Source organism: Streptomyces resistomycificus (assembly GCF_001514265.1).
GTDB lineage: Bacteria > Actinomycetota > Actinomycetes > Streptomycetales > Streptomycetaceae > Streptomyces > Streptomyces resistomycificus.
On the sequence record NZ_KQ948990.1, the window covers coordinates 709,638 to 767,308 of the forward strand.

General features: G+C 71.8%; 47 protein-coding genes (2 of these 47 cut by a window edge). 30 read left to right on the top strand and 17 right to left on the bottom strand.

Translation table 11 applies throughout. The annotated features are described in order from the left end of the window. Positions 1-132 carry the 3' portion of a DUF3117 domain-containing protein gene (locus AQJ84_RS40820; protein WP_069086806.1) on the top strand. 36 nt of this gene lie to the left of the window's left edge, so the window shows 132 of its 168 coding nt (coding positions 37-168); its start codon lies off the left edge, out of view; it ends in the stop codon at positions 130-132. A 135-nt stretch (positions 133-267) separates the two neighbouring features. On the opposite strand, the gene AQJ84_RS13245 is transcribed toward AQJ84_RS40820, so the two are convergent. Then, entirely contained in the window at positions 268-966 is a 699-nt protein-coding gene (locus tag AQJ84_RS13245; protein WP_078631581.1) for an O-methyltransferase, read from the bottom strand. 235 nt (positions 967-1,201) lie between these two features. Here AQJ84_RS13245 and sigE point away from each other — a divergent pair, with 235 nt between their 5' ends. The 5 genes from sigE to AQJ84_RS13270 all read left to right on the top strand — a co-directional run bounded on the left by sigE (position 1,202) and on the right by AQJ84_RS13270 (position 6,980). Continuing rightward, the gene (gene sigE, locus AQJ84_RS13250; protein WP_037802223.1) at positions 1,202-1,903 is read left to right on the top strand and encodes an RNA polymerase sigma factor SigE; all 702 of its coding nucleotides are present in this window, start codon (positions 1,202-1,204) and stop codon (positions 1,901-1,903) included. Next, positions 1,900-2,877 (top strand): anti-sigma factor family protein, encoded by a 978-nt coding sequence (locus tag AQJ84_RS13255; protein WP_030038322.1) that lies wholly within the window; start codon positions 1,900-1,902, stop codon positions 2,875-2,877. Before sigE ends, AQJ84_RS13255 begins: the two co-directional genes overlap by 4 nt. Before the next feature lie 245 nt (positions 2,878-3,122). After that, entirely contained in the window at positions 3,123-5,381 is a 2,259-nt protein-coding gene (locus tag AQJ84_RS13260) for a S1C family serine protease (RefSeq protein WP_225889091.1), read from the top strand. Between the two features lie 275 nt (positions 5,382-5,656). Further along, entirely contained in the window at positions 5,657-6,094 is a 438-nt protein-coding gene (locus AQJ84_RS13265; protein ID WP_030038319.1) for a sec-independent translocase, read from the top strand. Between the two features lie 229 nt (positions 6,095-6,323). Continuing rightward, entirely contained in the window at positions 6,324-6,980 is a 657-nt protein-coding gene (locus tag AQJ84_RS13270; protein ID WP_030038318.1) for a hypothetical protein, read from the top strand. 120 nt (positions 6,981-7,100) lie between these two features. Here the strand turns inward: AQJ84_RS13270 and AQJ84_RS13275 are convergent, their stop codons facing one another. The 3 genes from AQJ84_RS13275 to AQJ84_RS13285 are packed head-to-tail and all read right to left on the bottom strand — an operon-like array spanning position 7,101 to position 10,150. Next, positions 7,101-8,234 carry an Mrp/NBP35 family ATP-binding protein gene (locus AQJ84_RS13275; protein WP_030038317.1) on the bottom strand — a complete coding sequence of 378 codons (1,134 nt, stop codon included), beginning with the start codon at positions 8,232-8,234 and terminating at the stop codon, positions 7,101-7,103. A 43-nt stretch (positions 8,235-8,277) separates the two neighbouring features. Then, positions 8,278-8,874, bottom strand: coding sequence for a DUF1003 domain-containing protein (locus AQJ84_RS13280; protein ID WP_053190329.1), 597 nt, complete (start codon positions 8,872-8,874; stop codon positions 8,278-8,280). Beyond that, positions 8,864-10,150, bottom strand: coding sequence for a magnesium transporter MgtE N-terminal domain-containing protein (locus AQJ84_RS13285; protein WP_053190330.1), 1,287 nt, complete (start codon positions 10,148-10,150; stop codon positions 8,864-8,866). Before AQJ84_RS13285 ends, AQJ84_RS13280 begins: the two co-directional genes overlap by 11 nt. 223 nt (positions 10,151-10,373) lie before the next feature. Between AQJ84_RS13285 and AQJ84_RS13290 the strand changes: the two genes are divergently transcribed. Then, positions 10,374-11,129, top strand: a complete 756-nt coding sequence (locus AQJ84_RS13290) for a hypothetical protein (protein WP_030038313.1) — start codon at positions 10,374-10,376, stop codon at positions 11,127-11,129. Between the two features lie 25 nt (positions 11,130-11,154). Here AQJ84_RS13290 and AQJ84_RS13295 read toward each other — a convergent pair whose 3' ends face one another. Continuing rightward, a complete protein-coding gene (locus AQJ84_RS13295) occupies positions 11,155-11,667 on the bottom strand; it encodes a hypothetical protein (protein ID WP_030038312.1) in 513 nt (170 codons plus the stop codon). Between the two features lie 23 nt (positions 11,668-11,690). Continuing rightward, positions 11,691-12,812, bottom strand: coding sequence for a magnesium and cobalt transport protein CorA (locus AQJ84_RS13300; RefSeq protein WP_030038311.1), 1,122 nt, complete (start codon positions 12,810-12,812; stop codon positions 11,691-11,693). Between the two features lie 512 nt (positions 12,813-13,324). Here AQJ84_RS13300 and AQJ84_RS13305 point away from each other — a divergent pair. Then, positions 13,325-13,912, top strand: coding sequence for a suppressor of fused domain protein (locus AQJ84_RS13305; protein ID WP_030038310.1), 588 nt, complete (start codon positions 13,325-13,327; stop codon positions 13,910-13,912). A gap of 26 nt (positions 13,913-13,938) precedes the next feature. Here the strand turns inward: AQJ84_RS13305 and AQJ84_RS13310 are convergent, their stop codons facing one another. Then, positions 13,939-15,174, bottom strand: a complete 1,236-nt coding sequence (locus tag AQJ84_RS13310) for an MFS transporter (RefSeq protein WP_053190331.1) — start codon at positions 15,172-15,174, stop codon at positions 13,939-13,941. Positions 15,175-15,336: 162 nt separating this feature from the next. Here AQJ84_RS13310 and AQJ84_RS13315 point away from each other — a divergent pair, with 162 nt between their 5' ends. The 3 genes from AQJ84_RS13315 (at position 15,337) to AQJ84_RS13325 (ending at position 17,693) form a co-directional block, all read left to right on the top strand. Then, positions 15,337-15,978 carry a DUF6758 family protein gene (locus AQJ84_RS13315; protein ID WP_030038306.1) on the top strand — a complete coding sequence of 214 codons (642 nt, stop codon included), beginning with the start codon at positions 15,337-15,339 and terminating at the stop codon, positions 15,976-15,978. Positions 15,979-16,091: 113 nt separating this feature from the next. After that, positions 16,092-16,949 (top strand): PHP domain-containing protein, encoded by an 858-nt coding sequence (locus tag AQJ84_RS13320; protein ID WP_030038305.1) that lies wholly within the window; start codon positions 16,092-16,094, stop codon positions 16,947-16,949. A gap of 138 nt (positions 16,950-17,087) precedes the next feature. Further along, a complete protein-coding gene (locus tag AQJ84_RS13325) occupies positions 17,088-17,693 on the top strand; it encodes a MarC family protein (protein WP_030038304.1) in 606 nt (201 codons plus the stop codon). Positions 17,694-17,799: 106 nt separating this feature from the next. Here the strand turns inward: AQJ84_RS13325 and AQJ84_RS43460 are convergent, their stop codons facing one another. After that, a complete protein-coding gene (locus AQJ84_RS43460; RefSeq protein ID WP_164872996.1) occupies positions 17,800-17,952 on the bottom strand; it encodes a hypothetical protein in 153 nt (50 codons plus the stop codon). Positions 17,953-18,182: 230 nt separating this feature from the next. Between AQJ84_RS43460 and AQJ84_RS13330 the strand changes: the two genes are divergently transcribed. Then, positions 18,183-19,076: an NYN domain-containing protein gene (locus AQJ84_RS13330; RefSeq protein WP_030038303.1), complete on the top strand. Its 894-nt coding sequence runs from the start codon at positions 18,183-18,185 to the stop codon at positions 19,074-19,076. Positions 19,077-19,094: 18 nt separating this feature from the next. On the opposite strand, the gene AQJ84_RS13335 is transcribed toward AQJ84_RS13330, so the two are convergent. Next, the gene (locus AQJ84_RS13335) at positions 19,095-19,985 is read right to left on the bottom strand and encodes an alpha/beta fold hydrolase (protein ID WP_030038302.1); all 891 of its coding nucleotides are present in this window, start codon (positions 19,983-19,985) and stop codon (positions 19,095-19,097) included. Between the two features lie 181 nt (positions 19,986-20,166). Continuing rightward, positions 20,167-22,713 (bottom strand): DEAD/DEAH box helicase, encoded by a 2,547-nt coding sequence (locus tag AQJ84_RS43725; protein ID WP_053190300.1) that lies wholly within the window; start codon positions 22,711-22,713, stop codon positions 20,167-20,169. 464 nt (positions 22,714-23,177) lie between these two features. Between AQJ84_RS43725 and AQJ84_RS13345 the strand changes: the two genes are divergently transcribed. Beyond that, a complete protein-coding gene (locus AQJ84_RS13345) occupies positions 23,178-23,933 on the top strand; it encodes a ferritin-like fold-containing protein (protein WP_030038300.1) in 756 nt (251 codons plus the stop codon). Positions 23,934-24,112: 179 nt separating this feature from the next. On the opposite strand, the gene AQJ84_RS13350 is transcribed toward AQJ84_RS13345, so the two are convergent. The 4 genes from AQJ84_RS13350 to AQJ84_RS13365 form a co-directional block, all read right to left on the bottom strand. Then, positions 24,113-24,382, bottom strand: a complete 270-nt coding sequence (locus tag AQJ84_RS13350) for a hypothetical protein (protein ID WP_030038299.1) — start codon at positions 24,380-24,382, stop codon at positions 24,113-24,115. A gap of 181 nt (positions 24,383-24,563) precedes the next feature. Continuing rightward, positions 24,564-24,791, bottom strand: coding sequence for a DUF3107 domain-containing protein (locus tag AQJ84_RS13355; RefSeq protein WP_019754243.1), 228 nt, complete (start codon positions 24,789-24,791; stop codon positions 24,564-24,566). Positions 24,792-24,938: 147 nt separating this feature from the next. Further along, entirely contained in the window at positions 24,939-25,592 is a 654-nt protein-coding gene (locus tag AQJ84_RS13360; protein WP_030038298.1) for a TetR/AcrR family transcriptional regulator, read from the bottom strand. Positions 25,593-25,785: 193 nt separating this feature from the next. Next, the gene (locus AQJ84_RS13365) at positions 25,786-26,010 is read right to left on the bottom strand and encodes a hypothetical protein (RefSeq protein WP_030038297.1); all 225 of its coding nucleotides are present in this window, start codon (positions 26,008-26,010) and stop codon (positions 25,786-25,788) included. Between the two features lie 163 nt (positions 26,011-26,173). Between AQJ84_RS13365 and AQJ84_RS13370 the strand changes: the two genes are divergently transcribed. The 12 genes from AQJ84_RS13370 to moeZ all read left to right on the top strand — a co-directional run bounded on the left by AQJ84_RS13370 (position 26,174) and on the right by moeZ (position 41,023). Next, positions 26,174-27,184, top strand: a complete 1,011-nt coding sequence (locus AQJ84_RS13370; protein ID WP_030038296.1) for an alpha/beta fold hydrolase — start codon at positions 26,174-26,176, stop codon at positions 27,182-27,184. Between the two features lie 8 nt (positions 27,185-27,192). Further along, a complete protein-coding gene (locus tag AQJ84_RS13375; RefSeq protein WP_053190301.1) occupies positions 27,193-28,791 on the top strand; it encodes a DUF3152 domain-containing protein in 1,599 nt (532 codons plus the stop codon). A gap of 69 nt (positions 28,792-28,860) precedes the next feature. Next, entirely contained in the window at positions 28,861-28,953 is a 93-nt protein-coding gene (locus AQJ84_RS44965) for an Ms4533A family Cys-rich leader peptide (protein WP_310591749.1), read from the top strand. Positions 28,954-29,102: 149 nt separating this feature from the next. Then, positions 29,103-30,821, top strand: coding sequence for an ABC transporter substrate-binding protein (locus AQJ84_RS13380; protein WP_030038295.1), 1,719 nt, complete (start codon positions 29,103-29,105; stop codon positions 30,819-30,821). 4 nt (positions 30,822-30,825) lie between these two features. Next, positions 30,826-31,848: an ABC transporter permease gene (locus AQJ84_RS13385; protein ID WP_053190302.1), complete on the top strand. Its 1,023-nt coding sequence runs from the start codon at positions 30,826-30,828 to the stop codon at positions 31,846-31,848. Next, on the top strand, positions 31,845-32,843 hold the full coding sequence (locus AQJ84_RS13390) for an ABC transporter permease (protein ID WP_030038292.1): 999 nt from the start codon (positions 31,845-31,847) through the stop codon (positions 32,841-32,843). Before AQJ84_RS13385 ends, AQJ84_RS13390 begins: the two co-directional genes overlap by 4 nt. After that, entirely contained in the window at positions 32,840-34,447 is a 1,608-nt protein-coding gene (locus tag AQJ84_RS13395) for a dipeptide ABC transporter ATP-binding protein (protein ID WP_030038291.1), read from the top strand. Before AQJ84_RS13390 ends, AQJ84_RS13395 begins: the two co-directional genes overlap by 4 nt. Positions 34,448-34,688: 241 nt before the next feature. Then, positions 34,689-36,401, top strand: a complete 1,713-nt coding sequence (locus AQJ84_RS13400; RefSeq protein ID WP_030038290.1) for a DUF3492 domain-containing protein — start codon at positions 34,689-34,691, stop codon at positions 36,399-36,401. Further along, a complete protein-coding gene (locus tag AQJ84_RS13405; protein ID WP_225877127.1) occupies positions 36,398-37,663 on the top strand; it encodes a hypothetical protein in 1,266 nt (421 codons plus the stop codon). Before AQJ84_RS13400 ends, AQJ84_RS13405 begins: the two co-directional genes overlap by 4 nt. Positions 37,664-38,084: 421 nt before the next feature. Beyond that, positions 38,085-39,044 (top strand): NAD-dependent epimerase/dehydratase family protein, encoded by a 960-nt coding sequence (locus AQJ84_RS13410; protein WP_053193573.1) that lies wholly within the window; start codon positions 38,085-38,087, stop codon positions 39,042-39,044. Continuing rightward, positions 39,032-39,781 carry a spherulation-specific family 4 protein gene (locus tag AQJ84_RS13415; protein ID WP_030038286.1) on the top strand — a complete coding sequence of 250 codons (750 nt, stop codon included), beginning with the start codon at positions 39,032-39,034 and terminating at the stop codon, positions 39,779-39,781. Before AQJ84_RS13410 ends, AQJ84_RS13415 begins: the two co-directional genes overlap by 13 nt. A gap of 63 nt (positions 39,782-39,844) precedes the next feature. After that, positions 39,845-41,023 (top strand): adenylyltransferase/sulfurtransferase MoeZ, encoded by a 1,179-nt coding sequence (gene moeZ / locus AQJ84_RS13420; RefSeq protein ID WP_030038285.1) that lies wholly within the window; start codon positions 39,845-39,847, stop codon positions 41,021-41,023. Positions 41,024-41,088: 65 nt separating this feature from the next. Here moeZ and AQJ84_RS13425 read toward each other — a convergent pair whose 3' ends face one another. From AQJ84_RS13425 to AQJ84_RS13435, 3 genes are all read right to left on the bottom strand, one after another. Next, a complete protein-coding gene (locus AQJ84_RS13425) occupies positions 41,089-42,639 on the bottom strand; it encodes an alpha/beta hydrolase (protein WP_030038284.1) in 1,551 nt (516 codons plus the stop codon). Positions 42,640-42,784: 145 nt separating this feature from the next. After that, entirely contained in the window at positions 42,785-44,332 is a 1,548-nt protein-coding gene (locus AQJ84_RS13430; RefSeq protein ID WP_030038283.1) for an alpha/beta hydrolase, read from the bottom strand. Between the two features lie 93 nt (positions 44,333-44,425). Further along, positions 44,426-47,236, bottom strand: coding sequence for a lysylphosphatidylglycerol synthase transmembrane domain-containing protein (locus tag AQJ84_RS13435; RefSeq protein ID WP_053193576.1), 2,811 nt, complete (start codon positions 47,234-47,236; stop codon positions 44,426-44,428). A gap of 186 nt (positions 47,237-47,422) precedes the next feature. Here AQJ84_RS13435 and AQJ84_RS13440 point away from each other — a divergent pair, with 186 nt between their 5' ends. The 5 genes from AQJ84_RS13440 to nudC all read left to right on the top strand — a co-directional run. Then, positions 47,423-47,809, top strand: a complete 387-nt coding sequence (locus tag AQJ84_RS13440) for an MGMT family protein (protein WP_030038280.1) — start codon at positions 47,423-47,425, stop codon at positions 47,807-47,809. A 287-nt stretch (positions 47,810-48,096) separates the two neighbouring features. After that, positions 48,097-51,627, top strand: coding sequence for an ATP-dependent helicase (locus tag AQJ84_RS13445; RefSeq protein WP_079022777.1), 3,531 nt, complete (start codon positions 48,097-48,099; stop codon positions 51,625-51,627). Positions 51,628-51,744: 117 nt separating this feature from the next. Beyond that, positions 51,745-55,362, top strand: a complete 3,618-nt coding sequence (locus AQJ84_RS13450; RefSeq protein WP_030038275.1) for an ATP-dependent DNA helicase — start codon at positions 51,745-51,747, stop codon at positions 55,360-55,362. Positions 55,363-55,372: 10 nt separating this feature from the next. After that, on the top strand, positions 55,373-56,785 hold the full coding sequence (locus AQJ84_RS13455; protein ID WP_030038274.1) for a dipeptidase: 1,413 nt from the start codon (positions 55,373-55,375) through the stop codon (positions 56,783-56,785). A gap of 154 nt (positions 56,786-56,939) precedes the next feature. Next, positions 56,940-57,671 carry the 5' portion of an NAD(+) diphosphatase gene (nudC, locus tag AQJ84_RS13460; protein ID WP_030038273.1) on the top strand. Its footprint extends 213 nt past the window's final position, so only the first 732 of its 945 coding nucleotides appear in the window; its start codon is at positions 56,940-56,942; the stop codon falls past the right edge of the window.

Consider the following 57,671-nt stretch of genomic DNA (forward strand, 5'->3'; position numbering starts at 1 on the left):
CTCGAGGTGACCAAGGAGGGGCGGGGCATTGTCATGCGCGTTCCGCTCGAAGGCGGCGGGCGGCTCGTCGTCGAGCTGACCCCCGATGAGGCCGGCGCGCTCGGTGACGCCCTCAAGAAGGTCGTCGGCTGACGCGGAGCGCGACCATACCCTTTCAGTGGCCCCGGCACCCCATGTGGTGCCGGGGTCGTTGTCTTGACGGGCGGGACGTTGTCCTGCCGTGTCCCAGGCCTGCCTCGCCGGTTTCCCGACGGCGGTCTCGAACGCTCAGCGCTTGACCGCGCAGAGCAGTCCGTCCCCCACCGGGAGCAGGGACGGCACGAGTTCCGGGCTCTCGCGCACCGCGCGCAGCAGCTCCCGCAGCCGCAGAACCTCGGTGGGCTGCGGACCCGAGTCGACCGTCCGGCCGTTGGCGAAGACGCCCTCGAAGACCACCAGGCCACCGGCGCGCAGCAGGCGCAACGATTCAGCGAGGTAGTCCATGACCTCCTGCCGGTCACCGTCGCAGAAGACCAGGTCGTAGCCCGCGTCCGCGAGCCGGGGCAGGACGTCCAGGGCGCGGCCGGGGATGAAGCGGGCCCGGTTGCTGGCGAAGCCGGCGGCACGGAAGGCCTGGCGGGCGAACTGCTGGTGCTCCGGCTCGGGGTCGACGGTGGTCAGTACGCCGTCGGGGCGCATGCCGTACAGCAGATGGATCCCGGACACGCCGGTCCCGGTGCCGATCTCGGCGACCGCCTTGGCGTCCACGGTGGCAGCGAGCAACCCGAGCGCCGCGCCCGTGCCGGGCGACACCGAGCGCAGCCCCGCCTCGCGGGCCCGGTCCCGGGCCCAGTGCAGGGCTTCGTCCTCGGCGACATAGGCGTCGGCGAACGCCCAGCTCGTCTGCCGGTTGCCGGTAATGACCCTCTCCTGTCCCCGTGGTTGCCTGGGCGTGACTGTATCCGTTGGTGCCGGGAACCTGCTGATGGGACCAGGCGTTTAGAGGGGTGGGAGACGGAGCGGGGGGACACAGTTGGATCACGAAGACGAGCGGACGCTCGAGCAACTGCTGACGCAGCCGCACGAGCCGTATCAGCACAGATCAATTTCTCGTAAAACCGCTTATCCGGAGCTAACGGGCGAGGTGGCTATGGTAGGGGCTCCACTGGACACCACCAGAGCCGACAGGGGAGGTGCGGCTGCACCTGTGGATCGGGGAGGAGTGCTGCGGCGCTTCCTCGGATCGGCGGGCAGGCCGAAATCCGTGAACGACACCGCTGCTGACCACAGCCACGCCGCTGCTTACGACCGGACCGCGACCTTCTCCACCGACGCGGACGGGCAGGCGTGGACTCCGCCCACCTGGGAGGAGATCGTCAGCACCCACAGCGGCCGGGTGTACCGGCTCGCCTACCGTCTGACGGGCAACCAGCACGACGCCGAGGACCTCACGCAGGAGGTCTTCGTCCGCGTCTTCCGCTCGCTGTCGACCTACACGCCGGGCACCTTCGAGGGCTGGCTGCACCGCATCACCACCAACCTCTTCCTGGACATGGTCCGCCGCAAGCAGCGCATCCGCTTCGACGCCCTCGGCGAGGACGCGGCGGAGCGACTGCCCAGCCGTGAGCCGTCGCCCCAGCAGGTCTTCAACGACGCGCACTTCGACGCCGACGTCCAGCAGGCCCTCGACACCCTCGCGCCCGAGTTCCGTGCCGCGGTCGTCCTGTGCGACATCGAAGGACTGTCGTACGAGGAGATCGCCGCGACCCTGGGCGTCAAGCTCGGCACCGTCCGGTCCCGGATCCACCGCGGCCGCTCCCAGCTGCGCAAGGCCCTCGCGCACCGGTCCCCTCAGGCCCGTGCCGAGCGCCGCTCCTTCATGGCCCGTGTTCCCGCGCTGGGGGGAGGGGGCGCGACCGCGTGAGTGGATCACGGCCTACCCCGTCCGAACAGCACCTGGGAGACCGACTCGCCGCCCTTGTGGACGGAGAGCTCGGTCATGAGTCGCGCGACCGTGTCCTCGCGCACCTGGCCACCTGCGCCAAGTGCAAAGCCGAGGCCGACGCCCAGCGCCGACTGAAGAACGTCTTCGCGGAGGCGGCCCCGCCGCCGCCCTCGGAGAGCTTTCTGGCCCGTCTCCAGGGACTTCCCGCGGGAGGCGACCCGGACGAGGGGGGTGACTCGCCGTTCGGCGGGTCGGGCTTTCCCGGCGCGCTGGCCGGACGACCCGGGGCCGCCGGAGCCTTCGGCCTGAAACGCGGTGAGCGTTTCGCGTTCGACTACGTTCCGGCCCGCTCGCACGCCTCCGTGCTACCGCCCTCCTCGGGCCGCGGTTTCCGCATCCACGACGTCAGCCGTCACGAGGCCGAGCGATCTGCCTCGCGCGGGATGAGGTTCGCGTTCGTCGCCGCCGGAGCGGTGTCCCTGGCCGCGATCGCACTCGGCGGGGTAGCCACGGTCACGCCGGGCGACACCGCCGCGGACGCACGCGGCGGAGCCGGTGCAGGCAGCAATGTGACACCGGCCCGCACCCAGGGCACGGGAGCCGCCGCGGCACCCGAGAACCAGCGGCGCCGTGGTCTCGGCCCGCTGCTCGCGCAGGGTCAGAACTCGCTCGGCGACTCCCCGGCCGCCCCGACCGAGGTCTCGGCTCCGCTGCTGCCGGGCCTGCCGACACCTTCGGTGGCACAGGTGGAGGCCGGTCTCCATTCGCTGACCGCCCCCGTGATGGCCGGTGCGGCCGCCATGTCCCCTCTGATACGTCCGCTCAGCGCGACGCCGCCGCTCACCCTCACCGCCTGGTCCGCGACCCCGGAACTGCTCGCCACGCCGGGTCTGCTCGCCGCCACCTCCCCCGACGCGACCTCCTCGCCCTCGGCGTCCTCCACCCCCCGCTGACCCCCGGCCGCCTCCCTGCCGGTTCGGGGGCGTCGTTTCGGGCGGCGGAGAAGCCGTCGATACCACCGGTGCCTGACAGGTGCAGGTGAGCGGGGTACGTTCGGCGCGAGGGCTGCAAGGCGGAGCCCGAGCTGGGGGAGAACATGAACGAGGGGAAGCCCGCGAAGGCCAAGTGGTGGAACCGTCCTCGACCGCAGGGCCCTTCGGCCCCGGCCGAGGGTTCCGGGCCGACGGGGGATGAGGGGATGCCGGGAGTGACGGACGGCGCCGAGGGCGCGTCCCGCGTCGGCGACGGCGACGGGGACGGCGACTTCGAGCTGAGGGCACCAAAGGCCCCGTCCGGTGCGGGGGGCGACTTCGAGCTGAGGCCTCCTGCGGAGGGTGCCGAAACGCCCGGCGACTTCGTGCTGGCTCGGCCCGGTGGGCCGTCTGCCGGGGCGGAGCAGTCGAGGGACGCCGCGGGCGCGGGTCTCGCCGTCGACGAGGTCGTCGCCCCGACCGCGGAGCGTGCGCCCGGGGCGGTTGCCGAGAAGGTGGCGGACGGTCTGCCGGACTTGGACCCGGACCCGGACCCGGACCCGGACCCGGACCCGGACCCGGACCCGGACCCGGACCCGGAGCCAGGGCCGGACCCCGCGTCGGAGCGGGCGAGGGATGCCGAGTCGGGGTGCACCGAGGCGACGCCCTTCGAGCAGCCCGCGGTGCCCGTCGCCGACTCTCCCCGCCCGCTGCACGACCCCGACCCCTACAGCACCCCGCCGTACGGCCGGCCGGGCCCCTGGGCCCCCGCGCCTCCCGTGCAGCACCCGGCGACCACACCGCCACACGGCCCGGCGGCACCGGCACCGCCAGCGGCACAACCGCCCGGCCCGGCCGCCTACGCCCAGCCCTCGGCTCCTCACGCCCAGCCCTCGGCTCCTCACGCCCAGCCCTCGGCTCCTCACGCCCAGCCCTCGGCTCCTCACGCCCCTCCTCCGGCCTCCGGGGCCGGCGGCCCGGCCCCGGCCCTCGCCGCGCCCCCGCCGGCCCAGGGCATGCCCTCAGTGCCCCCGCAGCGCACCCCCGCGCCGGGTGCGCACTCCGTCGGCCCGGCTCCCGCCCCGGCCTCCGGCCCGCGCCCCGGCCCCGTGCCGGCGCCGCCCACCGGCTCGGCCCCGCCCAGCGCGGCCCAGGAGCCGCCCACCGCCCCCGCAGCAGCCTTCGCACCCGGCGTCGCCCACGAACCGCCCGCCCCGCTTCCCGCCCTCCTCGACGGGCCTCCGGAGCCCCAGGAGCCCGCCACCGCCACCCCCTGGCAGAACTACGACCCCTGGGCCCCCGTGACCTCCCCGTCCGCCCCCCTCCACCAGACCGGCGCGGCCGTCGCCACCCAGGAGCAGCGGCGCAGGCGGAAGCGGCGGGGGATGGTCGGCGGGGCTGTGGTGCTCGCTCTGGTGGCCGGTGGCGTCGGAGGCGTCGTAGGGGCGTCTCTGGAGCGCAACGGTGGGGTCGGCGGGCTGGAGCTGCCGCAGGCCGGGGCGGAATCCGTCGAGCGGGCGCCGGACAGTGTGGCCGGGATCGCCGCGCGAGCCCTGCCCAGCGTGGTGACCCTGCACGTGAGCGGGGCCGGAGAGTCCGGTACCGGCACCGGGTTCGTGCTGGACGACCGGGGTCACATCCTCACCAACAACCATGTCGTGGAGCCCGCCGCCTCCGACGATGAGACGGGCGAGATATCGGTGACCTTCCACAGCGGCGACACGGCGAAGGCCACCGTCGTCGGCCGGGACAGCGGCTACGACCTCGCCGTCGTCCAGGTCACCGGTGTCCGCGGTCTCGAGCCGCTGACCCTCGGCAACTCCGACAACGTCCAGGTCGGCGACCCCGTCGTGGCCATCGGCGCCCCCTTCGACCTGGCGGGCACCGTCACCTCCGGCATCATCAGCGCCAAGGAGCGGCCCATCACGGCCGGTGGCGAGAGCGAGGACGGCAGCGACGTGTCCTACGTCGACGCCCTGCAGACCGACGCTCCGATAAACCCCGGCAACTCCGGCGGGCCCCTCCTGGACTCCCGGGCCCGCGTCATCGGCATCAACTCCGCCATCCGCTCCGCCGACGGCGGCACCGACCCGGACGGCGGCCAGGCAGGCTCCATCGGCCTCGGTTTCGCCATACCGGTCAACCAGGGCAAGCGCGTCGCCGAGGAGTTGATCAACACCGGCAGGGCGACCCACCCGGTCATCGGCGTCACCCTCGACATGGACTACGTCGGCGACGGCGCCCGGGTCGGCACGAAGGCCGGCGACGGCGGCCCGGCGGTCACCGTCGGCGGGCCCGGCGACCGGGCCGGCATCAAGGCCGGCGACGTCATCACCGCGGTCGACGGCCGGCGGGTCCACTCCGGCGAGGAGCTCATCGTCAAGACCCGCGCCCACCGCCCCGGCGACCGTCTGGAACTCACCGTGCGGCGCGACGGCAGGGAACGGACCATCTCGCTGGTGCTCGGCGCCTCCGACGGCGGCTGACCGGGGGACGGCGACCTGGGGAGCGCGGACCGGAGAGCGGCACCGGACAGACCGCCGATACTCACAGAAACATCACAAAAACGGGCCCGCCGACCGCCCGAACGGCGGCCCCACCAGGCAAACAACCCACAAAACCCCACACGTCCCCGCACTCGGAGGGCCCGGGACAGTACCGGTCGTACCGGATCGCCGGGTACCGTGGACCCGGCCCGGACCACGGAAGACCGCACAGACCACCGAGGGCCGCGGACCGAGGACATCGCAAGGAGCTTCAGGTGTTCAATGACATAGGACCGCTCGAGCTGGTGACGCTCGTTGTCCTCGCCGTGCTCGTCTTCGGTCCGGACAAGCTCCCGAAGGTCATCCAGGACATCACGCGGACCATCCGCAAGATCCGGGAGTTCTCGGAGAGCGCCAAGCAGGACATCCGCACCGAACTGGGCCCGGAGTTCAAGGACTTCGAGTTCGAGGACCTGAACCCCAAGACGTTCATCCGCAAGCAGCTGGACAACGAGGACCTGGGGCTCAAGGAGATCCGCAACGGATTCGACCTGAAGAAGGAGATGGCCGAGGTCACGGACGCGGTCCACAGCCGCGAGTCGGACTCCTCGTCGTCCTCCGGGTCCTCCTCGTCCTCCGGCGGCACGGTCGACATGACGAAGAAGCCCGAGACGCCGGACGAGCGCCCTCCGTACGACGCGGACGCCACCTGAGCCGTGCGCCGGGGCGCACGCTCCGCCGTACGTGACGCGTTTCATACCCTTCACACCCCTGCCACGGCCTGAACCCGTCCCTTCGGGCGACCCACGCGCCGGGCGATTCCCCTGCTGCTCGCAGCGGTGTGGCTATGCTGCCGAGTTGTTGTGCGGGCCGTACGCAAACCAGCAACGCCGCCCGAAGGGGGGCGGGCCGGTCCGACGAGAGCGAGGAGGCGTCCGGGACATGGAGACGACGAGTCAGGCAGTCGCGCAGTCGCCGGCCGCGGAGGGCGGACAGCAGGTCCCCTCCGCCCGGCGCACGGTCGACGGCTACCTGCTGGCGCCCTTCCCGTGGTACGGCCTCGACGAGGCCTTCACGGGGCCGCGCTGGCTGATGCAGGTCGGAACGGCCGCCGACGGTGCCGTCGAGCACGGTTCCGTCGGGCACGGCGACGAGCCCTCCGTGCGGAACGAGGCGTCGGAGGACAAGGAGAAGTTCGCGGTGGTGGTCACCGTCGCGGCCAACCCCGTGCGGCGCAGCGCCGACGGCACGGGCCTCCTGGAGGCCACCTCGGTGTCCTCGGCGGCCTGGCTCGCGGGGGTGGGACTGCTGTCCTTCACCTGGCCCGGCCAGATGGACCACAGCCTGCGCGACGACTGGCTGGACCAGCAGACCGAGACCGCCTGGGCCCTCGCGGACGACCTGGACGGCTCCGACTGGTCGACGCTGTCCCTCCCGGTGGACGGCGTGCCGACGCCCTTCCACTACCGCGAGTCGGAGTTCGGCTGGGTCCTGGCCGGTTCCACGGAGGCGGGGGTGCACGTGGGGGCGTACGGAAGAGGGATGAGCGCGTACGGTCTCGGCTTCGCCATGATCAAGGACATCGGCACGTACGCATGACATCAGCGCGTACGCATGAGATCAGCACGCATGAGATCAGCACGCACGTGAGCAGCACGTACGCATGAGAAAGGGGCGCCGGTGTGTTCGGCGCCCCTTCGCTGCAGGGGTTCCAGAGTTTTAGAACTTGTTCCTCGGCGTGATGCCCAGGGACAGTCCCGACAGGCCCCGCTGCCGTCCGCCCAGCTTGCCGGCGATCGCCCGCAGGGCCGCGCCCGCCGGGGAGTCCGGGTCGGTCAGGACGACCGGCTTGCCGTCGTCGCCGCCCTCGCGCAGGCGGACGTCGATGGGGATGCTGCCGAGGACCGGTACCGACGCGCCGGTGGTGCGGGTCAGGCCGTCGGCGACCGACTGGCCGCCGCCCGTGCCGAAGACGTCGACCATCTCGTCGCAGTGCGGGCAGGGCAGGCCGGACATGTTCTCGACCACGCCGACGATCTTCTGGTGGGTCTGCACGGCGATGGAGCCCGCCCGCTCGGCCACCTCGGCGGCGGCCTGCTGAGGCGTCGTCACGACCAGGATCTCGGCGTTCGGGACCAGCTGGGCGACGGAGATGGCGATGTCGCCGGTGCCCGGCGGGAGGTCGAGCAGGAGGACGTCCAGGTCGCCCCAGTACACGTCCGCCAGGAACTGCTGGAGGGCGCGGTGGAGCATCGGGCCGCGCCAGACGACCGGGGCGTTGCCCGGGGTGAACATGCCGATCGAGATGACCTTCACGCCGTTCGCGGACGGCGGCATGATCATGTTCTCGACCTGGGTGGGACGGCCCTCGGCGCCGAGCATGCGCGGCACGCTGTGGCCGTAGATGTCGGCGTCGACGACACCGACCTTCAGGCCGTCGGCCGCCATCGCCGCCGCCAGGTTCACCGTGACCGACGACTTGCCGACGCCGCCCTTGCCGGAGGCGACCGCGTACACCCGGGTCAGCGAGCCCGGCTTGGCGAACGGGACCTCGCGCTCGGTCTGGCCGCCGCGCAACGCGGTCGCCAGCTCCTTGCGCTGCTCGTCGCTCATCACGTCCAGGGTCACGTCGACGCGGGTCACGCCCTCGACTCCCGAGACCGCCTCCGTCACGCGCTGCGTGATCGTCTCGCGCATCGGGCAGCCGGAGACCGTCAGGTACACGGTGACCGCGACCGCCCCGTCCGCACCGATGTCGACCGACTTGACCATCCCCAGTTCGGTGATGGGTCGGTTGATCTCGGGGTCGTTCACCGTCGCCAGTGCCTCGCGCACCGCGTCTTCGCTAGCCATAAGGACGATGGTACGGCGCTCGGCGGGGACGCAGGGATGCCCGTCACCGGTCGTCTACGTCACGTCCGTGCGAACGTTCTGCCGGGAATACGACATGCCCGTCCCGCCGCTCCTCCAGTTCCTTCACCAGGTCCTGCAGCTCGGAGCGGATCCAGTCGCGGGTCGCGACCTCGCCGAGGCCGATCCTGAGCGAGGCGATCTCGCGGGTCAGGTACTCGGTGTCGGCGATCGACCGCTCGCTCGCCTTGCGGTCCTGTTCGAGGTTGACCCGGTCGCGGTCGTCCTGCCGGTTCTGCGCCAGCAGGATCAGCGGGGCCGCGTAGGAGGCCTGCAACGACAGCATCAGGGTCAGGAAGATGAACGGGTAGTTGTCGAAGCGCAGGTCACGGGGCGCGAAGATGTTCCACAGCACCCACATGATGATGACGATGGTCATCCAGACGATGAACCGTCCGGTGCCCAGGAAGCGCGCGATGCGCTCCGAGAGCCGTCCGAAGGCCTCCGGGTCCCACTCGGGCAGGAGCCGGCGCCGGGGCGGGCGGGGCTGGTCGAGCCGCGGGCGGGAGCGGGTGGTGGCGGTCGCGCCCGCCAGGGTGCGCTCCCGGGCTGCCTCGCGGGTGCTCTCGCGCTCAGGAGCCATGGGGGGCCACCTCCTCGCCCTCCTCGAGGTGGAACTCGGTCTCCCGCCAGTCGTCGGGCAGCATGTGGTCCAGCACGTCGTCCACGGTGACCGCGCCCACCAGCGACCCGGCCTCGTTCACGACGGGCGCCGCCACCATGTCGTACGTCGCGAAGAACCCGGCGACGACCGGCAGCGCCGCGTCCGGGGCGAGGGACTGCAGGTCGTCGTCGATGATCGAGCTGACCAGGGTGTACGGAGGGTCGCGCAGCAGGCGCTGGAAGTGGACCGTGCCGAGGTACTTGCCGGTCGGGGTCTCGTCGGGCGGACGGCAGACGTAGACCTGGGCGGCGAGGGCGGGCGAGAGGTCGGGGTTGCGGACGCGGGCGAGGGCGTCGGCGACGGTGGCGTCGGGCCGCAGCACGATCGGCTCGGTCGTCATCAGACCGCCGGCCGTGTGCTCCTCGTACGCCATCAGACGCCGCATGTCGGCCGCGTCGTCGGGCTTCATCAGGCTCAGCAGTCGTTCCTTGTCCTCCTCGGGCAGCTCGCCGAGCAGGTCGGCCGCGTCGTCCGGGTCCATGGCCTCCAGGACGTCGGCGGCCCGCTCCTCCTTCAGCTTGCCGAGGATCTCGATCTGGTCGTCCTCCGGGAGCTCCTCGAGCACGTCGGCCAGGCGGTCGTCGTCGAGGGCGGCGGCGACCTCGACGCGCCGCTTGGGGGAGAGGTGGTGCAGGACGTTGGCGAGGTCGGCGGGGCGAAGCTGCTCGAAGGTGGCCAGGAGGCTCTCGGCGCCCTGTCCGTGCTCCTCCAGGGCGAAGCCGGTGACGGCGGACCACTCGACGGTCAGTGTCTCCCCCTTGCGGCGGAAGGCGCCGCCCTTGCCGCCCTTGCGGACGAAGACACGGTCGATCTCCCAGTCCCGGCGGGCCGGCAGCTGCCGCACCGCCACGTCCAGGACCGTGACCTCCTCGCCGGTCTCGACGAGGGTGACGCGCCGGTCGAGGAGCTCACCGAAGACGAGCCGCTCGGTGGGCCGCTGCTCGAAGCGCCGGACGTTGAGCACGCCGGTCGTGATGACCTGGCCGGACTCGATGCCGGTGACCCGGGTGATGGGCAGGAAGATGCGGCGGCGCGTGGCGAGTTCGACGACCAGGCCGAGCAGGCGGGGTGGTCGCCGGTTGACGCGCAGCATGACGACCAGGTCGCGCAGGCGGCCGACCTGGTCGCCGGCCGGGTCGAAGACGGCGACGCCGGCGAGGTGCGAGACGAAGATCCGGGGGGCGCCCGCTGCCATGGCTGTGCTTCCTTTTCGTGCGGGGTTCGTGGGGAGTTGCGTCCTGGGGTGCTGGGAGGGTCTCTTTTCCGAATTGCCCGCTCGGATGGGCTTCAGGCTAGCCCGTCCCGATCGGATACGCGCTGGTGGCCGGTCCGGACGGACTGGCTCCGCCCGCACGTGCGGGCCCCGGTACGCTGCGGTACGCCGCTGAAGGACCCTTGTCAGAAAGGCAGCCCCACCTGTGACTGCGATTCCCCGGCGCCGTACCCGCAGGGCCGCACTGGCGGGTGCGGTGTGCGCCCTCGTCGTGACGGGGACGGGCCTGACGGGATGCGGTGAGGACCCGGACGCGGGGACCAACGGGGTCGGCAAGCTGCCGGCCGACCAGATCCAGTCCCGGACCCGTGGCGCCGCCAAGTCGGCGCAGGCCGTGCGGCTGTCCGGCAGCGTGGTCACCAGCGGGCGTACGTACAAGCTCGACATGCGCCTGAAGGCCGACGGCGGCTCCGGTTCGGTCACCGCGGAGGGGACGACCTTCCAGTTGCTGCGGATCGGTGAGCATCTCTTCCTCAAGGCGGACGCGGAGTTCTGGACCGACGCGGACGGCAAGGGCGACGGCTCCGACGCGGACGCGGCGGCGGCCGACAAGCTGGACGACAAGTACGTGAAGGTGCCGCAGGGCGACCCCTCGTACAAGAAGTTCAGCGGTTTCACGGACATGGACGTCCTCCTCGACGGTCTGCTGACGTTGCACGGCGAGCTGGGCAAGGACGGCCACCACGAGCAGGCGGGCGTCCGCACCATCCGCATCACCGGCGAAGAGGGCTCCGGCGGCACGCTGGACGTCTCCCTGGAGGGCAAGCCCTATCCGCTCCGCCTGGTGCGGGCCGGTGGCGCGGGCACCCTGACCTTCTCGGCCTGGGGCAGGACCTTCGCCCTGACCGAGCCCGGGAAGGACGAGACGGTGGACTACGGCAAGCAGCTGCCGACCTCCTAGGACGCCCCGGCCCGGCCGGCCCGGGTCACCGCCGTTTGCGCTTCTTCAGCAGCAGCCGCGGCAGCCCCGCCGGCATCGGTTCGCGCGTCGTCGCCGACGTGGGCAGCGGTGCCTCGGCGAGGTCGGTGGCGGGCAGCGGAGAGGTGGTGCCGGTCGGCTCCAGGCGCAGTACCCGGCACTCCCGGGCCCACCGCCCTGTCATGGCCTCGCCGTCCGGGGCGTTCAGCCGCTTGCCCTTGAGCTCGGCCACCGCCGCCTCCCACGCGGGCGAGCCGGGCGCGAGCTGCACGACCCGGGCCGTCCAGGACACCAGCCGGCCGCCCTTGTCCTTGCTGCGGACCGTGACTTCCGCCGTGCTGCCGTCGGCCAGCCCCGGCAACGGCTGCTCGCCGGGCCCGTCACCGACCAGGCAGGCGGCGCCCTCGTGCCACACGTGCCACAGCGCGCGGGCCGGGCCGCCGGGACCCGCGACCCAGATGAGGCCGGACTTCTTGGTGGCCTCCTCGACGAGGGCCTGGTCGAGCAGCTCGCTTGTCATGGGCTCAGCCTATCCACGCGCCCTCACAGCCAGCCGTTGCGCTTGAGCGTGCGGTGGATGCCCAGACACAGGATCACGGTCACGCCCATGATCACCGGGTAGCCGTACCTCCAGTGGAGCTCCGGCATGTGGTCGAAGTTCATGCCGTAGACGCCGCACACCATCGTCGGTACGGCGATGATCGCGGCCCACGAGGTGATCTTCCGCATGTCCTCGTTCTGTGCGACGGACGCCTGCGCGAGGTTGGCCTGGAGGATCGAGTTGAGCAGCTCGTCGAAGCCGAGGACCTGCTCCTGGACGCGGGCGAGGTGGTCGGCGACATCCCGGAAGTACTTCTGGATGTCCGGGTCGATCAGCCGCATCGGACGCTCGCTCAGCAACTGCATGGGCCGCAGCAGCGGCGATACGGCCCGCTTGAACTCCAGCACCTCACGCTTGAGTTGGTAGATCCCCGCCGAGTCGACACCGCGCGAGACCCCGCCCTTGCGGCCCGGCGAGAAGACCTCGGTCTCCACCTCGTCGATGTCGTCCTGCACCGCGTCGGCGACCGCGATGTAGCCGTCGACGACATGGTCGGCGATCGCGTGCAGCACCGCCGAGGGGCCCTTGGTGAGCAGCTCGGGATCGTCCTGGAGGCGGTGGCGCAGCGCCCGCAGCGAGCCCTGGCCGCCGTGCCGGACGGTGATGACGAAGTCCCGGCCGGTGAAGCACATGACCTCACCGGTCTCGACGACCTCGCTGTTGGCGGTGAGCCGGTCGTGCTCGACGTAGTGGATGGTCTTGAACACGGTGAACAGGGAGTCGTCGTACCGCTCCAGCTTGGGCCGCTGGTGGGCCTGCACCGCGTCCTCGACGGCCAGCGGGTGCAGCCCGAACTCGCCGGCGATACCGGAGAATTCGGCCTCGGTCGGCTCGTGCAGACCGATCCACACGAACCCCCCGTCGCGGCGCACCACGCGCATCGCCTCGTGCGGGGTGAGCGGCTGGGGCGTCTGGACGCGGGCTCCGTCGCGGTAGACGGCGCAGTCGACGACCGCGGACGGCGTCGAGGGGTCACGGGTGGTGTCGTAGACACTGCCGCTGTCCTTGCGCAGGGAGACGCGGGACGGGCGGACCACGGCACGCAGGTCGCGGATCATCGACATGGCAGGCTCCTTCGTGACAGGCAACGAAAGGCCGCCGACGACGGGTGGAACTGCCCGGAATGGGGACGTCCGACAAGGGGTCTCCCCGCCGTTCGAAGCAGGGAAGGATGTTTGGCACGTCCACAAAGCGGGGAGCACCGCACCGTCGCGGTGGCGAGCTTCGCTACTGATACAGCTGCGGGTTCAGCTCAGACAGATCAGGTAAGACGAACGAAGCGCTCTTCCGCGGTGAAGCGAGTGCGAGAGGTGGCGGCCAGCCAGAGCCAGATAGCTACATCAGCGGCGGGAAGAGCGGGTGCTACTGCACGGTCGACTTCGGTCCATTGCAGCCCCACCTCCTCCGGCCGGTCCCTCGGGAGGGACGATCCATTCCCCGTAGGGGAGTCTCATCGGCGTCGGGGCTTGATCGCGACGCTTCTGCGTGCTGCCCCGAACCACCGGCCCAGAGTAGCAGTCGCCTGAAGTGTCAAGGCGCTGCTTTGCCCGGCACTGACGAGTTCTATGCTCGCCGCATGGCTGATGTTCTTCCTCTGGTCGAGGCCCGGTTGCGCTCCGCGCTGGGCGAGCCGGACGCGCGCGCGGCGGTCACCTTCCTGGGCACGGACCGCGTCGAGGTGCTCCGCTTCCACGAGGGCGACATCGTCCGCTACGCCACGCTCGGCATGTCCGCGCAGCCCATGGCGGACCCCACCGCGGTGCTCGCCGACCCGGTCAAGGGCCCGCGCGCCGAACTGGTCCTCTCGGTGCGAGGCGGTCTCGCCGACACCGACAAGGTGCTGCGCCCACTCGCCGTCCTCGCCGCCTCTCCGCAGGTCGAGGGCGTGGTCGTGGCTCCCGGTGCCTCCCTCGACGTCGGTGAACCCCTGTGGCCCGGCGCCCCGTTCACCTCGGCCCTGGTCGCCGAACCGGGCGGCCTGGTCGAGGACCTGGAGCTCGACGAGCCCCTCGACCCCGTACGGTTCCTGCCGCTGCTCCCGATGACGCCGAACGAGGCGGCCTGGAAGCGCGTGCACGGCGCCCAGGCCCTCCAGGAGCGCTGGCTGACGAACGGGACGGACCTCCGGGATCCGTCCCGCAAGTCCGTCCCGCTCAGTGACTGATCTCACCAACCCGTGGCCGGATTCCGTCAGTTGGCGAAGACGGCGACGCTGTCCTCCGTCGCGTGCCGGGGCTCCAGCTCCTCGGCCTCGTGGGTGAGCGCCCTGCGCCGTACGACCACCACGAGCGCGCCCAGCACCGCGGTGACGGCCGCGACCACGAACGGGATGTGGATGTCGCTCCACTCCTCGATCTTCGGCGCGAAGAAGGGCGCGGCGGCGGCCGCGAACCACCGCACGAAGTTGTAGCCCGCGCTCGCCACCGGCCGCGGGGCGTCCGACACGCCGAGCGCCAGCTCCGTGTACACGGTGTTGTTCACGCCGATGAACGCGCCGGACAGGATCGTGCACACGACGGCTACGGTGTGGCTGCCGTAGCCGAGCACGAGCACGTCCGCCGCGAGCAGCACCAGCGAGCCGCCGAGCACCTTCAGGGAACCGAACCGCTCCTGCAGCCGCGGCGCCACGAGCACCGAGAACACGGCGAGCAGCACGCCCCAGGCGAAGAACACGGCACCGGACTTGTACGGGGTCATGTCCAGCACGAACGGCGTGAAGGCCAGCACGGTGAAGAACGTGTAGTTGTAGAAGAAGGCCGAGACGGCGGTGGAGGCGAGGCCGCCGTGGCCGAGCGCCTTGACCGGGTCGAGCAGCGAGGTCTTGCGGGCGGGCTTCGGCTGTTCCTTGAGGAACGCCGTGATGCACAGGAAGCCGATCGCCATCAGGAACGCGGTGCCGAAGAAGGGGTAGCGCCAGCTGGCGTCACCGAGCAGGGCGCCCAGCAGGGGGCCGCATGCCATGCCGAGGCCGAGGGCGGACTCGTAGAGCAGGATCGCGGCGGCGCTTCCGCCGGCCGCCGCGCCCACGATGACCGCCAGGGCCGTCGAGACGAACAGCGCGTTGCCCAGACCCCAGCCGGCCCGGAAGCCGACGAGTTCGCCCACCGAGTTCGAGGTGCCCGACAGCGCCGCGAAGACCACGACCAGCGCGAGACCGAGCAGCAGCGTCTTCCTGCCGCCGATGCGGCTGGAGACGAAGCCGGTGACCAGCATCGCGAGCGCGGTGATCAGGAAGTACGACGTGAAGAGCAGCGAGACCTGGCTGGCGGAGGCGTTCAGGCCCGAGGCGATGGACGGCAGGATCGGGTCGACGAGTCCGATGCCCATGAAGGCGACGACGGAAGCGCCCGCGGTCGCCCAGACCGCCTTGGGCTGCCGCAACAGCCCGCCGGCTCCCTCGTCGAAGGGGTCCTTGTTGTCTCCCATTCCTGTTCTCCCATCCCGACGAAGGTAGTTGGTATATGCACATAGTAAGTTAGGTCAGCTAAATAATGCAAGCTACACCTTGTTGGGTTCGGTCGACTGGTTCCGCCCGGACGGGTGATCAGTCCTTGACGTGGCGGAGCAGGGGTAGGACCGTGGGGCTCCATGAGGGGCGAACCCAGTTGCCCGAAGTGTGGTGGCCGGGTCAGGGCTCCCGGACTCTTCGCCGATACCTGGCAGTGTGATCTGCACGGCACCGTGCACCCGGTGCAGCCCGTGATCCCGCCCAGCGTCGAGGCCCTCGATGTCGTGGTGCATCGCACGCAGGTACCGGTGTGGATGCCGTGGCCGCTGCCCGTCGGCTGGCTGTTCACGGGCGTGGCCTGCGCGGGTGACGACCGCAGCGGAGGCCGGGCCACCGCCGTCGCGTGCTCGGGACCCGGGCCGCTCGGCGGCATGGGTGAGCTGATCCTGGTGGCCGAGGAACTCGGCGTCGGCCTGGGCGCGCGGTACGCGGGCATGGACGGGCCGGACCCGGGCCCGCACATGAACGTCGAGAAGCCGCCCCAGGCCAAGGTCCTCGCGGCCGGCCGGCCGACCCCGCTGTGGCATGTGGCCGACGCCCCCGACGACCGCGCGGTCTTCGCCGGCGAGGCGCTCGGGCTGTGGCTGTGGGCGGTCGTGTGGCCCGAGCAGTCCGGCCTGTTGATGTACGACGAACTGGTGCTGACGGACCTTCGGGACGCGGGGGCCGAGGTGGAGCTCGTTCCCTGCGGGGCGCTGTCGCCGCGCCTGCTCGAGCCGTGACACCCGCGCGCCGGTAGGGGTCACTCGGGGGTTGCGGGTGTGACAGGGGTGCTCGGAAACCCGGTTATCCTTGAGCGTCCCGTCCCGCCCCGTCACTGCTTGGAGTCCGCGTCGTGCGCATCGACCTGCACTGCCACTCCACCGCCTCCGACGGCACGGACACACCGGCCGAGCTGGTGCGCAACGCCGCCGCGGCCGGGCTGGACGTCGTCGCGCTGACCGACCACGACACCACTCGCGGGCACGCCGAGGCGATCGCCGCGCTGCCCGAGGGGCTCACCCTCGTCACCGGTGCCGAGCTGTCCTGCCGCATCGACGGCGTCTCCCTGCACATGCTGGCCTACCTCTTCGACGCCGAGGAGCCGGCGCTGCTCGCCGAGCGTGAGCTGGTGCGGGACGACCGGGTCCCGCGGGCGCGCGGGATGGTCGCCAGGCTTCAGGAGCTGGGCGTGCCGGTCACCTGGGAGCAGGTGGCGCGGATCGCCGGTGACGGATCAGTGGGGCGCCCGCACGTCGCGACCGCGCTCGTGGAGCTGGGCGTCGTACCGACCGTGAACGACGCCTTCACCCAGGACTGGCTGGCCGACGGCGGCCGGGCCCACGTGGCGAAGCACGAGACCGACCCCTTCGAGGCGATCCGGCTGATCAAGGGCGCGGGCGGCGTCGCCGTGTTCGCGCACCCCGGCGCCAGCAAGCGCGGGCACACGGTCCCGGAGTCCGCGATCGCCGAGATGGCGGCGGCGGGGCTCGACGGCATCGAGGTCGACCACATGGACCACGACCTGGACACCCGGGCCCGGCTGCGCGGCCTGGCCAAGGAGCTCGGGCTGCTGACCACCGGGTCCAGCGACTACCACGGCAGCCGCAAGACGTGCGTGCTCGGCGAGTACGTCACGGATCCCGAGGTGTACGGGGAGATCACGCGGCGGGCGACGGGCGCGTTCCCGGTCCCGGGAGCCGGCGGGATCTGAGGCCAACGCCTCTCACGCCTCACGCGTCTCCCACTCCCTCGCCTCACGGTCTCCCACTCCCTGCGCCCCTGTGCTTTCTCCCGCAGGGCCGCACGCGGTCCTCACGTCCCCGTCCCTCCGTCACTCAGCAAGGCCCTCATGTTCGACCTCGCCGTCTTCGGCTCCCTGTTCCTGACCCTCTTCGTCATCATGGATCCCCCCGGGATCACTCCGATCTTCCTCGCGCTGACCTCCGGGCGCCCCGGCAAGGTGCAGAGGCGGATGGCCTTCCAGGCCGTCTGTGTGGCCGGCGGGGTCATCACCGTCTTCGGGCTGCTCGGGCACCAGATCCTCGACTACCTGCACGTCTCCGTACCCGCGCTGATGATCGCGGGCGGGCTGCTGCTCCTGCTGATCGCGCTGGACCTGCTCACCGGCAAGACCGACGAGCCCAAGCAGACCAAGGACGTCAACGTCGCGCTCGTGCCGCTGGGCATGCCGCTGCTCGCCGGTCCGGGTGCGATCGTGTCGGTCATCCTCGCCGTGCAGAAGGCCGACAGCGTCTCCACGCAGGTGTCGGTGTGGGCGGCGATCCTCGCCATCCATGTCGTGCTGTGGCTGGTGATGCGGTACTCGCTGCTGATCATCCGGGTCATCAAGGACGGCGGCGTGGTCCTGGTGACGCGGCTCGCGGGCATGATGCTCTCCGCGATCGCCGTGCAGCAGATCATCAACGGGGTCACGCAGGTCATCCAGGCGAGCTGAGCTCCGGCCACGACGCGCAGAACCCCCGCACGGCGTCGGTGCCGTACGGGGGCTCTGAAGTCGGTCGGTCTTCGCTCGCGGATTCCTGCCCTGCGAGCTCTTTGCCCTACGAGGCCGAGGTCTCGGCCGGGCGAATCCAGAGGCGCTGCCCTATGGCGGCGGCCTGCTGCACGATCCGGTTGACGGAGGCGGCGTCCACGACGGTGCTGTCCACGGCCGAGCCGTCGACATCGTCGAGTCGCATGATTTCGAAGCGCATTGGCTTCTCCCTTCGTCTGGTCATCCTCCTGAGGAGAACTACTTGTGTTGCGTCCTGTGGTGCGACGTCTTCTGTAAGTAGTCAACGGGCTGCGTGTTACAAACATTCCCTACGCTAAAGAAATTTTTCGAACAGCTAACTACTGACCGGTAAGAGGTTCGGAACGGGTGTGAACGGGACTGACCGGGACCGGTTGTGTTCGCAGCGTGACCGCCAGGACAATGGAGGTGATGAACGACGACCTCGTGGCCCTCAGCACCCGCATCGACCACACGAACGAGCTGCTTCAGCGCATGCTCGCCGAGGTGGCGAAGACGCCCTCGACCCATGCGATCTTCGTCGACGCGGGATACCTGTACGCGGCCGCGGGACGTCTGGTCGCCGGGACGGAGGACCGCCGTGCCTTCGACCTGGACTCCGAAGGCCTCATCGAGGCCCTCATCGACAGAGCCCGCACCATCTTCGCCGACAGCCGGCTGCTGCGGGTCTACTGGTACGACGGCGCGCGACGCCGCATCCACACCGCCGAGCAGCAGTCCATCGCCGAACTCCCGGACGTGAAGGTCCGGTTGGGCAACCTGAACGCGAACAACCAGCAGAAGGGCGTCGACTCCCTCATCCGCTCCGACCTGGAGTCCCTCGCCCGCCACCGCGCGATCAGCGACGCGGCGCTCCTCGGCGGCGACGAGGACCTGGTGTCCGCCGTCGAGGCCGCCCAGGGGTACGGCGCCCGTGTCCACCTGTGGGGCATCGAGGCGCCGGAGGGCCGCAACCAGGCAGAGCCGCTGCTCTGGGAGGTCGACAGCCAGCGCACCTTCGACCTCGACTTCTTCAAGCCGTACGTCTCCCGCCGCACGCCTGTCGCCCAGGAACCGTCGGCGTCCCGCCCCACCCGCGAGGACGTCCGCTTCGTCGGTGCGCAGATCGCGGCGAAGTGGCTGGCGGCGCGGGGGCGTGAATCACTGGTCGAGCTGCTGCCGGGCCATCCCTACCTGCCCGGTTCGGTCGACCAGGACCTCCTGATCGAGGCGGAGGGCCTCCTGCAGTACTCGCTCCGCGGCCAGGCCGACCTGAGACGCACCCTGCGGGACGGCTTCTGGGAGCACCTGCAGGCCCAGTACTAGCCCGGTAGGGCCCGGTCGCTACCGGTCCGGGCCGGCCCCGTCGCCGCGGACGCCGTCCCAGAAGTCCGCGAGGGCGCGGGCGGTGGGCAGGGGCATGTCGGTGTTGGGGGAGTGCTGGGCACCCGGGACGACCGTCCGCCGGGCCTGCAGACGTACGGCCATCCGGTCCAGCAGGGTCACCGGCCAGGTGTCGTCGTGGTCGCCCGACAGGACGTGCAGCGGAATCGGCACGGCGGCCAGTTCGGCCACCCGGTCCGGTTCCGTGCACAACTGACCTCCCGTGGCACGGAGTTGGGCGGGCTTGTTGCCCAGCCAGCGACGGCGCAGCTGCTCCATGCCGCCGATGCCGCGGGCCGGCCCGCCGACCTCCTCCGGTGGGCCCATGGCCAGGATGGCCTCCCACACCTCGGACATGCCCATCACGTCGAGCGCGTCCCGCAACAGCTTCACGCGCTGCTGCTGGGAGTCGGAGATCTGCGCCGGGCCGGAGGCGACCAGGGTGAGCGAGAGGAAGGGGGAGTGGTCGAGCAGTACGGCCGCGCGGGCGATCTGGCCGCCGAGTGAATGGCCGAGCAGATGTACGGGCGCGCCGACGCTCTCGGCCTGCGCCAGTACGTCCCGCGCCAACTCCTCCCGCGCGTACGCGGATTCGTCGTCCTCGGGCCCGTCCGACTCGAACTGCCCCCGCCCGTCCAGGGCCACCACCCGGTACCCGCGGGCCGCGAGCGGTTCGTGCAGCAGCGTGAAGTCCTCCTTGCTCCCGGTGAACCCGGGCAGCATCAACACGGTGCCCTTCGGCTCCGCCCCGGCGGCCACGGGGGAGTCGACCGCGGCGAACTCCCCGCGTGCGGTGCGCAGGGGGTAGGCGCGGGCGTCGGGGGGCCGGGTGAAGGAGGCTTGGCTGCTCACGGGGGGAGGCTATCGGCTGGGGGTGGCGACCGGGCCCGGGGCAGGGCCCGCGGCAGGGGCAGGGGCAGGGGCAGGGGCAGGGGCAGGGGCAGGGGCAGGGCCTTGGCCGGGGTCGTGGTTCGGGCCCTGGAACGCCGACGGCCCGGCTCACACGAGGTGAACCGGGCCGTCGTACGGAGGATCAGCTCTCCGCGGACTCCGTGGCCGCCGCGGCCTTACGGGTACGGCGACGCGGCGTGGCCTCCGCCGCCTGCGCCGGGATGTCGGCGGAGGTGGCGGTCGCCGCGGTCTTGCGCGTACGACGGGGCTTGGCCTCCGCCGCAGCCTCGGCCGCGTCGGCCTCGACTGCCTTGGTGGCGGCTGCCTTGCGGGTGCGGCGCGGCTTGGCCACCGTGCCCTCGGCCGTGTCGGCGGCGACCTCGGCGGGAGCCGCGGCCGTGGCCTTGCGGGTGCGGCGCGGCTTGGTCGCCGTGCCTTCCGCGGTGTCGACGGCGGCTTCTGCGGTGGCCGCGGCCGCGGTCTTGCGGGTGCGGCGCGGCTTGGCCTCCACGGCCTCGGCCGTGTCGACCGCCGCCTCAGCGGTGGTCGCGGTGGCCGCGGCCTTGCGGGTGCGGCGCGGCTTGGCCGGCCCCGCCTCCGAGGCCGACTGGGCCGGGATCTCGGCCTCGACAGCCTTGGCGGCCGCTGCCTTGCGGGTGCGGCGCGGCTTGGTCGCCGTGCCTTCCGCGGTGTCGACGGCGGCTTCGGCAGCGGTGTCGGCGGTGGCCGGAGCCGCGGCCGCGGTCTTGCGGGTGCGGCGCGGCTTGACCTCCGCGGCTTCGGTCTCCGTGGCCCCGGTCGCCTCGACGGCGTCCACAACGGCCTCGGCGGTCTTGCGGGTGCGGCGGCGCGGCTTGGTCTCGACCGCCTCGGCGGTGTCGACGGCGGCTTCAGCCGCGGCCGGGGCGGCGGCCGCCGCCTTGCGCGTACGGCGACGCGGCGTGGTGGCGGGGACCTCGGCCTCCGGCAGCGCCGGCGCCTCGGACACCGTCTCCGGCGTCGTGGCCTGGGCGGTGTCGACCACCGGCTCCGCGGGCCTGCGGGTGCGGCGGCGGCGCGGCTTCGCAGCGGCCTCGTCGGCGTCCGCCGGGGCCGCAGTGCCCTCGGCCGTCGCGACGGCGGTCTGGGCGGCCTCGGTGACCGGCGCGATCTCGGACGCCGTCGGCTCGACGGTCACGGCTGCCGCCGTGGTCTCCGACGCCGCACCGCGGGTACGGCGGCGGCGACGCGGGGTGCGGGTCGCGGTGGCGTCCTCCGCCGCGGGGGACTCCTGCGGGGCGACGCTCTCGACTGGAGCGGTCCCGGCGGGAGCCGTCGTGTCCAGCGGGGCACCGTTGCGCGTGCGGCGACGGCGACGGGGCGTACGGGCCGCACGCTCGTCCTCGGCCGGCTGGGACTCGGCGCGACCGCCTCGGCCGCCGCGGTCTCCGCGACCACCGCGGTCTCCGCGACCACCTCGGTCACCGCGACCGCCCCGGTCTCCGCGACCGCGGCCACCCGGCTCGCCCAGGTCCTCGAGCTCCTCCGCGTCGAGCCCGGCGCGCGTGCGCTCCGAGCGCGGCAGGACGCCCTTGGTGCCCGCGGGGATGTTCAGCTCCTCGTAGAAGTGCGGGGAGGTGGAGTACGTCTCCGGCGGGTCGTTGAACTTGAGGTCCAGCGCCTTGTTGATGAGCTGCCAGCGCGGGATGTCGTCCCAGTCGACGAGGGTGATCGCGATGCCCTTGGCACCCGCGCGGCCGGTACGGCCGATGCGGTGCAGGTACGTCTTCTCCTCTTCGGGAGACTGGTAGTTGATGACGTGGGTCACGCCTTCGACGTCGATACCGCGGGCGGCGACGTCGGTGCAGACGAGGACGTCGACCTTGCCGTTGCGGAACGCGCGCAGGGCCTGCTCGCGGGCACCCTGGCCGAGGTCGCCGTGGACCGCGCCGGAGGCGAAGCCGCGCTGCTTGAGCTGGTCGGCGAGGTCGGCCGCCGTGCGCTTCGTACGGCAGAAGACCATCACGAGACCGCGGCCCTCGGCCTGCAGTATGCGCGCGACCATCTCGGGCTTGTCCATGTTGTGCGCGCGGTAGACGAACTGCGCGGTGTTCGCGACCGTCGCGCCCGCGTCGTCCGGCGACGTGGCGCTGATGTGCGTGGGCTGCGACATGTAGCGGCGCGCGAGGCCGATGACGGCGCCCGGCATGGTCGCCGAGAACAGCATGGTCTGGCGGCGGGCCGGCAGCATGTTGATGATCTTCTCGACGTCGGGCAGGAAGCCCAGGTCGAGCATCTCGTCGGCCTCGTCGAGGACGAGCGCCTTGATGTGCTTGAGGTCGAGCTTCTTCTGTCCCGCGAGGTCCAGCAGGCGGCCCGGGGTGCCGACGATCACGTCGACGCCCTTCTTGAGGGCCTCGACCTGCGGCTCGTAGGCCCGGCCGCCGTAGATGGCGAGGACGCGTACGTTACGGACCTTGCCCGCGGTCAGCAGGTCGTTGGTGACCTGTGTGCACAGCTCGCGCGTGGGGACGACGACGAGCGCCTGCGGGGCGTCGGTGAGGGCCTCGGGCTTGGCGCGGCCGGCCTCGACGTCGGCGGGGACGGTGACGCGCTCGAGGAGCGGGAGACCGAAGCCCAGGGTCTTGCCGGTGCCGGTCTTGGCCTGGCCGATGACGTCCTTGCCGGTCAGGGCGACGGGGAGCGTCATCTCCTGGATGGGGAAGGCGGTGACGATGCCGACGGCCTCAAGCGCTTCGGCCGTCTCGGGGAGGATTCCGAGCTCTCGGAAAGTCGTAGTCAGGGTGCTGCCTCTTCTGTGTGCGCGGCACGAGGGCGAGCGCGGGGGTCGTCTAGGACCGTGCTGGGGACGTCGACTACTGCCTTACGGGCGAGCCGTATGACACGGGACCACTGCCGACGCTCTAGCGCTCGAACCGCTGAGGGTCCCCCTCCGAATCGCGTACGCACGGTGTCGTACGTACCAGGAGGGCTGTCGGGTCGGAGCCGATCGGGCCACCGACCGGGCATCCTCATTCGTGCGGCCCGTCGAATAGTCGGCGGGCGCATTACCACTGTACCCCGGAAACGCGCACACGCGATGGCCGATTTGGTCACGTAGTCGTCGTCACACTGATTGACCAGGGACTTCCGACGCGCGGCGAGCCAGCTATTGTGCGCTTCATGACGACCTCTGACAAGCCTGACAACGCCTCCGCCGAAACGGTCGAACACACCGGAGTCGCCGCCCAGGACTGGACGCGGGCCTCCGCCGAACCTCAGTACCGTGCCGCGGTCGTCGACCTGCTCGGCGCGCTCGCGTACGGCGAGCTGGCGGCGTTCGAGCGGCTCGCGGAGGACGCGAAGCTGGCGCCGACGCTGGCGGACAAGGCGGAGCTGGCGAAGATGGCGTCGGCCGAGTTCCACCACTACGAGAAGCTGCGCGACCGGCTGACGGAGATCGGCGCGGAGCCGACCTCCGCGATGGAGCCGTTCGTCGCCGCACTGGACGGCTTCCACAAGCAGACCGCGCCCTCGGACTGGCTGGAGGGGCTCGTCAAGGCGTACGTCGGCGACTCGATCGCCAGTGACTTCTACCGGGAGGTCGCCGCCCGGCTCGACTCGGATAGCCGCGAGCTCGTCCTGGCCGTCCTCGACGACACCGGGCACGCCGGTTTCGCCGTGGAGAAGGTGCGCGCGGCCATCGACGCGGACCCGCGCGTGGGCGGGCGGCTCGCGCTGTGGGCGCGGCGCCTGATGGGCGAGGCCCTGTCGCAGTCCCAGCGGGTGGTCGCCGACCGTGACGCGCTGTCGACGATGCTCGTGGGCGGCGTCGCGGACGGCTTCGACCTCGCCGAGGTCGGCCGGATGTTCTCCCGCATCACCGAGGCCCACACCAAGCGGATGGCTGCACTGGGTCTGGCTGCTTAGCCGCGGCGCGGGCTGGTCGTCGACTGGGGCGCGGCGCCCGGGAGTTCGGCTGTAGCGGGGGGCTGGCAGTCGGCTGCGGTGCGGGCGTCGGCTGGTCGGCCGCGGCGCCGGGCTGGTCGCCCAGTCGCGCCTGAAGGTTGGCGAGACGCCGGGTCGGGCTGCTCAGTCGTCCTGGTCGGTCACGCCGGAGCCGAGCGCCGGCGGAGCCTTCCCGCCGGGCGCAGCAGCAGCGACAGCGACGCCACGGAGACGACGGCCGCGCCGCCGAAGATCAGCAGGACACCGCCGGCGTCCAGGGCGCTGTGGGTGAGGAAGGCCCCGAACATGGCTCCGGCCACACCCGTCGCCAGCACCAGGGAGCGGGTGGGCAGGCGATGGCCCAGCCGGTTCCCGGCCACCACGGCAAGGACGAGACCGAGCACCGCCGAGCCGAGCGCTTCCAACAACATCATGGGGTCCCTCCCACACGGCCACACTGCGCGTCACGGTCTAGCCCGTCATACCCGTGACCTGCGGAATGCAATCCTCCCCTGTGCGCGAGTTGTGCTCCATATGTGGAGGAAAAAATCCTGGGGAACACGAGAGGGGCCCGGCGACACTCGGTCGCCGGGCCCCTCTCGTCGCGTGTGACTACAGCGCGCCGAAGCCCACCTTGCGCGGGGCCGGCTCACCGAGCTCGACGTAGGCGAGGCGGTCGGCAGGGACGAGGACCTTGCGGCCGTGCTCGTCCACGAGGCTCAGCAGCTGCGACTTGCCGGCCAGCGCCTCGGACACCGCCCGCTCGACCTCCTCGGCACTCTGACCGCTCTCCAGAACGATCTCGCGGGGCGCGTGCTGCACGCCGATCTTGACCTCCACGGCTATGTCCCTCCGACGGTCAGTGAAGTGCGCGACCTTCCGCGCCGTACTCCGCACACATTAGCCCGGTGAGGGGACGTACACGCTCCGCGGGTGAACGCCAGGAGCGAACAGCGGGCGGGAACAAACCCTCGCGGTGGGCGACGGTCAGTGGTGGTCGGCGCCGTGGTCGGTGCCGTGCAGCGGGAAACCGGCGATGCCCCGCCAGGCCAGCGAGGCCAGCAACTGGACCGCCTGGTCGCGCGGGACGCTGCGGTCGCTGTGCAGCCAGGAGCGCGCCACCACCTGGGCGAGACCGCCCAGGCCGGAGGCCAGCAGCATCGACTCCGCGCGAGAGAGACCGGTGTCCTCCGCGATCACCTCGCAGATCGCCTCGGAGCACTCGTTGGTGACCTTGTCGACGCGCTCGCGCACCGCGGGCTCGTTCGTCAGGTCCGACTCGAAGACCAGACGGAACGCGCCGCCGTCGTCCTCCACGTACGCGAAATAGGCGTCCATGGTCGCCCGTACGCGCTGCTTGTTGTCGGTCGTTGACGCGAGCGCGGTGCGTACGGACTGGATCAGGGCTTCGCAGTGCTGGTCCAGCAGCGCGAGATAGAGGTCGAGCTTGCCCGGAAAGTGCTGGTAGAGCACCGGCTTGCTGACGCCGGCGCGCTCGGCGATGTCGTCCATCGCCGCCGCGTGGTAGCCCTGTGCCACGAAGACTTCCTGTGCGGCACCCAGCAGCTGGTTCCGTCGGGCACGGCGCGGCAGGCGCGTGCCTCGCGGGCGTGCCGCCTCTGTCTGCTCGATGGCTGTCACGCCGCCTCCCAAAGTCGTCCTCATGCGGTGAGCGCCGCGCCGCCATCGTACTTTTCGGTAACCGTGGTGTGCGCGGTGAGAGCGCAGAATTTCACGGACCGGACGCCGACGAAACGGGCGCAGACTCTCCCAAGCCGGGACGGAGCGGGCGGCGGGGAGGTCGCCGGGCCGTCGGCCCTGCTCAGTACGTACGTCACCGATAGTCGTCCTCGTCGAGGGAGACGACGCGGGCCTGCTCGATCAGATCCGCCTCGTTGGCGCGCTCCGGGTTCACGCCGGTCAACGGGTCGTCCCGGTCCGGCTTGACCTCCGTGAGCTGCTCGGCGGCATCGCCTTCCGGCGCTTCGACGTCGATCTCGGTGGCGGCCTCGGTGTCCTCTTCCGCGAACGTCGCGGGGTCGGTGGGGTCGACGGCCATGATGGGCTCCCTTCCTAGAACATCCCTGCGGGGAGCAGGGGCCACATACGGGTGCCCTGCGTACGAGCCTAGGAGACACCCGATCTGGACGCCATGCCATCCGCACGCCTTCTGTGACGGCGAACACATGAACCACTGCGTGATCGTCTCGTAACATTGCCGCATGTCTTCGACCGAGCTGCCGTTCGTGCCGCCCGCCACCGTGCTTCCCAGGGTGGCGCCCGTCAGGGTCGCGGAGGGTGAGCGGCTCAGGTCGGTCGGGCTGCCCGGGATCACGCTGACGGTGCGGTCGAGGCCGCCCGCGCGCGAAGGGCTGCCGCCCGCGCTGTGCGTGCACGGCCTCGGCGGTTCCTCGCAGAACTGGTCGGCGCTGATGCTGCAGCTGGAGGGCGCCGTCGACAGCGAGGCCCTCGACCTGCCGGGCTTCGGCGACTCCCCGCCGCCGGACGACGGCGACTACTCGATCACCGGGCACGCGCGCGCGGTGATCCGCTATCTCGACGCCTCCGGACGCGGCCCGGTGCACCTCTTCGGGAACTCGCTCGGCGGCACGGTCTCCACGCGCGTAGCCGCGGTACGGCCCGATCTGGTCCGCACCCTCACCCTCGTCTCGCCCGCGCTGCCCGAGCTCCGCGTCCAGCGCACCGCCGTGCCGACTGGGCTGCTGGCGGTGCCCGGTGTGGCCGGGCTCTTCACCCGGTTCACCAAGGAGTGGACGGCCGAGCAGCGGGTCCGGGGGGTCACGGCCCTGTGTTACGGCGACCCCGGGCGGGTGACGCCGGAAGGCTTCCGCCATGCCGTGCAGGAGATGGAACGGCGGCTGCAACTGCCGTACTTCTGGGACGCGATGACGCGGTCCGCGCGCGGGCTGGTGAACTCGTACACCCTGGGCGGCCAGCACGCGCTGTGGCGTCAGGCCGAGCGCGTCCTCGCGCCGACCCTCCTCGTCTACGGTGGCCGCGACCAGCTCGTCGGCTTCCGTATGGCCCAGAAGGCGGCCCGTGCCTTTCGCGACTCGCGTCTCCTCACTCTTCCGGAGGCCGGGCACGTGGCGATGATGGAATATCCGGAGACGGTGGCCGGCGCGTTTCGCGAACTGATCGCAGACAGTGATAGAGAAGGGGTGTCCGGCGGTAGGGCCGGGATGTCGGGCAGTACGAACTCGGGGAGCTGAGGGGCCAGGTGGGACGCCACAGTCGACGTGGACCAGCTCCCAAGAGTGGCCCCGAGGGGGGCGCCGCCGATCCCGCGGGCCGAGGCCGGACCCAGGTCCCTCCGCCCGCACGGCAGACACCGCCCCCACCGCAGCCGGGGTACGGCACGCAGGCCCAGGGGGCTCAGCGATACGCCGACGGGACGCCGGCGCAGGGTGTGCCGCGGTACTCGGACGGCACTCCGGCTCAGGGGGTGCCTCGGTTTCCTGACGGCACACCGGCCCGGGGGGTGCCTCGGTTTCCTGACGGCACTCCCGCTCGTGGGGTGCCGCAGGTTTCGGGCGGGACACCCGCGCGAGGTGTGCCGCGACTTCCCGACGGCACCCCGGCGAATGGTTTCCCCCGGGTTCGCGGAGACCACCCCGAGCAGCGTGAATCCGGTGGCGGCTGGGGGGAGTTGAACGGGCGCGGACCGGCCGGGCGCGGCAGGCCGGGCGGCGCGGGCGCTCCGGGCGCTCCGGGTGTCGGTCTGCCGCGGCAGCGACAGGGGCCGCCCACCGGCGCGACGGGGCCGAGGCAGGACTACCTCGACGCCTTCGAGCGGGAGGACGACGTCTTCGCGCCCCGCACCTCCGGCGCTTCGGGCGGCCGTCGAACGCTGTCGGCGCTCGCTTCCGACCCGATCGCCTCCCACCCGATCGCCTCCGACCCGTACTCCGGCGTCACGGCCTGGCCCGCCGAGGCCGGCCAGGACGACGGCGGGCGCGACGGCTTCGACGACGACGCGCCGCCCACGGGCGAGCCGACGGCTCCCAGGGGCGGCAAGGGGCGGACGTTCACCGGGATCGCGGCGGCCGCCGTCACCACCGTGCTGGCCGTGGTCGTGGCCGGTCAGGTCGCGAACGGACGCGAGGACGACGCCCTGCGGTCGCAGTCCGCCACCGACCAGGCCCGGGACGCCCGGGACTCCGCCTCGCGCGGGGACGGGCGGCCCACGCCCACCGGTTCGCCCGGCGTGGTGAAGCTGACGTACGCGCAGAAGATGGGCAGGACGTACGCGCTCGGCGCCACGCTCAAGGGCTCGGGGAAGTTCGACGCGGTCAAGGGGATCGACAAGGCGCCCGGCAAGGGGCGCAAGTACACCTACCGGGTGGACGTGGAGCAGGGGCTCGACCTCGACGGGGAACTCTTCGCGCGGGCCGTGCACGAGACGCTCAACGACGACCGGAGCTGGGCCCACAACGACGCCCGGACCTTCGAGCGCATCTACTCCGGCAAGCCCGACTTCGTGATCACCCTCGCCAGCCCCGGCACCACGGCCACCTGGTGCGCCAAATCCGGTCTGGACACCACCGTGGACAACGTGTCCTGCGACTCGGCGGCCACCGAACGCGTGATGATCAACGCCTATCGATGGGCGCAGGGGTCCGAGACGTACGGTGACGATCAGATCCATGCGTACCGGCAGATGTTGATCAACCACGAAGTCGGCCACCGGCTCGGCTACAGCCACGTCACCTGCGACAAGGACGGCGAGCTCGCGCCGGTCATGCAGCAGCAGACCAAGTTCCTCGATCATGACGGAGTTCACTGCCGAGCCAACGCCTGGGCGTATCCCGGGAGTTGACGGCCGGGGCGGCCTCGCCCCGTCGGCGCCGCGTTGACATGCGCAGAAAAGTCGTCCATATTGCTGCGCATGTCGCCCCGTCACACCTCCGTTCGCGCCGCCCTCGAGCTGGCGCTCATCGGTGTGACCCCGCTCTGCGTGGCTGACATCCTCTGTCGCTGACGCCCGCCCCTCGGCGTGTGCGTCGCGAACTCTCCTCCCGTACGTGACTCGGTCACGCGTTTTCCGACGACCTGACGCCGGGGCAGACGTCTGCTCACTTCTGTCTCACTATTCGGCTTTCTGTCTCACCTTTCGAGAGGTCGTCTCCGATGCGTCAACCGTCCCTCACAGCGCGCCGCGTGGCCGCGGCATCCGTCGGCCTGGTCCTGGCAGCCGGTGCCGCCGCCTGCGGGCCGAAGGACAACGATGCCAAGGGTGCAGGTGGCGACTCCACGCCCCACAAGGGCGGCACCCTCACGGTCCTGAACTCCAACCCGCAGCAGGACTTCGACCCGGCCCGCCTGTACACCTCCGGCGGCGGCAACGTCCCGTCCCTCGTCTTCCGCACGCTCACGACCCGCAACCGCGAGAACGGCGCGGCCGGCGCCGAGGTCGTCCCCGACCTCGCGACCGACACCGGGCGCCCCAACAAGGACGCGACCGTGTGGACGTACACCCTGAAGAAGGGCCTCAAGTACGAGGACGGCACCGCGATCACCGCAGCCGACGTCAAGTACGGCATCGAGCGTTCCTTCGCCGCCGAACTCTCCGGTGGCGCGCCCTACCTGAGGGACTGGCTGATCGGCGGCGCCGACTACGAGGGGCCGTACAAGGACAAGGGCGGGCTCGACTCGATCGAGACGCCGGACGCGCGGACGATCGTCTTCCACCTCGACAAGCCCGAGGGCGAGTTCCCGTACCTGGCGACGCAGACGCAGTTCACTCCGGTCCCGAAGGCCAAGGACACCGGCACGAAGTACGAGGAGCACCCCGTCTCGTCCGGGCCGTACAAGGTCGTCTCGAACGAGAACGACGGCGAGCGGGTCGTCCTGGAACGCAACACGTACTGGTCCGCGTCCACGGACGCCGAGCGCAAGGCCTACCCGGACAGGATCGACGTACGGTCCGGTCTTGACTCGTCCGTCATCAACCAGCGGCTCGCCGCGTCCCAGGGAGCGGACGCGGCCGCGGTCACCACGGACACCAACCTCGGCCCGGCCGAACTCGCCAAGGTGACGGGCGACAAGGAGCTGGCCGCGCGCGTCGGCACCGGCCACTTCGGCTACACGAACTACATCGCGTTCAACCCGACCATCAAGCCGTTCGACAACGTCAAGGTGCGGCAGGCGATCTCGTACGCCGTCGACCGGTCGTCCGTCGTCAACGCGGCCGGCGGATCCGCGCTGGCCGAGCCCGCCACCACCTTCCTGCCGGACCAGAAGTCCTTCGGCCACACGCCGTACGACCTCTTCCCGGCGGGCCGGTCGGGCAACGCGGCGAAGGCGAGGCAGCTGCTCGAGGAGGCCGGTTACGAGAACGGGCTGACCATCACGCTGACGCACTCCAACAGCAGGGACTTCGAGACCAGCCCGGAGATCGCGACCGCGATCCAGGACGCCCTCAAGAAGGCCGGCATCACCGTCGAACTGCAGGGTCTCGAGGAGAACGACTACTCCGACACGATCCACGACGTGAAGAGCGAACCCGGCTTCTTCCTCGCCCACTGGGGCGCCGACTGGCCCTCCGGCGGTCCCTTCCTCGCCCCGATCTTCGACGGCCGGCAGATCGTCAAGGACGGTGCGAACTTCAACACGGGCCTGCTGAACGACAAGACGGTCAATGCCGAGATTGACGCGATCAACAAGTTGACGGATCTTGACGCTGCCGCCAAGCGGTGGGGTGCGCTGGACAAGAAGATCGGCGAGCAGGCTCTGACCGTGCCGCTGTTCCACCCGGTCTACAAGCGGCTGTACGGCCAGGACATCAAGAACGTCGTGATCAGCGACTGGACCGGTGTGCTGGACATCTCGCAGGTCGCGGTCAAGTAACCCGATGAGCGAGGCACTTGTCGCCACCCAGGCGGCCGGGACGGGCCCTGCCCTCCCGGCCGCCTCGGGGGCCCGTCAGTTCTGGCGGCGGCTGTGGACGCAGCGCGCCGCCCTCGTCGCGGCGGCCGTCGTCGCGCTGCTCGTCCTTCTCGCGCTGGCCGCACCGCTGCTCACGGCGATCGAGGGCCAGGACCCCACCACGTATCACCCCTCCCTGGTGGACTCGGCGCGCGGCGGCGTACCCGTCGGCCCGTTCGGCGGTGTCAGCGGTGACCACTGGCTCGGCGTCGAACCGCAGACCGGGCGGGACCTGTTCGCACGACTGGTGTACGGCGCTCGGGTGTCCCTCGGTGTCGCGCTGACCGCGACCGCCGTACAGGTGTTGATCGGTGTCGTGGTGGGTGTCGCGGCCGCGCTCGGGAGTCAATGGGTTGATCAAGTGTTGAGCAGGCTGACCGACATCATCGTCGCCCTGCCACTGATGATCATGGCGTTGGCGCTGCTCGCTATCGTGCCGTCGAACTTCCCACGGCCCCTCCTGGTCGCTCTCGTCATCGGCCTCGTCGCCTGGGGCAACATCGCGAAGATCACGCGCGCCCAGACCCTCACCCTCAAGGGCCTCGACTACGTGTCCGCCGCCCGGCTCAGCGGCTGGAGCACCTGGCGGATCGCCCGCCGCGAGCTGCTGCCAGGACTCGCCGCCCCGGTCATCACGTACGCCGCGCTCCTCGTCCCGATCAACATCACCGTCGAGGCGGCCCTGTCCTTCCTCGGCGTGGGAGTGAAGCCTCCGACGCCGTCCTGGGGACAGATGCTCACCGCCGCCGACGTCTGGTACCAGGCGGCCCCGCAGTACCTGCTCCTGCCGGCGGGCGCGCTCTTCGTGACCGTCCTGGCCCTGACCGTCCTCGGCGACGGCGTCCGCACGGCCCTCGACCCGCGCGCGGCGTCCCGCCTGCGCGTCGGCACGGGCCGCAGACAGGAGGCCAAGGCGACAGCCCCGGTGGCGACGGAGGGCGCCTCGTGACCCGCCTCGCAGGATTCGTCCTCCGCCGCGCCGCCGGCGCCCTGATCACCCTCTTCGCCATCTCGGTGATCGTCTACGTCGTCTTCTACGTCACGCCCGGCAACGTCGCCCAGATCACCTGCGGCCCACGCTGCTCGCCCGCCCAGGTGCACCAGGTCGCCGAGCAGCTGCACCTCCACGACCCGCTCTACGAGAGGTACTGGCACTTCCTCCAGGGTCTCGTCGTCGGCCAGGACTACTCGACGGGCACCTCCGTGGAGCACTGCCCGGCACCCTGCCTCGGGCTGTCGTACCAGAGCGACCAGCAGGTCACCCGGCTGATCCTGACCAAGCTGCCGGTCAGCCTCTCGCTCGTGTTCGGCGCCATGGTGCTGTGGCTGGTCCTGGGCGTCGGCACCGGCGTGCTCTCCGCCTGGCGGCGCGGCCGGCTCACCGAGCGGCTGCTGACCGGGATCACGCTCGCCGGTGTCGCCACGCCGGTCTTCGTCATCGGCCTGGTCCTGATGATCGTCGTCTGCGGCGAGCTCGAACTGCTGCCCTTCCCGCAGTACGTGGCCTTCACCGACGACCCCGAGCAGTGGGCGTGGAACCTGCTGCTGCCGTGGTTCTCGCTCGCCCTCATAGAGGCCGCCGCGTTCGCCCGGCTGACCAGGGCGGCGATGCTGGAGACGCTGGCCGAGGACCACATCAGGACCTTCAGGGCGTACGGCGTCGGCGAGCGCTCGGTCATCGGACGACACGCCTTGCGCGGGGCGTTCGCACCGGTCATCGCGCTGAACGCCAACAACTTCGGCGGCGCGGTGGGCGGCGCCGTACTCACCGAGACGCTCTTCGGCCTGCCCGGAATCGGCCAGGAACTGGTCCATGCCGTCAACGTCGTCGACCTTCCGGTCGTCGTCGGCATGGTCCTCGTCATCGGGTTCTTCGTAGTGATCGCCAACGCCGTCGCGGACGTGCTGTACGCGGTGGCCGACCGACGGGTGGTGCTGACGTGAACGGGTCCAGGCAGGGCGAGTCCCCGAGCCTCGTCGAAGTCACCGGCCTCTGCGTCGAGTTCGGCGGGCTGCGGGCCGTCGACCAGCTCTCCTTCCGCCTAGAGGGGGGCGCCGCCCTGGCCCTCGTCGGGGAGTCCGGCTCCGGCAAGTCCACGGTCGCGGCTGCCCTGCTGGGCCTGCACCGGGGTACGGGCGCGCGGGTCGGCGGCTCGGTCCAGGTCGCCGGCATCGACGTACAGCGGGCCTCCGACGACGAACTGCGGCGGCTGCGCGGCGGTGGGGCCGCCATGGTCTTCCAGGACCCGCTGTCGTCGCTCGACCCGTACTACGCGATCGGGGACCAGATCGCCGAGGTGTACCGCGTGCACGCGCGTGGGTCACGGCGAGCCGCACGCGCGCGTGCCGTGGAGGTACTGGACCGGGTGGGCATCCCGGACGCGCGGCGGCGGTCCCGTTCACGCCCCCACGAGTTCAGCGGCGGCATGCGGCAACGCGCCCTCATCGCCATGGCGCTCGCCTGCGAACCCGACCTGCTGATCGCCGACGAGCCGACGACCGCGCTCGACGTCACCGTCCAGGCCCAGATCCTCGACCTGCTGCACGCGCTGCGCGAGGAGACCGGCATGGGTCTCCTGCTCGTCACCCACGACGTGGGGGTGGCCGCCGAGAGTGTGGACGAGGTCCTGGTCATGCGGCACGGGCGGACGGTCGAGCACGGTCCGGTCGGTGCCGTACTGGGTGCGCCCGCACAGTCGTACACCCGGGAACTGCTTGACGCGGTCCCGCGCGTGGACGCGCCGCGCGCTCCCTCGGCGCCGGCCGGGGAGGTCGTCCTCGAGGCGACGGGCCTCAGACGCGAGTTCGGGCGCGGAAAGCGGGCCTTCGCGGCCGTCGACGACGTCTCGCTGACGATCCGGCGCGGCGAGACCCTCGGCGTGGTGGGCGAGAGCGGCAGCGGGAAGACGACCCTGGGGCGGATGCTCGTGGGACTTCTGCAGCCGACGGCCGGCGAGATCAAGCCCGGCGGGGGAGTGCGCCCCGAGGTGCAGATGGTCTTCCAGGACCCCGTCTCCTCCCTCAACCCGCGCCGCAGCGTCGGCGAGTCGATCGCCGACCCGCTACGGGCACGCGGCGAACCGGACGAGGGGCGCGTCAGGGGGCGGGTACGCGAACTGCTGGAGCGCGTAGGGCTCGAAGCGGCGCACTACGACCGCTACCCGCACGAGTTCAGCGGCGGACAGCGCCAGCGCGTGGGCATCGCGCGGGCGCTCGCGGCCGATCCGCGCGTCATCGTCTGCGACGAACCGGTCTCCGCGCTGGACGTCACCACCCAGGCACAGGTGGTCGCCCTGCTCGGCGAGTTGCAGCGCGAACTCGGTCTGGCGCTGGTCTTCGTCGCGCACGACCTCGCCGTCGTACGCCAGGCCAGCGACCGTGTCGCGGTGATGCGCCGGGGCCGGATCGTCGAGTCGGGTCCCGCTGACGAGGTGTACGACAATCCGCAGGACCCGTACACCCAGCAGCTCCTGGCCGCCGTACCGGCGCTGGACCCGGGGCTCGCGGCGCGGCGCAGGGCGGCCCGGCGCGAGCCGGCCATGGTCTGAACAGCCGCCGTGAGCCTGGCGATCCGCACCTCCCACCCCTCCCGCCAGTGACAATCCGTGCGCGCATGATCTCTTAGCGCGACGGAACGCGAACCGCACCGGAAAGTTACGACCGTTCACCCCTTCTGGTGGCGTGATGGACAACCGTCCGTCGCGCCACCGCCCCGTCCGCATACGTTCGTCCCGCTGCGAGCCGTCGGGTCAACGGCGGCTCTCCATACGGGAGATCGGGGGTGCGCTCGTGCGCATCGGACTGCTTACGGAGGGTGGCTATCCGTATGTGAGCGGTGACGCCAGGCTCTGGTGCGACCGGCTCGTGCGCGGGCTCGAGCAGCACGAGTTCGACATCTACGCGCTCAGCCGCAGCGAACGCCAGGAGGACGAGGGCTGGATCCCCCTGCCGCCGCAGGTCAGCAGGGTGCGCACGGCGCCGCTGTGGATGGCCGAGGACACCGGGGTGGTGTACGGACGGCGCGCGCGCCGGCGGTTCGCCGAGTGCTACGGCGAGTTGGCGACCGTGCTGTGCTCGGGAAGCGGCATGGATGCTTCCGGCTCCTCGGAGGAGCCGTCGACCAGTGAGGCGGACCGTTTCGCCAGCACCCTGTACGGGCTGGCCGAACTCGCCCGCGACGAAGGCGGGCTCGTCGGAGCCCTCCGCTCCGAGGCCGCTGTACGCGCCCTGGAACGCGCCTGTCGTGCGCCCGGCGCCCCGCGCACAGCGCGCGAGGCGCGCGTACCGGATCTGCTCACCGTCGCGGCGCACCTCGAAAGCGCCCTGCGCCCCCTCTCGCTCGACTGGTACGAGGACGACGGCCTCGGCGCGGTCGACCTGTGTCACGCGACGTCCGGCGGCGCGGCGGCCCTGCCCGGCCTGCTCGCACAGCACTTCTGCGGCGTACCCCTGCTGGTGACCGAGTACGGCGTGCGGCTGCGCACCCACTACCTGACCGCCACGGAGTCCTCGCCCGCCGTGCGCGCCCTGCTCACCGCCTTCCACGGCAGACTCGCCGCTGAGGCCTACGGCCGGGCCTCGATCGTCACGCCCGGCAACGCGCACGCCCGCCGCTGGCAGGAACGCTGCGGCGCCGACCGCGACAAGCTGCGCACGGTCTACCCGGGCATGGACGCGTCCCGCTTCGCGGACGTCGGCGAGTCGCCGGAGTGCGTCGACCCGCACACCCTGGTCTGGGTCGGCCGGGTGGAACCGGCCAAGGACCTGGTCTCCCTGCTGCACGCCTTCGCGGAGATCCGCAAGGAGGAGCCCAAGACGCGGCTACGCATCATCGGCGCGCCGGCGGGCGCCGAGGGCAAGGCGTACCTCCAGCACTGTGGGGCGCTGGCCGCACAGCTCTTCCCCGACGAAGCGGACGGCCCGCACGCCGTCGGCGACAACCCGGTGTCCTTCGAGGAGATCGGCGGCCCGGAACTGCCCACCCTGGCCGACGCGTACGCCGCGGGCGCGGTGACCGTCCTGTCCAGCGTCGTCGAGGGCTTCCCGATCAACCTGGTCGAGGCCATGCTCTGCGGCCGAGCGACGGTGTCCACGGACGTCGGCGCCGTCGTGGAGGTCATCGGCGGCACCGGCCTCGTCGTACCCCCGCGCAATCCACGGGCGCTCGCCGAGGCGTGCGTGGCCCTGCTGCGCGACACCGAGCGCCGCGAGCGCCTGGGCGCCGCCGCCCGCGCCCGGGCACTCGAACTGTTCACCGTCGAGCAGAACATCACGGCATTTCACGGCATTTACCTGGAGATCGTCTCGCGCACCCCGGTCCGTCGCGTAGTCCTCGACGGCACCGGCGAGCCCCTCCCCTTCGCCTCTCCCGCCGAGGCCCACGTGCCCGGCGGCTGGACCGGCCAGGGCCTACGCGTCGTGGCCCGCGGCGGCCCCGGCTGGGCAGTCGGTCCGCCGGTCCGCGCCACCGCGCCGACCGCCGTCACGAAGGGGGCGTCATGAGCGAGCCGGGCGATGTGGCGATCAGCTCCGGATCCTGGGACGCACGGTCGGAGGAGTGGCTCAGCACGGGACAGGAGACACGAACACGGCCCGACGCCACTCACGGCGACGAGCCCGGCGCCCGCGCCCCCGACCACCCCTCCGCCCCCCACCGCTCCTCCACACCCCGCCGCACCGCCGCGGACCCGGTGAAGGCCCTGATGCACCGCCACCGGGACCTTTGCGAACGAGCTGTGGACCCCCTGGAGATCGCGGCGGGCCTGGAGGCGCACGGCGTCACCGACCGCACCGCCGCCCGCTTCCGCCACCGTGACGTCTTCTCGCTGGCCGAGGAGATGTACGCGCGCATGCCCCGCGACGGCGAAACGCCGACGCCCCCAGCCCCGCAGGCGACTTCCCGACCGCGTGCCGACTGGGTGCTGCTCACCCTCCTGCCCGGCGCCCTGTGCACGGCGACCGTGGTCGGCCTGCACCTCACGCAAGGGCGCCCCCGCCTGACGGTCGCAGTCGCCGGCGCCCTCGCCGTGGCAGTAGCGCTACGCGCCGCCCTGGCCCGCGGCCCGCTCGCCCCCAGGCCCGACACGACCGCCCCGGCAACCGCCGCCCGCACCTGGACTTGCTGGCTCCTCGCCTACGCCCTCCTGGGCGACGGCCTGCTCCGGACCGCCCTGGCAGGAGGCCCCGACGGCCTGCCCGACGGCACGCCGAACGCCCCCTGGCCGCTCGCGATCGCCCCCGTCCTCGCTCTCGTATGGGCCTGCGCCCCAGCAGCCTGGAGCACCTACGCGTTCACCGCACGATGCCGCCGCAAACTGACGGCCAGCCGGGGTCTGGAGGACTTCGCCGCCTCCGTACGCCCCCTGCTGCTCACCACCTTCGCCCTGTTCCTGTGCGCCCTCGCCGGCCTCCTCGCCCTGACCTCGGTGACCCTGGAGGAACCCACGGCCTACGCCCCGACCCTCGCCCTCGGCTCCCTCCTCCTCCTGGCCCGGCTGCTCACCACCCACCGCTTCACCCACGCCCCGGCGGTGATCCTCACGGCCACGGCGACAGCCCAGGCAATGGCCCTGGCCACGGTCTTCGCCGCCCGCCTGCCCGGTTGCGACGTCCTGGCCGTCCCGGTCCAGACCCTGGCCGACACCTGGGGCCCGGCGAGCGTCCAGACACTCACCTGCGGCACCGGCGCACTGATCCTCCTGCTCCACGCGACCCGCACCCTCACCAGGGCATCGGCCCACGCACCGACGGAGGAACAGCGATGAGGGGCGGCCCCCGAGCTCCCGCACCCGCGTACGACGAGCAGGGGACGTGTCGGGGGGTGTCCGCCCGCAGCGGTTGTCGCGTCAACACGACCACCCCTGTAACCGACCGATTCCGCGACGTTCCGAGGACGGACACCCCCCGACGCGGCCCCGACCCACGACGAACCGGGCGCTACGCGCACCCCCGTTCACCCACGCAGGCTGCCGCAGGCACCCGCCCCACCACCGCAGGAACCCGCCCCACCTCCGCAGGAACCCGCCCCACCTCCGCAGGAACCCGCCCCACCACCACAGGCACCGCACCCGCCCCACCGCCGGAGCCCCCGGCCCCACCGCCGGAGGCAACCCGCGCGCCCCTCCCTGAAGGAGACCACCAAATGATCACCTCCCGACCCGACACCTCGGCCCCGGGAGCCGCGCGATGAGAGTCCTGCTGATCGGAGCCAACGGCTACCTCGGCCGCTTCGTCGCCGACCGCCTGCTCGCCGACCCGGCCGTCCAGCTCACCGCCCTCGGCCGTGGAGACGACGCCGACGTCCGCTTCGACCTCGCGTCCGGCAGCCCCGGCGCCCTCACACGCTTCCTCGACGCGGTGCACCCCGGAGTTGTCATCAACTGCGCGGGAGCCACCAGGGGCGGCGCCCGCGAACTGGCCCGCCACAACACCGTCGCCGTCGCCACCGTCTGCGAGGCCCTGCGCCGCAGCGGCTGCGGCGCCCGCCTCGTACAGATCGGCTGCGGTGCGGAGTACGGCCCCAGCCAGCCCGGTTCGTCGACCGCGGAGGACGCCGTCCCCCGCCCCGGCGGCCCGTACGGCGTCAGCAAACTCGCCGCCACCGAACTCGTCCTCGGCTCCGGACTGGACGCCGTGGTCCTGCGCGTCTTCTCGCCGGCAGGCCCCGGCACCCCCGCCGGCTCCCCGCTCGGCCGTCTCGCCGAGGCCATGCGCCGCGCCATGCAATCCGGCGACGGAGAGCTCAAGCTCGGCGGCCTGGGCGCCCAGCGCGACTTCGTCGACGTCCGCGACGTGGCCCGCGCCGTGCACGCGGCCTCGCTCTCCGCCGCGCAGGGCGTCATCAACATCGGCTCGGGCCGCGCCGTCCGCCTGCGCGACGCCGCCGGAGTCCTCGCGCGCGTGGCGGGATACGCCGGGACCCTGCACGAACTCGACGGTCCACCCGGCCCGTTGCGGGCGACCATCGGGCATCCCCGCTCCGAGTCGGACCACGCGGCCCCGGTCGCGTATCCGTACCCCGACGGCTGCGGCAGCTGGCAGCAGGCCGACGTGCGCACCGCGCGCGACAGGCTCGGCTGGCGTCCCCGCATCGGCCTCGAGGAGTCCCTGGCCGACATCTGGATGGAGGCGGCATGCCGCATCTGACCCGCTCCAAACAGGGTGCCGCGAACACCGGCCTCCGCACCCGCTTCGGCGTTCCCGGCTTCGCCCACCCCTTGGTCGCTCCGGCCGAGTGGGCCGAACTCACCCGCCCCGGCACCCCCCTGCACTGGGTCGTCCTCAATGTCTCGGACGGCCCGGGCAGCCGGCCCGACCCGCACTGTCTGGAGGCGGCCGGCCGACTGCGCAACGCCGGCATCCGTGTGCTCGGCCACCTCGACACCACGTACGGCGCCCGCGCCTTCGGGGAGGTGATCTCCGAGGCGCACCGGTACGTGGACTGGTACAAGGTCGACGGCTTCCTCCTGGACCGCTGCCCGAGCGAACGCGCCGCGCTGCCCGAGATCCGCCGCACGGTGACCACGCTCCGCGCGCTGCGTGACGACGCCCACATCGTTCTCGGCCATGGCATCCACCCGTACCCCGGCTACGCCGAGAACGCCGACCAACTGGTCACCTTCTCCGGCCCGTGGAGCGACTACCGCTGGTCGCAGGTGGCGGAGTGGACGGCCGACTACCCGCCCGAGCGGTTCTGCCACTTGGTCCACGGTGTGCCGCGCCCTCACCTCGAGGAGGCGCTGCGCATCGCCCGCTGGCAGGGCGCCTCCACGATCTACTTCACCGACCGCACGGACCACGGCGGTCGCACCGACCCCTGGGAGGCGATGCCCGGCTACTGGGACGAAATCGTCTCGCGGATCGGAACGGGTGTCTCGGAATGAAAAAGGCCATGGCACTGTTACGGGGAGAACAACCGTAATGATTGACCGACCAACGGAGTCCCCGTGTCGCTGCCACCCCTGGTCGAGCCGGCTGCCGAGCTCACCGTAGACGAGGTCCGCAGGTACTCCCGCCACCTGATCATCCCCGACGTCGGGATGGACGGGCAGAAGCGGCTGAAGAACGCCAAGGTGCTCTGTGTGGGCGCCGGCGGCCTGGGCTCGCCGGCACTGATGTACCTGGCCGCCGCGGGCGTGGGCACGCTCGGCATCGTGGAGTTCGACGAGGTCGACGAGTCGAACCTCCAGCGTCAGATCATCCACAGCCAGGCCGACATCGGCCGCTCCAAGGCCGAGTCCGCGCGCGACTCCGTCCTCGGCATCAACCCGTACGTGAACGTGGTCCTGCACGAAGAGCGGCTCGAGGCCGACAACGTGATGGACATCTTCAGCCAGTACGACCTGATCGTCGACGGCACGGACAACTTCGCCACCCGCTACCTGGTCAACGACGCCTGCGTGCTGCTCAACAAGCCGTACGTGTGGGGCTCGATCTACCGCTTCGACGGCCAGGCCTCCGTCTTCTGGTCCGAGCACGGCCCCTGCTACCGCTGCCTCTACCCGGAGCCCCCGCCGCCGGGCATGGTCCCTTCCTGCGCCGAGGGCGGCGTCCTGGGCGTGCTGTGCGCGTCCATCGGCTCCATCCAGGTGAACGAGGCCATCAAGCTCCTCGCGGGCATCGGTGAGCCGCTGGTCGGCCGCCTGATGATCTACGACGCCCTGGAGATGCAGTACCGCCAGGTCAAGGTTCGCAAGGACCCGAACTGCGCGGTCTGCGGCGAGAACCCGACCGTCACCGAGCTCATCGACTACGAGGCCTTCTGCGGCGTCGTCTCCGAGGAGGCCCAGGAGGCGGCCGCCGGCTCGACGATCACTCCCAAGCAGCTCAAGGAGTGGATCGACGACGGCGAGAACATCGAGATCATCGACGTCCGCGAGATCAACGAGTACGAGATCGTCTCGATCCCGGGCGCCAAGCTGATCCCGAAGAACGAGTTCCTGATGGGCACTGCCCTTCAGGGCCTCCCGCAGGACAAGAAGATCGTCCTGCACTGCAAGACGGGTGTCCGCAGTGCGGAGGTCCTCGCGGTCCTGAAGTCGGCGGGCTTCGCCGACGCCGTGCACGTCGGCGGCGGCGTGATCGGCTGGGTCAACCAGATCGAGCCGAGCAAGCCGGTCTACTGACCCGGCCTCCCGGCCTGAGCGGCGGGGGTTTCGGACACCGACGGTGCCCGAGGCCCCCGCCGTCGTCATGAGCAGACCCTGCCGTCCCTCGGTACCGTCCCGGTCAGCAGGTACGCGTTGACCGTGGAGTCCACGCAGTCGCTCCCGCTCCCGTACGCGCCGTGTCCCTCGCCCTTCCAGGTGAGCACCACGCCCACGCCCTCGCCCAGCTCGTCCGCCATCTTCCGGGTGCCCTCGTACGGCGTCGCCGGGTCGCCGGTGTTGCCGACCACCAGGATCGGTGCCGCGCCGGGTGCGCTCACCTCCGGAGTCTCGTACTGCCCGGCCACCGGCCAGTCGTGGCACCAGCCGGTCGTGTCCCACCCCATGAAGGCCCCGAACACGGGCGAGACCCTCTCGAAGCGCGTCAGCAGCTTCCGCGTCTGCTCGACTGTCGGCCGCTGCTTGTCGTCCAGGCACGATATGACCCGTTGCGAGTGGGTCCCGGTGCCGTAACGCCCCGACGGGTCACGGTCGTTGTAGCCGTCGGCGAGGGCCAGGAGTTCCGAACCGTCGCCCTGTTCCGCCGCTGCCAGGGCGCTGGTCAGGGTCGGCCAGCTGTCCTCGCTGTACAGCGGCAGGATGATGCCGAGGAACGCGAGCGCCTCGGTCAGCTTCCGGTCGGACGACGTGGAGAGCGGCTCCCGGTCGATCCGCTTCAGCAGGTTCACGATCTTCTGCGAGCCCCGGGCGGGATCCTGGCCGGTCGCCTTGAGATAGGCGTCCAGCGCGCGCTGGAATCCCCGGGCCTGGTTCTCCGCGTGGCCCACCGTGTCGGCGCTCGGGTCGGAAACCGCGTCCAGGACCAGCCGGCCCACGTTCTCCGGGAACAGGTGGGCGTAGACACCGCCGAGTTCGGTGCCGTAGGAGATGCCGAAGTAGTGCGTCTTCCTGTCGCCGAGGACCTGACGCATCAGGTCCATGTCGCGCGCGGTGTCGGTGGTCGAGACGTGCGCCATCAGCTTCCCGGCGTCCTCCTCGCAGCCCCGGCCGAAGCCGGCGGCGTCCTCGAAGAAGGCGGTCTCCTCGGCCGCGGTGTCCGGCGTGATGTCCACCGACTCGGCGGCCTCGATCTCCCGGTCGCTGCGGCACCGGACACCCTCACTGGCTCCGACCCCGCGGGGGTCCCAGCTCACCAGGTCGTATCGCTCGCGCAGGAGCGAGGCGGTGGCGGCGTAGGCGGGCATCGTGGACAGCCCCGACTGGCCCGGCCCGCCGAAGTTGAACAGGAGCGAGCCGATGCGCTTCTCGCCCCGGGCCTTGGTCCGGATCAGGGCGAGGTCGATCTTCTCGCCGTCCGGCTTCGACCAGTCCAGCGGTACCTTCAGCGTCGAGCACTCCCAGTCGCTGCCCGGAGCGGAGGCCTGTGCGGTGGCCTTGCAGCGGTTCCAGTCGAGTCTCTGCGAGGTCAGTGACGAGGGCAGCGCGTCCGAGGCCCCGCCCGAGCCCTCGGGCGACGTCTGTGCCCGGCCGGTCTCCCCGCCGCTCTTGTCGTCGTCGGTCGAGCCGCCGCTGCACCCCGACACCAGGAGCGCGGCGGCGGCCCCCAGAGCCGCCAACCGTACGAAACGCGTCATCGCACTTCCCCCCGTCCAGGCCTTCCGCCCTGTGCTGCGAAATGGCTGTCCGGCCATGGTAGGCCGCTCACGCGAAGGCTGCCGAGGCCTGTGGATAACGTTCTGACCTGCGAACTCGTGCCCGTTCGGCGGTTGTCGGCGGGTGTCAGGAGCAGACGAGCCCGGTCTCGGGAACCTTCCCGTCGAGCAGGTAGCCGTTCACCGCGTCCTGCACACACTTGTTCTTGCTGTCGTACGCCCCATGGCCCTGACCCCTGTAGGTCAGCTCGACGCCGACGCCCTCGCCCAGCGCGTCCACCATCTTCTTCGTGCCCTCGTACGGCGTGGCCGGGTCGCCCGTGTTGCCCACGACGAGGATCGGTGCCGAGCCGGGCGCGCTCACGTCGGGATGGTCGGCGGCGCCCGCCACGGCCCAGTCGGTGCAGCCGGCCATGCCCCAGGCCAGGAAGTCGCCGAACAGCGGGGAGGCGGCCCGGAACTCGGGCAGCTTCCGCTGGATGTAGTCCGTGCTGTACCGCGGTTTGTCGTCGGCGCAGTTGATGGCGACGTTGGCGGCGCTGATGTTGCTGTACTGGCCGTCCTGGTTGCGGCCGTTCATCGAGTCGGACAGCGCCATCAGGATCTGGCCGTTGCCGTCGTACGCCTGATCCAGGCCCTCGGTGAGGTACTCCCAGAAGTCCTGCGAGTACAGCGCCTGCGCGATGCCGTTGGTGGCGGCGCTCTGGGTCAGGTCGCGCGGGTAGATGCCGGGGATGGGCTTGCTGTCGAGGTCCTTGAGCAGCTTGGCGATGCGGTTCTTGACGTCCTGCGCGCTGTTGCCGACCGGACAGTCCTCGGCCTTGGAGGCACAGTCCTCGGCGTAGTTGTCGAGGGCGCGCTGGAAGCCCTTGGCCTGTCCGAGCGAGCCCTGCTCGGACGTCTGTGTCGGGTCGACGACCGCGTCGAAGACCGCGCGGCCGACGTTCCTCGGGAAGAGGTGGGCGTAGACGCCGCCCAGTTCCGTGCCGTAGGAGATGCCGAAGTAGTGCAGCTTGGCGTCGCCGAGGACCTGGCGCATCAGGTCCATGTCGCGGGCCGCGTCGGTGGTGCGCAGATGCGGCAGGATCTTCTCGGAGTTCGTTTCGCAGGCCCCGTTGAACTCCTTGGTGTTGACCAGGAAGTCGGCGCGCTCGGCCGCGTCGTCGGGCGTCGCGTCCTGCTGGAAGTAGGCGTCGAGTTCGAGGTTGTTCTCGCACTCCACAGGGGCGCTGCGGCCGACCCCGCGCGGGTCGAAGCTGACCAGGTCGTAGCGGGTGCGCAGTTTCGCGTAGTCCTCACCGAAGGCGGGCAGCGTGGTGACGCCGGAGCCGCCGGGGCCGCCGAAGTTGAAGAGCAGCGAGCCGATGCGGTCGCTCTCCGCGCCGCTCGACTTCGCCCGGATCAGCGCGAGCTCGATGGTGTCGCCCTTGGGCTTGGCCCAGTCCAGGGGGGCCTTCATGGTGGCGCACTGCCACTTGTCGCCGTCCGGCAGGGGCGACGGGGGGTTGCCCCCGCCCTCCGCCGCGGACGGTGCCGGACAGTCCTTCCAGCTCAGCTCCTGGGCCGACAGGTCCTCGTCCTCCTGGGAGTCGTCGCCGCATCCCGCCAGCACGGAGGACAGCACAAGAGCGGTGGCGGTCAGGGCGGCGGCGCGCAGCCGGGGAGGGTTCGGCATGACTCCATCCTGCGGTCGGGTACGTGAGGATGCTCGGGGCGCGGGCCGTACGAGGTACGCCTCCGGGACCGGGCCCCGCACCGGATCGTCGTACTACAGCGCTCCCTTGCGCGTGAGGTGGTTGAAGGCGAGCCAGCCCGGCAGCACGGGGATCCACAGCGTCAGCAGGCGGAACAGCAGCACCGCGGGCGCGGCGACCTCCTTGGGGAGGCCGACGGCGATCAGACCGACCGTCAAAGTCGCCTCCACCGCACCCACACCGCCCGGGGTCGGGGCGGCGGATCCCAGCGCGTTGCCGGCCAGGAAGACGACGGCGACGCTGGCGATGCTGATCGACGTCCCCTCGGTTCCGAACGCCCGGATCGACGCGTCCAGACACATCACGAAGCAGGCCGTCAGAAGCAGCATGCCGCCGATCCCGGTGACGAGCTTCTGGGGCCGCTGGAGCACGTCGAGCATGCGCGGCACGACACCCGCGAACAGGGACCGCACGCGCGTGACGACGAACTTCCGCAGGAACGGCACGGACGTCACCACGAGCACGAGCACCGCCACCGTCAGCAGGCCGGCGATGACCGTCCGGGACGGCGACAGGGACGGCGTCTTCTCGGTACCGGTCAGGTAGCCGAAGGACAGCAGCATCAGGATGTGGCAGCCGAGCCCGAACAGCTGTGAGGCGCCGACGCTCGCCACCGCGAGCCCGGGGCGCACGCCCGAGCGTTGCAGGAAGCGCGTGTTGAGGGCGACGCCGCCCACGGCGGCCGGGGCGACGATCTTCACGAACGAGCCGGCGACCTGTGCCGCCACGGTCCGTACGAAGGGCACGCGCTCGGGCACGAAGCCCAGCAGGGCCATCGCAGCCGCCAGATAGCTCAGCGCGGAGAAGAGGACCGCGGCGGCGACCCAGCCCCATTCGGCGTTCTCGATGAGCGGGCCGAACTCGATGTGGGTGAGCTGGGTGAGCAGGTAGTACGCGCCGATCGCACCGGCGATGAAGCTGATCAGTGTGCGCGGCCGGACCCGCTCCAGTCGTGCCGGTTCGACCGGTGCCTGCGGCCGGATCAGCAGCACCTCGTGGCGGATCTGGGTGAGGAGGTCCTCTTCGCGTGCCCCCTCGAGGGCCTCGTCGATGGCTCGCTTCTCGGCCCGCGCTTCCGCCTTGACGGCCTTCTTGTCGGGCTTTTCGAGTACGGGCTCGACGTCGTGCGGCGCTTCTTCCAAGCGGGCCTGCTTGGCCTGCCGGGACGCCTCCAGGACCGCCTCACGCTCGCGCTCGGCCCGCTCCCGGGCCAGTCTGCGCAGCGTCGCGCGCGTGGAGCGGCTCAGCGCGATGGGCTGCAGCATCGGCAGACAGTCCGCGACGGCGTCGGGGCCCAGCACGCTCAACGCCGCGGCGACGGCGCGCTCGGCGCCCACCCTGAGGCCGAGCGTCACCAGCAACTGGGAGACGTCCATGCGCAACAGCAGGTCACCGGCGGCGATCTCACCGACGCGCAGATCGGTGAGGATCACCCTGCCGGAACGATCCACCAGAATCGCGTCGCCGACCAGTCTGCGATGGGCGATCCGCCGGGACTGCAGCGCCCGCACCTGGTGCCAGGTCTCGCGCAGCAGCTCGTCGGTGATCTCCTCGTCCGGGAGCGAGTCGAGGGTGTGGCCGCCGGTGTGCTCGTAGACGAGCATCACCGCGTCGGGGCCCAGCTCGGAGGTCGCGATGAGCTTCGGGGCGTTGGCGCCGGCCGCGATGGCGGCGTAGGCGAGCAGTGCTTCCTGCTCGAGTGCCTGTCGTAGCGACTGGAGGCTGCTGCGGGTGGCGAAGCCGCGCAGGGTCAGGTTGCGCCAGGTGCGGTAGAAGAAGCCCTGGGCCTGCTGTTCCCGGTCGACCACCGTGACGTCCAGGGGCGGCCCGTCCTCCAGGGTGACGAAGTAGCGCCGCCCCCGGTCTCCGGTCTCCGATGTGTCCGAGGCCTCCTCGCGGGCCGCGCTCACGGGGTGGAAGCCGACGTGCCTCAGGCCCGCCATCAGCGTGCGGCCGGTGGGGCGGACGTTGGGCGAGCCGACCGCGTAGAGGGTCCCGTAGGCGACGGTCCAGCCGATGAGCACCGTCAGGATGATCGAGAACGGTGTCGTGTAGCCGGTGACGAGCATCGAGAACGCGTCGAGCATCAGCACGATCCACAGCACCGCACGCCAGCGGGGCCTGCGCGACATGCCCACGGCGGTCATGTAGGCGATGACGGGTGCCAGATAGCCGTGCACGGGGTCGGTGAGGGCGTGGATGTCGCCGGGGGAGGGCTGGGTGAGCGCCTCCTGGATCGAGTTGGGGGCGGCCTTGGCGACCCACAGGTCGGTGGCGAGGGTCACCCCGTGGGCGAGGACGGCCGCCAGGACGCCGTCGGCGATGCGCAGTCCGTCCCGTTTGATCAGCCGCTCGATCGCGAAGGCGACCGGCACCAGGAGGATCGCGATGCTGGAAGCCAGTCCCGCGATCTTGATCAGGAGGTCGGGTGCCTGTCCGGTTCCCTTGTTGATGTCCTGTTCGAGACCCGAGGTGGTGCCGTGTGCGAACGCGGCGATCGCGAGCAGCACGGCCACGGCCAGCACGCCCACCATGAGGCGCATGAGGTCGGAAGGCCGGTGCACGCGCGCGGGCAGGAGCGGTTCGTCGCCCTCCACCTCGTCGGTGTGCACCTCGTCGGGATCGTCCCCGTCAGGCCCGGACGGCGCGGGGGGAGCCGTGTCGTCGGCCTGGGCAGCGTCCTCTCGGTCCACCTTGTCCCTGTTCCCGTCGCTGTTCCGGTCGCCCTTCCCGTCGTCCGTCCGGCCCGCGTCGGCGGCGCCTGGGCGCGACGAAGCGGCAGGGGCGCTCTCCGCGTCCTCGGGATGCACACCCTGCTGCTTCATCGTCTCTTCTTGGTCTCGTATCACCGGTCACCGCCCGCACGATGGTGGCATGCCCCACCGACACACGAAGGCGTCAGGGTGCAGATGCGGGGGCGCACAGTCTGCCGGAAGCGCTGTCCCAGGGCGAGGGAAACCCACCGTCGCGCGCGCGTCACGTTGTCGGTGGGGTGGGGCAGGATGGGCCGGATGAGCGAGGAGAGCCTTCCGGACGACGCCCGCGCCGAGCACGCGGACGCGCTCCCGGAGTACGCCGAGCGGGTCCTCGACGTCGCCGAACGGATTCCGCCCGGGCACGTGATGACGTACGGGGATGTCGCGGAGTGGATCGAGGAGGGCGGTCCCCGTCAGGTCGGACGGGTGATGGCCCTGTACGGGGGAGTCGTGCCGTGGTGGCGGGTCGTGCGCGCGGACGGCGTCCTGCTGCCGGGCCACGAACTGGACGCCCTCGGCCACTACCGTGCCGAGGGCACGCCCCTGAAGGAGGCGAGCAGGGCCGCCGAGGGCCATCTCCCGCGCCTGGACATGAGACGGGCGCGGTGGGACGGCGGCGAACGCGCGGAGGGTCACACCTGACAGCTTCCGCCATCGCGGTGCCCCGAGAGCCGCCTGAGGTCCGTACGGGGGAAACAGGACACCTCCGCGGCATGACGGGACAAACGCGGCACGTCCGAGGCATGCCGTACGTTCGTGAGGCGAGGGACGCGCGTGGCGCGAGTGCCGCGTGGGAAGAAGAGGAAGCCCTGCTTCCGCACTTCCCGTCGGCGTAGCGTCGGCTGCGCGCGTCCCCCTCATCCCGCGATCACCGTCCTCCACGCGCGGAGGACGTCCCAACAGCACACCCACCAGGACCGGCGAACCACGTGAGCACCTCTTCCTCCACCAAGCGTCTGTCGCACCCGCAGGGGCGACAGGGGAACCGTGGCGCTTACCGACTGGTGCGTACCCCGCCGGCCCGCTCGGACCCCCCTCGTCTTGACGCAGCACAGCGTTCCGTGGTTGACCACGCCACCGGCCCACTGCTCGTTCTCGCAGGTCCGGGCACCGGCAAGACCACCACGCTCGTCGAGTCGGTGGCGTCGAGGATCGCCCGGGGCGGTGACCCCGCGCGCGTGCTCGTGCTGACGTTCAGCCGCAAGGCGGCCGTCGAGCTGCGGGACCGCATGGCGCTGCGCGTCGGGGCGGCGCGCGCGCCTCAGGCGACCACCTTCCACTCGTTCTGCTACGCCCTGGTCCGCGCCCACCAGGACACCGACCTGTTCGTGGAGCCCCTCAGGCTGCTGTCCGGCCCGGAACAGGACGTCGCCGTCCGTGAGCTGCTCGCGGGCCAGCCCGACCTGGAACGGCTCGGCCTCGCGCACGTGCGCTGGCCGGACGACCTGCGCGCCTGCCTGACCACCCGCGGCTTCGCCGACGAGGTCCGCGCGGTCCTCGCCCGCAGCCGTGAACTGGGCCTGGGCCCCGGTGCTCTGGACGACTTCGCCCGCCGCATAGGCCGCCCCGACTGGCGCGCCGCGGCCGCCTTCCTCGCCGAGTACCTCGACGTGCTTGATCTGCAGGGCGTACTCGACTACGCCGAACTGGTCCACCGTGCCGTCCTCCTCGCCGGCCGCCCCGAGGTCGCCGGGCGGCTCGCCGCGCAGTACGACGCGGTACTCGTCGACGAGTACCAGGACACCGACCCGGCTCAGGTACGGCTGCTGCACGCCCTCGCCGGGGGCGGCCGCACCCTCGTCGCCTTCGGCGACCCCGACCAGTCGATCTACACGTTCCGCGGCGCGGACGTGAACGGCATCCTGGACTTTCCCCGGGCCTTCCCGCGCGCGGACGGCCGTCCGGCGCCCGTCGAGGTCCTGCGCACCTCCCGCCGCTCCGGAGCCGGCCTGCTGGCCGCGACCCGGCTGCTGACCCAGCGCATGCCGCTGACCCGCCTTCCCGCCGAGAAGGTGCGCGCCCACCGGGAGCTCACTCCGGCCCGGGACGGGGGCGGCGTCGAGGTGTACACGTACCCGACACCCGGCACCGAGCTGGACAACGTCGCCGACATCCTCCGCAGGGCGCACTTGGAGGACGGCGTCCCCTGGGGCGAGATGGCCGTCCTGGTGCGCGCCGGCTCCCGCACCATCCCCTCGGTCCGCCGCGCGCTCACCGCGGCGGGCGTGCCCCTGGACATCGACGGCGACGACCTCCCCCTGCGCCACGAACCGGCGGTGGCACCCCTGCTGACGGCACTGCGCGCGGTGGCCGCGGCGGAGGTGGTCCCGGATACGCCCGGGAGTGAGGACGTACGGGGCGACGAGGCTGTTTCCGGTGAGCCGCCGGATGCCTTCGAGGAACCCCAGCCGGTGGTTGCCGAGCGGCAGGGTGCGTCTGGGGAGCCACTGCCGGTGGTTGCCGAGCGGCAGGGTGCGTCTGGGGAGCCACAGCCGGCGACTGCCGAGCTGCAGGATGCCTTCGAGAAACCACAGCCTGCTTCCGCCGAGCCGCAGGGTGCCGCCGAGGCACCCTCACCGAGCACCTCCTGGCTCGACACCGAAACGGCCCTCACCCTCCTCGCCTCCCCCCTCGCCAGCATGGACGCCGCCGACCTGCGCCGCCTCGGCCGTGCCCTGCGCGACGAGGAGCGGGCCGGGGGCAACCCGCTGCCGCCGCCCTCGGACCAGCTGATCGCACGGGCGCTGGCCGAGCCGGAACGGCTGGCCGTGCACGACCCCGTGTACGCCCGTGGCGCCCAGCGGCTCGGCGCGCTGCTCAGGAAGGCCCGTGAGCGCCTCGCGGGCGGCGGTACGGCCGAGGAGGCCCTGTGGGACCTCTGGGAGGGCACGCCGTGGCCCGCGCGCCTGGAGCGAGCAGCCAGGCGTGGTGGCGCGGCCGGACGCAACGCGGACCGTGATCTGGACGCCGTGTGCGCCCTGTTCGCGACCGCGGCCCGCGCCGAGGAGCGCACCGGCGGCCGGGGCGCCCTGAACTTCCTGGCGGAGATCGACGCCGAGGACATCGCCGCCGACACACTCACCCGCCGCGCGGTACGCCCCGACGCCGTCCGTCTGATGACGGCGCACCGCTCCAAGGGCCTGGAGTGGCGGCTCGTCGTGGTCGCGGGCGTCCAGGAAGGGCTGTGGCCGGACCTGCGCCGCCGCGGCTCGCTCCTGGAAGCCGACCGGATCGGCCGCGACGGACTGGCCGAGCCGCTCACCCCCGGCGCCCTGCTGGCCGAGGAGCGCCGGCTGTTCTACGTGGCCGCCACGCGCGCGCGTGAGCGCCTCGTCGTCACCGCGGTCAAGGCGCCCGCGGACGACGGTGACCAGCCCTCCCGCTTCCTGACCGAACTCGGCGTCGAACCCCGGGACGTCACCGGCCGCCCCCGCCGCCCCCTGGCGGTAGCCGCTCTCGTCGCCGAACTCCGCGCCACCACCGTCGACCCGCGCGTCTCCGCCCCCCTCAGAGCGGCCGCAGCCCGGCGCCTGGCCCGGCTCGCCGCACTGGCGGACGAGGACGGCCGTCCCCTGGTGCCCTCCGCCCACCCCTACCGCTGGTGGGGCATGTTCGAGCCGACCGAGAGCAAGGTCCCGCTGCGCAGCCGCGACCAGCCCGTCGTGCTCTCCGGCAGCGCCCTCGACCAGCTCGCCAACACCTGCGCCCTGCAGTGGTTCCTGGGCCGCGAGGTGAAGGCCGACGCGCCCGCGACGGCCGCCCAGGGCTTCGGCAACGTGGTGCACGTCCTCGCCGACGAGGTCGCCTCCGGACACACACCGGCCGACCTCGGCGTCCTCATGGAGCGCCTGGACTCCGTGTGGAACGCCCTCGCCTTCGACGCGCCCTGGAAGTCGGCGCAGGAGAAGGAGAACGCGCGAGTGGCCCTCGAACGCTTCCTCAAGTGGCACGTCATGGACCGCACCGGGCGTACACCGGTCGCCAGCGAGCACGACTTCGACGTCACCCTCGAAGCGGGCGATGTCGAGGTGCGTATCCGAGGTCAGATGGACCGCGTGGAGGCCGACGGCGAGGGCCGCGCCTATGTCGTCGACTTCAAGACCGGCAAACAGGCCCCCAGCGCGGCCGAGGTCGAGCGTCACCCCCAGCTCGCGGTCTATCAGCTCGCCGTCCGGGAGGGCGCGGTGGACGAGGCCTTCGACGGTGTGCGGCCCGAGCCGGGCGGTGCGGAACTCGTCCAGCTGCGCCAGGGCGCCGCCAAGCGGGACGGCGGCGAGATCCTCCCCAAGGTGCAGGCACAGGAACCGCTGGAAGGAGAGTGGGTGGGCGACCTGCTCGCCACCGCGGCCGGCAAGGTCCTCGACGAACGGTTCACGCCGAGTGCGGGCCAGCACTGCACACACTGCGCGTTCCGGGCGTCGTGCAGCGCCAAGTCCGAAGGACGGCACGTGGTGGAGTGAGCGCACCGCTGTAATGCCGGTGTGATCGGTTGCACCACAGGTGCTGACCTGCGTTTCTCTCCACTCGTGGGGGTGATTCGTCCTCGACTGTCAGTGGCCGCCGCTAGCCTCTCCGACATGCCTGCCCGTATCACCGATCCCGATCAGCTCAAGGAGCTCCTCGGTATCCCGTTCACCCCGGAGCAGACGGCCTGCATCACCGCGCCGCCCGCCCCGCAGGTGATCGTGGCCGGAGCCGGGTCGGGCAAGACGACGGTGATGGCGGCCCGGGTGGTGTGGCTCGTCGGCACCGGCCAGGTCGCCCCCGAGCAGGTGCTCGGCCTCACCTTCACCAACAAGGCCGCCGGCGAACTCGCCGAGCGCGTCCGCAAGGCGCTGATCAAGGCGGGCGTAACCGACCCCGACGTCATCGACCCGGACAACCCGCCGGGCGAGCCGGTGATCTCCACCTACCACGCCTTCGCGGGCAGGCTCCTGACCGACCACGGCCTGCGCATGGGCCTCGAGCCGACCTCCCGGCTGCTGGCCGACGCCACCCGTTTCCAACTCGCCGCGCGCGTACTGCGCGAGGCCCCCGGCCCCTACCCGGCGCTCACCCGCTCCTTCGCCGACCTGGTCAGCGACCTCCTCGCGCTCGACGCCGAGCTGGCCGAACACCTCGTAAAGCCCGAGCACCTGCGTGCGTACGACGCCGAGCTGTTGCGTGCCCTCGAGGGCGTCAAACTCACCAACGCCGACCTGCGCAAGGTCCCCGACACGGCCGCCGCGCGCCGTGAACTCGCCGAGCTGGTCGTCCGCTACCGGGCCGCCAAACGCGAGCGCGACCTGCTGGACTTCGGCGACCAGATCGCCCTGTCCGCGCAACTCGCCCAGATCCCGGAGGTGGGCCGCGTTCTGCGGGACGAGTTCCGCGTGGTGCTCCTCGACGAGTACCAGGACACCTCGGTGGCTCAGCGCATCCTCCTCGCGGGCCTGTTCGGCGGCGGTACCGGCCACCCCGTGACCGCGGTCGGCGACCCCTGCCAGGCGATCTACGGCTGGCGCGGCGCCTCCGTCGCCAACCTCGACGACTTCCCCGAGCACTTCGCCCAGGCCGACGGCCGTCCCGCCACCCGGCAGGCGCTCAGCGAGAACCGCCGCAGCGGAGGCCGCCTCCTTGACCTCGCCAACGGCCTGGCCGAGCCGCTGCGCGCCATGCACGCGGGCGTGGAGGCCCTCCGTCCGGCGCCCGGCGCCGAACGCGACGGCACGGTCCGCTGCGCCCTCCTGCCGACCCACGCCGAGGAGATCGCCTGGATCGCCGACTCCGTCGCGCACCTGGTGAACACGGGCAAGGCGCCCGGCGAGATCGCCGTCCTGTGCCGTACGGCCACCGACTTCGCCGAGATCCAGGGCGCGCTCGTCGCCAGGGACGTCCCCGTCGAGGTCGTCGGCCTCTCCGGGCTGCTGCACCTGCCCGAGATCGCCGACCTCGTCGCCGTGTGCGAGGTCCTCCAAGACCCGGGTGCGAACGCCTCCCTGGTCCGCCTGCTGACCGGTCCGCGCTGGCGCATCGGCCCGCGCGACCTCGCCCTGCTGGGACGCCGGGCCCGGCTGCTGGTGTCCCACACGCGCGTGGAGGGCGACGACGACCCGGACCGCCGTCTCGCCGAAGCCGTCGAGGGGGTCGATCCGTCCGAGGTGATATCGCTCGCGGACGCCCTCGACACCTTCCTGGAGTCCCCGCTCGACGGCGACGGTGACAACGACGGGCTGCCCTTCTCGCCGGACGCGCGCGTGCGGTTCGCTCGCCTCGCCACCGAACTGCGCGACCTGCGCCGCTCCCTGTCCGACCCGCTGATGGACGTCCTGCACCGCGTCCTGGCCGTCACCGGCCTGGAGGTCGAGCTGTCGGCGTCCCCGCACGCCCTGGCCGCCCGCCGCCGCGAGACCCTGTCCAACTTCCTTGACGTCGCCGCCTCGTTCGCCGCCGGCGACAACGCGGCGACCCTGCTCGCCTTCCTCGGCTTCCTGCGCACCGCCGCCCAGTACGAGAAGGGCCTCGACAACGCCCTGCCCGGCGGCGAGAACACCGTAAAGGTGCTCACCGCGCACAAGTCCAAGGGCCTGGAGTGGGACGTCGTGGTCGTCCCCGGGCTGGTCACCGGCACCTTCCCCAGCACCCAGGGGCGCGAGAAGTGGACCACCCAGGGCAAGGTGCTGCCGCACGAACTGCGCGGCGACACCGACACCCTCCCCGACGTCACCTCCTGGGACTCCCGCGGCCTGAAGGCCTTCCACGAGGCCATGAAGGAGCACCAGCTCACCGAGGAACTCCGCCTCGGCTACGTCACCTTCACCCGCCCCCGCTCCCTCCTCCTCGGCTCCGGCCACTGGTGGGGCCCCACCCAGAAGAAGCCCCGCGGACCGTCCGGCTTCCTGCAGGACCTGTACGAGCACTGCGCCGCGGGATACGGCGAGATCGAGGCGTGGGCGGACGAGCCCGCCGAGGACGCGGAGAACCCGGTCCTGTTCCAGGAGACCACTGACCAGGTGTGGCCCCTGCCCCTGGACCCGGCGTCCCTGGCCCGGCGCCGGGCGGCCGCCGAGACGGTCCTGGCCCATCTGGAGGACCTCGCCTCCCACCCGGACGGCCACCCCGCGGCCACGCACGACCCGGACACCTACGACGACCCGGACTGGCCGGTGCCCCCGCCGGACGACGACCCGAGCCACGGGGACGCTCGCCACGGGGACGAAGGCTACGGAGACGAACTCTTCGAGGAGCGTCCGTTCGAAGACGGTCCGTTCGGAGAGGAGGACCCCTTCGGCGAGGAGGACTCGGCCGAGTGGGACTCCTGGAGCGCGGACCGCCCGACCGTCCCACACCAGGCGGCGGGGCCGGACGCCAAGGGACAGCCGGGTACGGAACGAGCCCGGCCCCACCCCACGGCACCGGAGCCCCCGCACCCCACGGCACCGGAGCCCGCGCACTTCGCAGCCCCGGGGCCCGCCCACGCCCGCCTTACCCCGGAGGAGGCCCGCACCATCGCCTCCTGGGACCGTGACCTCGACGCCCTCACCGGCGAGCTGCTGCGCGCCCGCGAGAGCGTCACCGACGTCCCCCTGCCGGCGTCGCTGACCGCATCCCAGGTGATGCGCCTGGCCGCCGACCCGGACGGCCTGGCACAGGAACTGGCCCGCCCCATGCCCCGCCCGCCCCAACCGGCGGCACGCCGCGGCACCCGCTTCCACGCCTGGATCGAGTCCCGCTTCGAGGCCCTGACCCTGCCCATGCTGGAGCCGGAGGAACTGCCCGGCAGCGAGGCCGAGATCGCCGACGAACGCGATCTGGAGGCCCTCAAGGACGCCTTCGAGCGCACCGAGTACGCCCAGCGCACGCCCCATCGGGTCGAGGCTCCCTTCCAGCTGGCCATCGCCGGCCGTGTGGTCCGGGGGCGGATCGACGCCGTCTACAAGGAAGGCGACGGCCCGACGGCGACGTACGAGATCGTCGACTGGAAGACCAGTCGCACCCGCGACGCCGATCCGCTGCAGCTCGCCGTGTACCGGCTGGCCTGGGCGGAGCGGCAGGGAGTGCCCCTCGAGTCGGTCGGCGCCGCCTTCCTCTACGTTCGCAGCGGAGAGGTCGTACGGCCGGGTGACCTGCCGGGCCGGGCCGCGCTCGAGCGGCTGCTCAGCGGGGAGCCGCAGGGTGAGGAACCGCACGACGAGGATGTCGGTGCGGGCCGATAGGCTCGTGACCATGAGCCAGCCCGTTGACAGTGCCGTCAGCGCCGTCCGTACGTACGTCGAGCAGCACCGCGCCGCCTTCCTCGACGACCTCGCCGAGTGGCTGCGCATCCCGTCCGTGTCGGCCCAGCCCGACCACGCGCCCGACGTACGCCGCAGTGCGGACTGGCTCGCCGCGAAGCTTCAGGAGACCGGGTTTGCGACCACCGAGGTCTGGGAGACGCCGGGTGCGCCCGCCGTGTTCGCCGAGTGGCCGTCCGACGACCCCGAGGCGCCCACGGTCCTCGTCTACGGCCACCACGACGTACAGCCCGCCGCCCGCGAGGACGGCTGGGACAGCGAGCCCTTCGAGCCCCTGGTCCGAGGGAACCGCCTCTATGCGCGCGGGGCGGCCGACGACAAGGGCCAGGTGTTCTTCCACACACTCGGGGTCCGCGCCCACCTCGCCGTCACCGGGCGCACCGCCCCGGCCGTGCACCTCAAGCTGCTGATCGAGGGCGAGGAGGAGTCCGGGTCCCCGCACTTCCGGGCCCTCGTCGAGGAGCGTGCGAACCGCCTCGCCGCCGACGCGGTGATCGTCTCCGACACCGGCATGTGGTCCGAGGACACCCCGACCGTGTGCACCGGTATGCGTGGCCTGGCCGAGTGCGAGATCCGGCTGTTCGGCCCCGACCAGGACATCCACTCCGGCTCCTTCGGCGGCGCCGTCCCCAACCCCGCCACCGCCGCGGCCCGCCTGGTCGCCGCCCTGCACGACGAGCACGCGCGCGTGCGCGTCCCCGGCTTCTACGACGGCATCGTCGAACTCACCGACCAGGAGCGCGAACTCTTCGCCGAGCTGCCCTTCGACGAGGCCGCCTGGCTGCGTACCGCCAAGTCGTACGCCACCCAGGGCGAGGCCGGGCACACCACCCTGGAGCGCATCTGGGCCCGCCCCACCGCCGAGGTCAACGGCATCGGCGGGGGATACCAGGGCCCGGGCAGCAAGACGATCGTGCCGTCCTCCGCCATGGTGAAGCTCTCCTTCCGGCTGGTCGCCGGCCAGGACCCCGGCCACATCGAGAAGGCCGTCCGCGCCTGGGCCGCCGAGCAGGTGCCCGCCGGCATCCGGCAGGAGATCACCTTCACCGGCTCCACCCGCCCGTGCCTGACACCGCTGGACCACCCGGCCCTGCAATCCGTCGTCCGCGCCATGGGCCGCGCTTTCGACAAGCCCGTCCGCTTCACACGTGAAGGCGGCTCGGGACCGGCCGCCGACCTCCAGGAGGTCCTCGGCGTATCCGTCCTCTTCCTCGGCATCTCCGTCCCCTCCGACGGCTGGCACGCGCCGAACGAGAAGGTCGAGCTCGACCTCCTCCTCAAAGGCGTCGAGACCACCGCGTACCTGTGGAGCGACCTCGCCGAGCACTGGCGCCGTGCGCCCTGATCGTCCCGTGCCGTCCGGACCGGCATGGCACGCGGGGCACACTGGAAGAACCGTCCTGAACCGCCACGCCCCACCGGGCCCGGTCATCTCCCGCCGTACGACCCGCTGAACCGCCCGCGAAACACCCTTTCCACCGGGGGAGTTGGAAGCACTCGTGACCACCTGGACCGACCACACCGCCGACCGCCCCGTCTCGCTCACCGCCCCGAGCGGCATCGACCGGGCCGCCCACCACCGGCTCGACGAGGCCTGGCTCGCGGCGGCGTGGAGCCACCCCACAACCCGCTGCTTCGTGGTCTCCGGCGGCCAGGTCCTCGTCGACGAGGCGCCCGACGGCCGTACCGAACTCGTCATGACACCGTCCTTCGAGGCACCCCTCACCGAGGCACACCGGTACTTCCTCGGCATCGACGAGGAGGGCGTGCGCTACTTCGCCCTGCAGAAGGACGCGCTCCCCGGCCGCATCGACCAGTCCGCCCGCCCGGCCGGTCTGCGCGAGGCCGGTCTGCTGCTCTCGCCGCGCGAGGCCGGCCTGATGGTGCACGCCGTCGGCCTGGAGAACTGGCAGCGCACCCATCGCTTCTGCTCCCGTTGCGGCGAGCGCACGGTCATCGCCGCGGCCGGTCACATCCGCCGCTGCCCCGCCTGCGGCGCCGAGCACTACCCGCGCACCGACCCCGCCGTGATCATGGCTGTCACCGACGAGGACGACCGGCTTCTGCTGGGCCGCCAGGTCCACTGGCCCGAAGGCCGCTTCTCGACGCTCGCCGGATTCGTCGAGCCCGGCGAGTCCATAGAGCAGTCGGTACGCCGTGAGGTCTTCGAGGAGGCCGGCATCACCGTCGGCCAGGTCGAGTACATCGCCAGCCAGCCCTGGCCGTTCCCG

Coding starts and splice junctions, on each gene's coding strand:
- AQJ84_RS13385 (WP_053190302.1), top strand. CDS start 30,826: ATGAGCGAGGCACTTGTCGCCACCCAGGCGGCCGGGACGGGCCCTGCC.
- AQJ84_RS13280 (WP_053190329.1), bottom strand. CDS start 8,874: ATGGCTCCTGAGCGCGAGAGCACCCGCGAGGCAGCCCGGGAGCGCACC.
- AQJ84_RS13410 (WP_053193573.1), top strand. CDS start 38,085: ATGAGAGTCCTGCTGATCGGAGCCAACGGCTACCTCGGCCGCTTCGTC.
- AQJ84_RS13405 (WP_225877127.1), top strand. CDS start 36,398: ATGAGCGAGCCGGGCGATGTGGCGATCAGCTCCGGATCCTGGGACGCA.
- AQJ84_RS13330 (WP_030038303.1), top strand. CDS start 18,183: ATGAACGACGACCTCGTGGCCCTCAGCACCCGCATCGACCACACGAAC.
- AQJ84_RS13300 (WP_030038311.1), bottom strand. CDS start 12,812: ATGTCGATGATCCGCGACCTGCGTGCCGTGGTCCGCCCGTCCCGCGTC.
- AQJ84_RS13310 (WP_053190331.1), bottom strand. CDS start 15,174: ATGGGAGACAACAAGGACCCCTTCGACGAGGGAGCCGGCGGGCTGTTG.
- AQJ84_RS13285 (WP_053190330.1), bottom strand. CDS start 10,150: ATGGCAGCGGGCGCCCCCCGGATCTTCGTCTCGCACCTCGCCGGCGTC.
- AQJ84_RS13350 (WP_030038299.1), bottom strand. CDS start 24,382: ATGTTGTTGGAAGCGCTCGGCTCGGCGGTGCTCGGTCTCGTCCTTGCC.
- AQJ84_RS13325 (WP_030038304.1), top strand. CDS start 17,088: ATGTTCGACCTCGCCGTCTTCGGCTCCCTGTTCCTGACCCTCTTCGTC.
- AQJ84_RS43460 (WP_164872996.1), bottom strand. CDS start 17,952: ATGCGCTTCGAAATCATGCGACTCGACGATGTCGACGGCTCGGCCGTG.
- AQJ84_RS13295 (WP_030038312.1), bottom strand. CDS start 11,667: ATGACAAGCGAGCTGCTCGACCAGGCCCTCGTCGAGGAGGCCACCAAG.
- AQJ84_RS13380 (WP_030038295.1), top strand. CDS start 29,103: ATGCGTCAACCGTCCCTCACAGCGCGCCGCGTGGCCGCGGCATCCGTC.
- AQJ84_RS13270 (WP_030038318.1), top strand. CDS start 6,324: ATGGAGACGACGAGTCAGGCAGTCGCGCAGTCGCCGGCCGCGGAGGGC.
- AQJ84_RS13415 (WP_030038286.1), top strand. CDS start 39,032: ATGCCGCATCTGACCCGCTCCAAACAGGGTGCCGCGAACACCGGCCTC.
- AQJ84_RS13365 (WP_030038297.1), bottom strand. CDS start 26,010: ATGGCCGTCGACCCCACCGACCCCGCGACGTTCGCGGAAGAGGACACC.
- AQJ84_RS13425 (WP_030038284.1), bottom strand. CDS start 42,639: ATGACGCGTTTCGTACGGTTGGCGGCTCTGGGGGCCGCCGCCGCGCTC.
- AQJ84_RS13455 (WP_030038274.1), top strand. CDS start 55,373: ATGAGCCAGCCCGTTGACAGTGCCGTCAGCGCCGTCCGTACGTACGTC.
- AQJ84_RS13305 (WP_030038310.1), top strand. CDS start 13,325: ATGGCTGATGTTCTTCCTCTGGTCGAGGCCCGGTTGCGCTCCGCGCTG.
- AQJ84_RS13315 (WP_030038306.1), top strand. CDS start 15,337: ATGAGGGGCGAACCCAGTTGCCCGAAGTGTGGTGGCCGGGTCAGGGCT.
- AQJ84_RS43725 (WP_053190300.1), bottom strand. CDS start 22,713: ATGACGCTCCCCGTCGCCCTGACCGGCAAGGACGTCATCGGCCAGGCC.
- AQJ84_RS44965 (WP_310591749.1), top strand. CDS start 28,861: ATGTCGCCCCGTCACACCTCCGTTCGCGCCGCCCTCGAGCTGGCGCTC.
- AQJ84_RS13440 (WP_030038280.1), top strand. CDS start 47,423: ATGAGCGAGGAGAGCCTTCCGGACGACGCCCGCGCCGAGCACGCGGAC.
- AQJ84_RS13370 (WP_030038296.1), top strand. CDS start 26,174: ATGTCTTCGACCGAGCTGCCGTTCGTGCCGCCCGCCACCGTGCTTCCC.
- AQJ84_RS13275 (WP_030038317.1), bottom strand. CDS start 8,234: ATGGCTAGCGAAGACGCGGTGCGCGAGGCACTGGCGACGGTGAACGAC.
- AQJ84_RS13260 (WP_225889091.1), top strand. CDS start 3,123: ATGCCGGGAGTGACGGACGGCGCCGAGGGCGCGTCCCGCGTCGGCGAC.
- AQJ84_RS13450 (WP_030038275.1), top strand. CDS start 51,745: ATGCCTGCCCGTATCACCGATCCCGATCAGCTCAAGGAGCTCCTCGGT.
- AQJ84_RS13435 (WP_053193576.1), bottom strand. CDS start 47,236: ATGAAGCAGCAGGGTGTGCATCCCGAGGACGCGGAGAGCGCCCCTGCC.
- AQJ84_RS13430 (WP_030038283.1), bottom strand. CDS start 44,332: ATGCCGAACCCTCCCCGGCTGCGCGCCGCCGCCCTGACCGCCACCGCT.